The sequence below is a fragment of the Pseudoalteromonas sp. CNAT2-18.1 genome (genome assembly GCF_022347865.1).
Taxonomy (GTDB): domain Bacteria; phylum Pseudomonadota; class Gammaproteobacteria; order Enterobacterales; family Alteromonadaceae; genus Pseudoalteromonas; species Pseudoalteromonas ruthenica.
Window position 1 is genome coordinate 402335 of sequence record NZ_JAKRFR010000004.1, and the last position, 56743, is coordinate 459077.

A 56743-nucleotide genomic window follows, 5' to 3' on the forward strand; every position below is an offset into this window, starting at 1 on the left:
ATGCCACCAGGGCTTTGCCATAACTCACCGCGACGAATACGTGATAATAAAGAGTCCACACTACACCTCTTAATCTATCTGAGTCACGGGGATGGCATCGAGCTGCCATTTCCACGTTTGTTTACTTTGCGCTAGAGGGATCATATCAATGCAATCCACCGGACAGGGCTCAACACACAAATCACAGCCAGTGCACTCATCTTTGAGTACGGTATGCATTTGTCGTGTTGCCCCAACAATGGCGTCGACCGGGCATGCTTGGATACACTTAGTGCAGCCAATGCATTCGTCTTCGCGAATGTAGGCAACTTTTTTCTCTGGCTCTGCTTCCTCGCCACCGGCGAGTGGCTTCGCTTCTACCCCCATTAAGTCGGCTAGCTTCTTAACAGTTGCTTCACCCCCTGGCGGGCATTTATTGACATCATCACCGTTGGCAATGGCTTCGGCATAAGGGCGACAGCCAGGGTAGCCGCATTGACCACATTGAGTTTGTGGCAAAATGGCATCAATCTGCTCGACAACAGGATCGCTTTCAACTCGGTAGCGCACAGCAGCAAAACCGAGGATCACGCCAAAAATAAGGGCCAGTACACCCAGGGCGATTAAGGCATAAAATAAGGTCATATTAAAACGTTACCAATCCGCTGAAGCCCATAAAGGCCATCGACATAAGTCCCGCCGTTACCATAGCGATTGCTGCACCTTTGAATGGCACAGGTACATCGGCACCGGCCAAACGCTCACGCATAGCGGCGAATAAAACCAGTACCAGAGAAAAACCAACGGCAGCACCAAAGCCATATACGGCAGATTCAACAAAACTATGCTGCTCTTTGATATTTAACAGGGCAACGCCGAGTACGGCGCAGTTAGTGGTAATTAACGGCAAAAAGATACCTAACAAGCGATAGAGCGTCGGCGAAGTCTTCTGCACCACCATTTCGGTAAACTGCACCACCACGGCGATCACCAAGATGAAACTCATAGTACGCAAAAAGGTGAGCTCTAAGGGCAGCAAAATATATTGATTAACCAGGTAGCTGGTGACGGAGGCCAGTGTCAATACAAAGGTGGTGGCCATAGACATGCCCACGGCGGTGTCCAGCTTACTTGATACGCCCATAAAGGGGCATAGGCCAAGAAACTGTACGAGCACGAAATTGTTTACCAACACGGTACTGACGAGCAGTAAGAGATATTCCGTCATAGCTACCCAAAAAACTGAAAAGAACCCGCGTATTATCCTTATTTCTCGGTCATTTCACAACAGTTGTAAGGGCTTATACGAACAATACAGCGGTGACGAGCACCGCTTTTAAGGCGTTTACTTAGCTCAATGGGCCTGAGCTGTCGCGCATCACTAATGAGGGGGTGAAAGTGCGAATAATTTCTTTATCTTGATTACGGGCTCCCCGAGTCTTACTAAAAAGCAAGCGTGCGGCGTGCTGAGAGATAACATCGTTATCCTGATGCGCGGTGGTCAGCTTTGGCCAAGTTTGTTTGGAGAAGGGCGAGTCTTCAAACCCCGTGATCGATAACTCATCGGGAATAGCCATATCCATAAGCCGCGCTGCAAAGAGTGCACCTGCTGCAATTTCATCGTTACCACCCATCACCGCACTGATATCCAAACGGTTCCCTTCTTTAAGCAGTGCTTTAGCACCATTGACGCCAGATTCAAATGAGTAGTCGCCGCGATAAATTAGCTCTTCACGCACCTTGATACTATGATCTTGCAAGGCTTGCTCATAACCAGCGAGTCGTTCGGTGGTTGATTTGTGTCCTTGATCACCACAAATGAAAGCGATGTTACGGTGTCCTAAACTTATCAAGTGAGACGTAATTTCGTATGCAGCAGCGTAGTCATTTACATATATACACGGGCTAGTCTGTTCGCTATCACCACGGCCAGAGAGAATGCGTACATAATGCATACCCATCTCATCGAGCATATCAATCAATGCTTGCTGTTCTGAAAGGGGTGGGGTTAACACTAGGCCTGCGATACGCGAGCGCTTGATCATGGTTTTTAGTTCTTCTTGCATAGTGCTATCGGCATAACTGCAAGGGTGAATGACCAACTCATAACCCTCCTTTCGACAGTGAGACAATACCCCGTTTTGCATATCAATTACATAATAGGCGTTGGGGTTATCATACACTAGGCCAATGGCATAAGAGGATGTTCCTGCAAGGTTGCGGGCAGCTAGGTTAGGTTGGTAGTTTAATTCGTTTACAGCGGCCATAACGATATCGTGCGTTTTCTTGCGCACGGACGGCTCGTTATTTATTACTCGCGAAACCGTTTTCATTGATACACCAGCTAGTTTCGCGACATCATTTATCGTTACTTTCATGTTCTTTTCTTATTATGTCTGTGTTGGCACACAGGTGTTGTCATTAAGAGTAGCAGACACAGAGGTCACTATCGCGGTGGACCTGTTTTGCTTAAGCGTGCTCTATTATTTCCTTGCCGATAAAATCGCTTTGGCGTTGCTGTAGAGCATTTACATCGCTTAAAACGCATACATAGCCATGCTTCTCCATGAGTGTATCTAAAGTTAAATGCAAATAGCAGAGAAAATTTTAAATTTTCCTCATGATACCGGTGTCAAAGACGAAATTATGCGCTATGATCCCTCCACTAAAATTGCAAATTAGCAGATTGACAGCGTTGTCATTTTAACTTAGTGTTAACGCCGTTAGGTTGAATTTCGTATATTTGCAGGTAAAAAAGTATCTTCGCTGACAATTCACTTTTTCACAGCGAGCCTTTCGTATTTTTACCTAGCGCTAATGATAGTAACAATAGCCCCATAAGCAAGGACTTAAAGGAAGTATAAAATGGTAGCAAGTCGTTCACAACTAGCGAGCTGGCAGAGCCTAGAAAAGCGCGCTCAGGAATTACAAAACACCCATTTGAAAACGCTTTTTGCAAACGATGATGCGCGTTTCAACACTTTCTCCGTTCAGGCTCCTGGCATTTTATTCGATTATTCTAAGCAGCTAATTAACCAGCCGGTGAAGGACGATTTACTTCGTTTGGCTGAGGACTGTGAATTAGCGCAGTGGCGCGACAAGATGTTCGCGGGTGAAAAAATTAATTTTACCGAACAGCGCGCCGTTTTGCATAGCGCGCTGCGCAACCGTGACCAATCGGCGATTATCGTTGATGGTGAAAATGTGAGCGAGCAAGTCGAGACTGAATTGGAGAAAATGCGCGCTTTTGTTGCCAAAGTGCGCTCAGGTGAGTGGCTCGGATTTAGCGGCAAGGCTATTCGCCATGTTGTGAGTATAGGCGTGGGTGGCTCAAACCTGGGTCCACAAATGGCCACTGAGGCCCTCGCAAGCTTTGCCGATGACACCCTAGACGTACATTATGTTTCCAACGCCGATGGTGTACAAATTGCGAAAGTACTGGATGCGGTCGACCCTGAAACCACACTGTTCGTTATTTCCTCAAAGACTTTTACCACCTCTGAAACCATGACCAACGCCCAAACAGCGGTGCAATGGTTACAAGATGCTACGAGCGAAGCGGGTGCAATTGCTAAGCACTTCGTTGCTGTGAGCACCAATTTAGAGAAGACCTCTGCATTTGGCATTGCGCCTGAGAATGTATTTACCATGTGGGATTGGGTCGGTGGTCGATTTTCAATGTGGAGCGCAATTGGTTTACCTATCGCTTTATATTTAGGTTTCGATGCCTTTATCGAGTTGCTTGAAGGGGCATTTGAAATTGACCAACACTTTAAAAACCAGCCAATGGCGAACAACATCCCGGTGCTGATGGGGTTATTAAGTGTCTGGAATACCACTTTCTTAGACCATAAGGCGCAAGCTATTTTACCCTATGACCAAGCATTGCATATGCTCCCCGCCTATTTACAGCAGGGGGAAATGGAAAGTAACGGTAAGTCAGTTAATTTTTCCGGTTCTCGCGTTAATTACACCACAGTCCCGCTTATTTGGGGCATGACGGGAATAAATGGTCAGCACGCGTTTTATCAATATTTACATCAAGGCACCACCATCGTTCCCGCTGATTTTATTGGCTCGATTAAGCCGCAAGTGGAAGTGGGTGAGCATCACCGCGTATTGATGTCGAACTTTTTTGCGCAAACCGAAGCCATGATGAATGGTGTCAGCGCTGAGCAAATCCGCGATGAGCTTACTGCAAAAGGGGTCAGCTCCGAGGAAATTGACCAATTGGTTGCTCACAAAGTACATCAAGGCAATCGTCCTACTTCTTCGATACTGTTAGACACAGTAGATGCGAGAGGACTTGGCCGCCTCATTGCGTTGTATGAGCACAAAATTTTTGTCCAAGGTATCATCCTTGAAATTTGCTCTTTTGATCAGTGGGGTGTGGAATTGGGCAAAGGGTTGGCTAAAAGCATTGAAGCTGAGCTGAGCGATGGCCAAGTCGGCGATCACGATAGTTCGACAGCTGGATTAATGAATTATTATCAAAGTAAACGATAAACAGAATTTGCTGCCTAGGCAGCACAGCCGAGTAGCGCTGGAGGACTTAGAGGGGCAGTGTGGTTTTACTGACCCTCTAAGACTCTATTTCCTTTACGGACCAGCACAAAAGAATACCTTTGAACGGGTAGCGCTGGAGTCTTTAGGGCCTGTATGTTTGTGAGAGGACGTATGGTTACCCTAAGACTCATTTATTCTAAAGCTCCGATAACACGAAAACTGTGTCGGAGCTTTGCCATTTTCATTTAGGTGGATTTGGCTGCTGACTTCGTATTCATCGATGTCAGTGTGAAAACTGTCACAGGATAGAGCCGCGAAAGGTTATACTGTCCTCATAATAACAAGTATTATTGGCTCGATAGATAGCCGATGAGAGCAGCCCCTAGGGTGTGAATCTGCATCCACACGAAATGGGCACCAAACAGGTAGAGAGTAAATCATGCTAAATCCTTTTGATATTATCATTTTTGGCGGCGGTGGCGATTTGGCCTTGCGCAAATTGCTTCCGGCGATGTATCGCGCTTATCAGGAAGGGAACCTACCACAAGGGACACGCATCCTCCCCACTGTTCGTGGCGCTGATAAACGTGACGAATATATTGATACCGCTCACAAAGCAATGAAAGAGTACTTGGCCAAAGGTGAGTACAATGCCAAAGATTGGAAGGCGTTCGCAGAGTTCTTAGTGCCAGTCGTTGTCAATGTGACCGAGGCTGACAGTCATTGGGATGAGCTAAAAACGATTTTAGATGAGCACGAAGCAGATAAATCACGTGTATTCTACTTATCATTGCCGCCAGCAGTGTATGGCACCTGCTGTGAAATTCTCTCTGCTAAAGAGTTGATTACTGATACCTCGCGTGTGGTGGTTGAAAAGCCCATCGGCTACTGTGGTAAGTCAGCAGAAGAGATTAACGCGAAAATTGCACAATTCTTCAGTGAAGAGCAGATTTTCCGTATTGATCACTATTTAGGCAAAGAGACGGTTCAAAACCTGATGGCGTTGCGCTTCTCTAACTCTTTGTTTGAGAATTTATGGGATGCCAAGTCGATTGATAATATTCAAATTAGCATTTCGGAAACGGTGGGCCTTGAAAGCCGTGCGGGCTTCTATGATAAAGCCGGCGCGCTGCGTGATATGGTGCAGAACCACTTGTTACAATTACTTTGCTTGGTGGCGATGGAGTCGCCGCATAAGCTCAATGCGAACTCCATTCGCACTGAAAAATTAAAAGTGCTTGAGGCGCTAAGGCCGTTGGTGGGTGAGCAAGTCGATGAAAATATCGTGCGTGGCCAATATGTACCAGGCGATCTCGACGGTAAACTCGTACCGGGGTATTTAGAAGAACTGGGTGAAGGCTCAAGCGCGACAGAAACCTTTGTCGCTATCAAAGCGCATATCGATAACTGGCGTTGGGCTGGCGTGCCATTTTATTTGCGCACAGGCAAGCGTATGCATAAGCGTTGTGCGGAGATTGTTGTTGAATACAAGCCGGTCTCGCACAATGTGTATGAGCAAGATGTCGGTCCTATCCAGCCTAATCGCCTGGTGATCCGCCTGCAACCAGAGGAAAGCATCCAACTTACGCTGATGTCTAAGCGTTTAGACAATCTAGAAATGCAACTAGAGCCTGTTACGTTAAATATCGAGCTTTCTGAAACCTACTCAAAGGGTTTCCATTCAGATGCCTATAAGCGCTTAATGTTGGATGCGGCGGCCAATAACCCAGCGCTATTTATTCATCGTGATGAAGTGCGTCAAGCATGGAAATGGATTGATCCTATTATCGAACGTTGGCAGGAAAAAGGGATCCCGTCCCTATATCGAGCTGGCTCATGGGGCCCAGATGATGCAGATGAGCTTTTAGCAACAAATAACCACCGTTGGTTTAATACCGGGGAGGGCGCGTAATGGCGAATATTACAGAACACTTCTTTGATTCCAAAGAGCAGATGACCGCCAGTTTGGCCGAGTCACTAGAGCAGCGCTTGACCCAAGGTTTAGCTGAAAATAGCCGTGCAGCGCTGATGGTATCTGGCGGCTCATCGCCGGCTCCCGCCTATAAGTACCTATCAAACCTTGATATTGATTGGCACAAAGTGGATGTTGCGATGGTTGATGAGCGCTGGGTTGATGCCAGTCACGAGAAAAGTAACGAGACTTTCATCAACAATACCTTGCTACAAAATAAGGCTGCGCGCGCTAACTTTATCACCATGAAAAACGCAGCCCCGACTGCTGAGCAAGGCGTTGAAGCATGTGAGCAGCACTATCAGCAAGTGCACCGCCCTTATGATGTAACCATTTTGGGCATGGGGCCGGATGGCCATACTGCGTCTCTTTTCCCGCACGCGCAGGGTTTAGAAACTGGGCTTCAAGCCGAGCAACTGGTATGTGCTATTAATGCGATTGAAAGTGAGGTGACAGGAGCGATTACCGAACGAATGACATTAACGGTGCATGCTATTGCCCAATCAAAGGTCGTGAAGTTACTTATCAGTGGTGAGCAGAAGCTTGCAACTTATAAAGAGGCTAAGCAGCAAGGAGATGTTGCAGAGATGCCACTGCGAGCAATATTGCAGCATCCCGATATTGAGCTCGAGGTGTATTGGGCTCCTTAACCGTATGACTATCAATAATGAATAACAAAAGCGCGGCAATAGCCGCGCTTTTGTTTTTTAGGGATGTAAGCTAAATGGCTGACAGTTTAGCTTTTGGTATCCTGCTAGAAGGCGCAAATCAAAGGCTGCAAAATCGTGCCCCCAAGTTTTTGTAAGCAAATATAGATTTAATTGCAGTGGGCACTAGACGGCAGCAGAATATTTGCATAGAATAACAATGACAGCGCTGTCATTGTTATTGATAATTAATTGTGACCCTTGAAAAGATACAAACGCTTCTGCCCGATGCTCTGTATTAAAGCGCCGCTCAACTATTATCTTTTGTATAAAAATAGTGCTATGAGAATAGTTGTTGTTAAAGTTATCCAAATGGGAGTAGAACAGGGGATACTTTAAGCATTTTAAAATTATTCTTACTTTTACAGGTACTTAGTCGCTCACTTAGCGGTAAGTAGAATCAAAACTGCCCTCTTATTTACCTTAATCAGAAACCAAGTTGCCAATTAGGCTTTACTTTTGTTGTCACATTTGTGTTATATTCATCTCGATTTCACACTAGCAGAGCTAAATTCACCTCTATTAAATGTTCACTAAATCATAGAGTTAAAGATTAACTCGCGGTTTTTTTAAACAAAAAAGCCAAAAAGATGTAGCGGAATTGTAATTTAGGGTGTATGGTTTGTTAGTAGATGACAGCGTTGTCATCATCACTGGGCAGAAGTGATAAAAAAATCAACAAAATGATTCAAGGGGAATCCTGTGTTAGCTAAAAATTTTAAAAAAAGCTTATTAGCAGTGAATATCGGCCTTGCTATGGGTGCTGGTTTTTCCGGCGCAGCAGTAGCGGCTGATGCACAAACTCAAGCAAAAGAAGATGTTGAAGTAATTGAAGTGCGCGGTATCCGCCGCTCATTAGAAGCGTCAATGAATACCAAACGCTTTGCTAATGCCGTGGTAGACGCGGTGTCAGCAGAGGACATTGGTGAATTTCCTGATAATAACCTCGCCGAGGCTCTAGGTCGTGTGCCTGGTGTTACTGTTTCTCGTCAGTTTGGTGAAGGTTCAGCCGTCTCTATCCGTGGTGCGTCAAACTCGCTGACATTAACCACGCTAAATGGTCAGAATGTGGCCTCTACAGGCTGGTATTCACAACAAGCCATTGACCGTACCTTCAACTACTCTATGCTTCCACCAGAAATGATCGCTGATATGGAAGTATACAAGTCATCGCAAGCAGACCTGTTAGAAGGTGGTGTTGGCGGTACTGTAATCGTAAATACCCGCAAGCCTCTAGATTTAGAGCCAATGACTATTTTTGGCAGCGTTAAAGGTTCGGGTTCTAGCCAGTCAGATGAAATTGATCCAACCGTTTCTGGGTTAGTCAGCTGGAAAAACGAAGCTGAGAATTTTGGTGCATTAATTTCTGTTGCACAATCGGACTATACACTGGAACGTCGCGGTGATGAGGCGTTACCTATTTGGGGTGGTCGTATTGCGCCAACTGCTTTTGTGCAAGAGCGTGAGCGCACAGCCTATGATATCCAGCTTCAATACGCACCAACTGATGCACTTGAGTTCGGCGTACACTATATGAATCTTGAGTTGGGTGCAGATGGCGTAAATAATCAAGTATGGATCCCACAAGATACGTCTAACTGCGAAGCGCTGAATGCTGATGGTGTGCCAGAGCGTTGTACTTCATCGCAACAGTGGTTTGATGACACAGGTTTAGGTGCAAACAGCTATTGGGACGTGCGTCCACGTAACGCAACAATGGAAACTGAACTGATTGCCGCAGACATGAAGTTCTTAGGCGATGGCTTCACGGTTGAAGTTCAAGTGGGTACATCAGAAGCCACGGGTGGTACCAATTTTGAAACCAACGTTGCTTATATTTCGGGCCTAGGCGGCTCGGTAGGCACACTTGATGGCACGGGCACGAATTGGATTTTTGATACCGAAGACCAATCTTATCCATTGCCTGCGGCTGGCGAGTACGTTGGCTGGGAAGGTTTACAGCCGGGCGCGATTGTTAATGAGCCGCGTACGGATGAAGAAACGTATGCACAGGTAGATGTAGAGTTCGAAACAGACTTTGAATACATCACGTCAATTAAAACCGGTTTACGTTGGTCCGATCACGATGTTGTTCGTGACAAAAACCGTCCAAACTTGAACTTTGATGGTGCTGCAGAGGCTGAAATCGTTGATGCTGACCGCTTCACCGATGGCCGAATTGATGCTGGCATGAGCGATATCTCTATCCCTAATGGTGATGGCGCTGAGATGATTGCTTATACTCAAGAGTTTATCGAAAGCTGGGCTCGTGAACGCTCAGGATATGCATCACTAAACGAAGAAACGGTTGCTGCCTATGTAATGGCTAATTACTCAGGTGAAAATTTCCGTGGTAACTTCGGTTTACGTTACGTGTCAACTGAAGCAACCTCGCAAGCCTATGCTTTAGCACCTGGTTTTGTCGACCCAACGCATGCATTTAATAATGGTTATTCGACAGCTTTAACAACTGAAGAGCATGACTATTCAGAGGTTTTACCTAGCTTTAACTTGGCTTATGACCTTTCTCAAGACATGATCTTACGTGTATCTGCTGCGACCGTTATTTCTCGTCCAAACTACAATGACATGTTCAGTAACGCTGCATTAGCAGGTTATGACGACAACGACGATAACAACCAGTCGGTCACCAAAGGTACTCCGTCACTGAGCCCATTTAAAGCGAACCAAGCTGATGTTGGTGTTGAGTATTACTACGCACCGTCTAGCTTAATTGCAGGTAGCTTCTTTTGGAAAGACGTTGACACCTTTACCACAAATACAGAACAACCAGGTCAAAGTATTGGTATCGTTGACCCAGGAACAAACACCGACAACTGGCGTGTAGAAACGTACACAGACGGTGACGGTGGCACCATTTATGGTGCAGAGTTCCAGTTGCAGCATACGTTTGATAACGGTTTCGGGGCTGTTGTAAACTACACTTACTCTGATTCAGATGCCAATGCAGAGAACTTCGTAGATGGTAACTCTGTATTCTCTGATGCATCAGAGCACACAGTGAACACAGTGGCGTTTTATGAGACCGACGCACTATCATTACGTGCAGCCTATACTTGGCGTTCAGAGTACATGATTCGTGAAACGGGCTTCTACGGTAGTCGTCTACATGAAGACTTTGGAACATTGGACTTAAGTGCGAGTTACGATATCAACGAGAACTTCACTATTATCGCCGATGTTACAAACCTTCTAGAGGAAGACAGCATCCAGGTTGGTAACCACCAAAACTGGACTGACACTGATAACCCACGCTTCAGTCGTGGATACCCAGCGTATAATTATCAGGGTGAGTCGCGTTACTCTGTTGGTTTACAATTCCGCTTCTAAAGCGATATTGTTGATAAAACCCGAGCTCATGCTCGGGTTTTTTGTTTAGGCTAGTGGCAGTTTGAAAATGAAAAAGTTGAGAAAAGTCGTTATTGTCGGTGGTGGTACATCTGGTTGGTTGGCTGCAAATCACATTGGCAAGAGACTATTAGGCAGCGATATTGAGGTGTGCTTAATTGAGTCACCTACTATTCCAACCATTGGCGTCGGTGAGGGCACTGTGCCGATGATGGTCAGTACCTTACAAAGTTTTGGTATTTCCGAGCAAACCTTTATTACCCAGTGCGATGCGACGTTTAAACAATCAATAAAGTTCATAAACTGGCTTGATAAACAACACCATGGTGAACATAACTATTATCATCACTTGTTCGAATACCCCTTTCCAAATAATCAAGATGTCACGCAAACTTGGCTCAGTGACACAACAACCGCCTCATTCGCCGAAACCGTTTCGTTTCAACATATGCTCTGTGAGCACGGTGTCGGCCCTAAGGCAATAACTCAAGCGCAATACACTGGCCACGCCAGTTATGCCTATCACCTCAATGCGCTCAAGTTTGCCCAACTATTAAAGGACAATGCCACATCTCGGTTCAACGTGAAGTTACTGAAAACCAACGTTACAGCGGTAAAGTGCAATGATGAAGGCTACATCAGTGAGCTGCAAACCGACGATAGTGGCCAAGTCAGCGGCGATTTTTTTGTTGATTGCAGTGGCTTTTCGAGCATTTTGCATCGACAAGCCTTGGGCGTTAAATCAGTGGATGTAAGTGCTCAGCTGCCGATTGATAAAGCCATTACGGCCCAAGTCCCGACCTCTGCAGATGATGCGATCCCACCTTACACGCTGGCCACAGCACATCAGGCCGGGTGGATATGGGACATTGCCCTGACCACACGACGTGGAACCGGCTTTGTGTATGCCAGTGACCATTTAACAAAAGAGCAGGCATATACCAAATTTGAACGTTATTTAGGTCAGCCGTTATCTGGCTTAAAAGTACGAGAAATTGACATGAAAGCGGGGTTCGCTGAGCGGGCTTGGCATAAGAATTGTGTGGCTTTAGGGCTTGCTCAAGGTTTTGTTGAGCCTTTAGAGGCTACCTCCATTCTGCTGACTGACTTTAGTGCAAAGCTGTTGGCTGAGAATTTGCCGGTGCAGCATCATGCGCTAGCGTTAGCCGCTAAGAAGTATAACGAAATTGTCGATTATGCATGGCGCCGAGTCGTCGACTTTATCCAATTGCACTATTATCTTTCAGATCGTCAAGACTCTGCATTCTGGCGGGCAATGAAGTCAACTGACAGCATGTCTGTGGTGCTCAAAGAACGTCTTGCGTTGTGGCAATACCAAGTCCCTAAAAAGTCTGACTTTAACTCTAAATATGAAGTGTTTGAGCTAGAGAACTACTTGTACATTCTTTATGGTATGCATTTTAAGCCATGCGCTCATTTAGTTGCCAAGCCTGAGCATAAAGAGTTGATTGCTATGTTAACAAGCTATGGTGAGCAGCTACTAAAGCAGCTGCCTAAACACCGAGCCTTGCTTAACAATATAGCCCAACATGGGCTGCAGAAAATTTAGCTTTTACACGATGCACCTAACGCTTCGAGCAATGCTCTGTTTGACAAGAGCTTGCTTGCAGCACTGCGTTTTTGTGCGGCGATTGAGGCAAATGCCTTGTCGATGATCTCCTCGTTGATTGGCGCTTTTTCAACGTAGTCAGGTAAAAACTCTAATCCATAGAGAATGTATTGCCAACTAGCGAGAGTAAACAGGTCGTATTTGTAGGGTAAGTCGCCATCGGTAATACCGTAATGCTGCCAAGCCTTGAGCTTTTCCTGTAGTGAGGCAGGAATGGTCTCGGGGTTTTTCTGCTCTCGCCAAAAAGGCGTATCATCGCGCTTGGTGAGACAATAATGCAACTTAATGAAATCGATAATGTTGTCCCAACGGGATGTGAAAATACGATTGTATTGCTTTTCTCTCTCTAGCATCGCTTCTCGAGTTGCAGGGAAGCGGGCGGCAAGAGAGCGCACTCCCGCCTCAACCATGGCTATAGCGGTTGCTTCCAGAGGCTCGACAAAGCCACTGGAAAAACCGATAGCACAGCAGTTCTTGGCCCACGATTTTTCTCGGTAGCCGGTTTTGAAGCTGATATGACGATAGCGCTTCTCACTATCATGGGCAATACCATGATAATCGCACAAGGTTTTCTCAGCCTGCTCTTTGGAGCAGTAGTGTGAATTGTAAACATAACCGGTGCCTCGGCGATTTTGTAAGGCAATATCCCAAATCCATCCGGCGTCTTGCGCCGTGGACACCGTATGGGTCGTGATAGGGGTCTCGGCATCGGCATATTCCACAGGTAACACAACGGCGGTATCGACTGTGAGGTAGTGGCTCTTATCAACAAAGGGCACCTTTAAAGCTTTTGCTAACAGCAAAGAGGAGAAGCCCGTACAGTCGACAAAAAAATCAGCATCATGCTGGCGTTGCTGCTTATCAACTAAGTGTGCGATGAAACCTTGCTCATCAAGCTCTACTTGCTCAATATCTGCAACAATATGCTCAACCTGTAACTTGTTCATTGCATGCTTTTTGAGTAATTGACCCAGCTTTGCGGCATCGAGGTGGTATGCATACTTGGCAAGCCAAGCATATTCTCCCGTCTCAGGTGTCTTAGGTGCGAGGTTTTCGTCGCACAGGAATGACTGCACAGACGTCGCGTGGGCAAAATCTTGTTGCATCGTGCCTTGATGTTTTCGGCTCACCCAATATGCGCTCAAATCAAGGCCTTTTGGTTTGGCGGGGGGATCAAAAGGGTGGTAATAGGCATGAGGTTTTTCGCTTGGGTTATACAGCCAATTTTTAAAAAGAGCACCTTGCTTAAAGCTGGCGTCACACTCAGCGATAAACTCTTTTTCAGAAAGGCCAATCTCATACAAGGTATTGACGATAGTAGGGAAGGTGCCTTCGCCAACGCCAATTGTGGGGATAGTGTCTGACTCAATAATACTGACTTTAATATCTCGTCCGGTTCGCTTAAAACTACTGGCTAAGTAGGCTGCGCTAAGCCAGCCAGAAGTGCCACCGCCAACGACAATAACACGTGATAAATCTTTCATTCTTATTCCTTTATTTTTTATTCTAAGTAGAAAAAGGAAGCGACACTCAGGCGACCATTATCTATATCATCCTGCTGATTATGTTGTCCCTTTAAATCAGCGCTGTGCAATATATTGCCTTGATAAATAATGATTCTATTGAATTTCGCCGGCACACTCAGTACTCGCTCGAAAAGGTCAGAGTCGCCCTGAATATAACCATCAAAACTATGTGCATGATGCTGAATTGATTTAAGCATGTTTTTGACAGCGTTGTCATCACTAAACTGCGCCATCCCCGTTGGCCGGTAGCAGTAAAAGGAGGTGCCGCCATGTTGCTCAGAGCATAAATAGTGCACGGTTGCATAGTCTTTATTATCTAAGCTATCGATATGGGGGGCTTTTTGAAAGAGCGAAAGTTGAGACTCTTTCACCGTGGTCAGAGATAACTCGTTTCTGTAAATATCTACTTTACCGTCAAGTTGCAACACTCCTCTGTCGCGCAGACTATTGAGTAATTCTGATAGCGCGCGTTTATAGGGTAAAGGCATTTTGTCGCGTTTACCTGGATAAAAAGAGCGGTCCGTTCCCGGAGGGTTAAAGTATGCGGTGGTTTTGGCATAGTGAATGACTTGTTCAGGGTTAGCTAAGAAGTCATCAACGACGACCACGCTTTCATTGGTTGCAGGAATTGCAATGACGTTCGCTTGGTAATCTAAATTCAGTGTATACATTGGTTTTTGCTTGTAACGGGTTAGACAGCATTATGTTAGCCAAAATCAATTGGAGTCAAATGCGATGTTCCGTTGCCACAAAATTTTCACTTCCTTTTTCCTAGTAAAACCGCTAGCCTTAGTGCCACTAGATAAGTAACAAATACGTAAAATTAATGGAGCAGTAATATGGCGGAGCAACAAGTGCAGCCTTTGCATAACGAAAAACATGCCAACACAAAAATCAAAAATGGCATTAACCTAGAATTTTTGAAAACTCAGCACCTCGTTCCTGTAGTTGCTCACGAGTTTGGTCGTGTTGCTAACGAATTTCCGATGGCATTCGTTAAAAATAATGAAACTGGTAAATTCCAAGCGGTAGCGATTTTTGGACTTGAACCAGGTGAAAACCTATTTGTAGATGGCGATCAGTGGGTAGCAGGTTTTGCCCCATTAGCTGTGACTCGCTATCCGCTAGGTCTTGTTAAGCACCCAGAAGAAGAGCAGTACGGTGTAGTTATCGATGAAGCTAGCCCGTTGGTAGGCGAGGAAGACGGTAATGCGCTGTTTGAAAATGGCGAAGAAACTGAATACCTGAAGCGTCGTAAAGATGCACTTGTGTCGTTCATTGAATTCTCAGGTGTGACTGAAACCTTCACTCAGTATCTTGCAGATAAAGAGCTATTGGTACCACAAACGCTGACTGTGGATATCAAAGGCGAAAAGAAAGATATCTCAGGTATCTATCTAATTGATGAGAAAAAGTTAAATGAGCTAAGCGACGAAGCTTTCCTAGAGCTTCGCAAGCGCGGTTACTTAGCGCCTATTTATTCGTTCCTAACGTCTACTCACCAAGTGGGCCGTCTGGCGCGTTTAAAAGCTCAGCGTGATGCTGACGCATAAATCGTATAAAGCGTGAAAAAGCCCAGCAATTGCTGGGCTTTTTTGTACCCGCTTGTTCAGTTATTACACGAATATGAAAATTGGACCAAAGTTTTATCTCTTTACCCTTGAGTAACGTCGGCCCATGTGAAAAAATTTGAGTTTATTTTGTAACCCCAACTCAGACACGAGGAATCAATTATGCGCATCATCCTATTAGGCGCACCCGGTGCAGGTAAAGGCACGCAAGCTCAGTTTTTAATGGACAAATACAACATTCCGCAAATCTCTACCGGCGATATGTTGCGCGCAGCTATTAAAGAGGGCACACCGCTTGGCTTAGAAGCGAAAAAGGTGATGGATGCCGGACAACTTGTGTCTGACGAGATTATTATTGGTCTTGTAAAAGAGCGTGTCGCTAAGGCTGATTGTGAAAACGGTTTCTTGCTAGATGGTTTCCCACGTACCATCCCTCAAGCCGATGCAATGAAAGAAAATGGCATCGATGTCGATCACGTGATTGAGTTCGATGTGGCTGATGAAGTGATTGTTGAGCGTATGGGCGGACGTCGTGTTCACCCAGGTTCTGGTCGTGTTTACCATGTGGTTTACAATCCACCTAAGGTGGACGGCAAAGATGATGTCACCGGTGAAGATTTGATCATCCGTGACGATGATACTGAAGAGACAGTACGCAAACGTCTCGCTATATATCACGAGCAAACTAAGCCGTTAGTTGATTATTATCAAAAAGAAGCGGCTGCTGGCAACACTCAGTACCATAAACTCGATGGTACCCAAGCTGTTGAAGCAGTCAGCCAGCAGTTAGCCGAACTGCTAGGCTAACCCCGCACTAAAAAAACCGCCTTCAGGCGGTTTTTTTTGATCTTAGCGATTGTTTTCAAAGTATAATCACTTTTAATTTAGCGTTTAGGACTTCATTGCTATGTCACTTGCTTTATCGCAAAGCGCCAGCCGTTACGGGGTGCTGTTAGTTAATCTTGGTACCCCTGATGCGCCCACGTCAAAAGCCGTTCGTGTTTATTTGCGCGAGTTTTTATCCGACACTCGCGTCGTAGAGATACCGCCAGCTGTGTGGTTTTTTATTCTCAACGGCATCATTCTTCCTATTCGCTCGCCCAAGGTGGCTAAAGCATACGCATCAATATGGCAGGAGCAAGGCTCGCCGCTGCGCGCAATTACGGAGCAACAAAGCATTGCCTTGCGGCAGCACTTAGAACAAGGGACGGGAGAGGCCATTCACGTCGACTATGCCATGACCTATGGTAACCCCAGCATCGCTAGCCGTATTAAAGATATGCAGGCGCGTGGCATCGATAAAATAGCGGTGTTGCCACTGTATCCACAGTACTCTGCGACAACCACGGCTGCGGTATTCGACAAGCTGATGGCGCATCTAAAAACCGTGCGTAACTTACCGGAAATTCGTTTCCTTAAGCACTACTACGAGAAGCCTAGCTATATTAATGCATTGGCGCAATCTATTGCCGATTACCGCGCTCAGCATGGCGAGGCGGATAAACTGATTTTCTCTTTTCATGGCATCCCTAAGCGCTGTGTTAAAAAAGGCGATCCTTACTTTGAGCATTGCCAGGCTACAGCGCAAAATACAGCAGCCAAGTTGGGGCTCAGTGATGAGCAATGGATGATGACCTTCCAATCGCGTTTTGGTGCTGAAGAGTGGTTAAAACCCTATACCGATGAAACTTTGGAAGCGTTGCCAGATCAAGGGGTGAAAACAGTGCAGGTGGTTTGCCCAGCTTTTGCTGCAGACTGCTTAGAAACCTTGGAAGAGATTTCCGTGGAAAACGCCGAAGTGTTCAAAGAGGCGGGAGGCGAGAGCCTAGACTACATTCCCGCGCTTAATGATAGCGAGGCTCATATCGCTTTACTGGCTGAGCTAGCCCAGCAGCAATTGCAGAATTGGTAATACGAAAGGCGCCACACAAGGCGCCTTTTTACTATCACCAATAAAACTGAGTCTATAAGCTATTCAGTGCTCTGATCGCATGATCGTAATTAGGCTCTTTGGATAGGTCGCTAACAAGTTGTTTGTAGATGACTTTGTGGTCTTTATCCAACACCAACACGGCACGGCTAAGCAAGCCCATATCTTTGATAAGTAAACCATACTGCTCACCGAAATCTCGCCATACCGCATCTGAGAGAGTCTCTAGCTTGTCAATTCCCTCTGCGGCGCAATAACGTTTTTGCGCAAAAGGTAAATCAGTGCTGACAGTTAACATAGCGACTTGAGGGAATTCGCTGGCCACTTTTTCATTGAAGTGCTTTGTTTGAATACTGCACACGCCAGTGTCTAAGCTCGGAACTACACTCAATAGAACCGCTTTGCCTTGGTAGTCATTTAAGCTGCGAGGTTCAAATTGGGCATTCACGGTACGAAAATCCGGTGCGGCATCACCCACTTTGACTCCTTTGCCTAACAGGGTGACGGGCTTTCCTTGGGCTGTGACTTTACCAGCATCAATGGTATTGATAGTCTCGCTTTGCTGAGCTAGCGCTACAGTGCTGCAGGTCAACAGGGTGCACAGTGCTAATTTCTTAAACATAACGCTCTCTTTTCTATTTTCTGCAAAATCCTATGAACTATTATATCTATACGCCAGTACAAAAGGATATAGCGGCGGTGGATATTTAAATTGTGTTTATTGTTATCTTTTATTAACATTAATACAGGCTAGTTTGCGATCAACAACAATAACAACGCATTCCGATACGACTAACCACCATTCAACGATCATGCGAGTGAGGTACTGCCTGTCATGAAAACACCAGTGTTAATTTGTGATGACTCCACAGTTGCTCGCAGGCAGTTAGCCCGATCCCTACCCGAAGATTGGGAAATAAAACTGGAATACGCCGTCAACGGCGAAGACTGCCTAGACAAATTGCAGTCGTTCTCACCGGAAATCTTGTTTCTAGACCTCAACATGCCAGGCATGGATGGTTATCAAGTCTTGCAGGCTATCAAAGAGCGTAATATTCAGGTGCTCGTTGTGGTGGTCTCTGGTGATATCCAACCGACAGCGCACGAGCGTGTTCTTGCGCTTGGTGCGATTGATTTCATTGCCAAACCGTGCGATGCCAGCAAGTTAGAGCAAATTATTGATCAGCACGGCATAAAAGATAAGGCGGCACGCCAACGTTTAGCCTTGCAGCTCGGGGAACAGCTTGACCCGGATATTCGTGACATTTATCAAGAGATCACCAATGTGGCGATGGGGCAAGCGGGTGACTTGCTCGCGCGGCTACTTAATGTATTCGTAAAGCTGCCCATTCCTAATGTAAACGTACTTGAAGTGAATGAGCTGGCAATGGCACTTCGCTCAATCGACCAAAATGCGGCAACTTCAGGCATCTGTCAGGGCTTTATTGGTGGGGGGATCTCGGGCGAGGCGTTGTTATTGCTTAATGACTCCAGCTTTAAAGAAATTGCTTCACTGATGAATTACGAGGGAGAGATCACCGATGCGGTAGAGCTCGAACTATTAATGGATGTCAGCAATATTTTAGTGGGCTCGGTACTTACCGGCTTAGCCAAGCAGCTTGATGTGGGTTTTTCCCAAGGCCACCCAGTGGTGCTCGGTCAGCATCGTGAAGTTGAAGAATTGGTCTCGGCCAATCGCTCGCGTTGGCAACGTACATTGGCGATAGAAATCAGCTATGGAATCGAGGACCACGATATAAATTGCGACCTCATGTTGTTGTTCACAGAAGATTCCCTGAAAACTCTCAAATACAAAGTCGAATACCTATTGGAAGATTAATTTATGCCTGCAGCTGATTTTAATATGCACGAAATACACTGGCTCATGGATATGTTTAATACCGTGGATGTGGGCCTTGTGGTATTGGACCGCAAATACCGGGTGTGCATATGGAATGGCTTTATGGAGAATCACTCTGGGCTGCTGCCTAGTGCAGTGAAAGACAAAGACTTATTCGACTTGTTCCCCAGCATTGATGAGAAGTGGTTTCGAACCAAAACCGAGTCAGTGTTTGTACTGAAAAATCGCTCATTCACTATTTGGGAGCAAAAGCCCTATATTTTTCGCTTTAAGAACTACCGTCCGATCACTGGTAAAGCGAACCATATGTACCAAAATGCGACTTTCATCCCGTTAACCAGTACCACCGGAGATGTGACTCACGTATGCATCATTATTTATGATGTAACCGACGAGGCAGTGAATAAAATCGAATTGGAAGAAGCCAATCGTATGCTAGAGCAAATCAGTCGCACTGACGGGTTAACACAATTACCTAATCGCAGCTTTTGGGAAGAAAGTCTGCAAAAAGAGTTTAAGCGTGTGAGTCGCTCACAAGGGCATGATAGCTTGTTAATGCTAGATATCGATCACTTCAAAAATATTAACGACAGTCATGGCCATGCGGCAGGAGATGAGGCGCTAAGACACATAGCCAACATTATAAGCAACACCTTGCGCGAAAGTGACATGGCTGGGCGTTATGGCGGTGAAGAGTTTGCTATTACTTTATATGATACAGATGCAGAAGGCGCCAAAGTATTTGCCGAGCGCTTGCGGGCACAGGTTGAAAGTTCGCAAGTGGTTGTTGACGAGGAAGTCATTAAAATGACTATCAGTGTAGGGATCGCTCAGTACGACAGCGCTTTTGAGCAACATGAGCAGTGGGTCGCCGCAGCAGACAAAGCGCTGTACAAGTCGAAACAAGAAGGGCGAAACCGCATTTCTATCGCTAACAACGGCGCTTAATTAAGCGTCGCTGTTTTGCGCTGCAGGACACTGACTGAGCAGTTGGGTACTGCCATCTTGTTGCTCTTGCTCTAACCTCACTGCAAACCCCCACAACCGATATAGGTGCTTCATCACCTCATCGCTTGAGTCCGCTAAAGGAATCGATTGATGTGGTACATAACGTAAAGTTAAAGAACGATCCCCTCTAATATCAACATCATAGATCTGGATATTAGGCTCATGATTACTGAGGTTGTACTGCGCTGATAGGGTTTCCCTAATAGCTTGGTAACCCGCTTCATCGTGAATAGCCCCGACTTCCAAGTGAGGTTGTTGAGCATCATCAACGATGGAGAACAGTTTGAACTCCCGCATCATACGAGGAGAAAGGAATTGACTGATGAAACTCTCATCTTTGAAGTTTTGCATGGCAAAATGCAGGGTCTCCAGCCAATCACTGCCAGCATACTCCGGAAACCATTGTTTATCCTCATCCGTTGGGTTTTCGCAGATTCGGCGAATATCCGTCATCATGTTAAACCCTAAGGCATAAGGGTTAATCCCCGAGTAGTAGTTGCTGTTGTAGGGAGGTTGATACACCACATTAGTGTGGCTTTGCAGTACTTCGAGCATAAAGCCATCGGTGACCTTTCCTTCATCATACAGGTGATTAAGTATGGTGTAATGCCAAAAAGTAGCCCAGCCTTCATTCATTACTTGGGTCTGTTTTTGTGGATAAAAGTACTGCGAGATTTTGCGTACAATACGCACAATTTCTCGTTGCCACGGTTCCAGTAAAGGCGCATTTTTTTCGATGAAATAAAGAATATTTTCTTGCGGCTCACGAGGAAAACGCTCGCGCTTTTGTTTGCTGTGCGACTCAGTCTCTGGAATTGTGCGCCATAACTCATTAACCTGAGACTGTAAGTAGTCTGCTCGCTCTTTCTGTCGTCTCTTTTCTTCGAACAAAGAGATTTGCTGTGGCCTTTTATAGCGATCTACACCGTAATTCATTAGCGCATGGCAGGAGTCGAGAATATTCTCCACTTCATCAATGCCGTATTTTTGCTCGCATTCGGCAATGTAGTTTTTGGCAAAGAGTAAATAGTCAATAATGGAACCGGCATCCGTCCAGGCTTTAAACAGATAGTTACCCTTAAAAAATGAGTTATGGCCATAGCAGGCGTGAGCCATGACTAGGGCCTGCATCGGCATGGTGTTTTCTTCCATCAGGTATGCGATACAAGGGTTCGAGTTAATCACAATCTCATAGGCCAGTCCCATTTGTCCGCGCTTATAGTTTTGCTCAGTTTGGATAAATTTCTTACCGTACGACCAATGGTTGTAGCCAATAGGCATACCGACACTGGAGTACGCATCCATCATTTGCTCAGCGGTGATCACTTCAATTTGGTTCGGGTAAGTATCAAGCTTATAGTGTTGTGCAACGCGTTTTATTTCGTCGCGGTATTGCTCAAGCAAATCAAAGGTCCAATCTGGACCATCACTTAATGGCTTTCGAGTCATAATCGCCCCTCATTACTAGGCGCTACGCGCCGTTTTGTTGGCGTTTTTCTTAAATAGCTCTCGGAAAATAGGATAAATATCATCAACAGCACGAATGTGCTCTATGGCAAAGTTGCCGAATTGAGCCGCGAGTTGCTCATATTCTCGCCACAAGCTTTGGTGTGCACGATTGGTGATTTCGACATAGGCATAGTATCGCACCATGGGTAAGATTTTGTTGCTCAGCAAATCGGCGCATTGCGGTGAATCATCTGCCCAGTTGTCGCCATCGGACGCCTGCGCTGCGTAGATATTCCATTCACTGGATGCGTATCGCTCACTCACTATTTGATGCATCAGTTTTAATGCGCTGGAGACGATGGTGCCGCCAGTCTCTTGCGAGTAAAAAAACTCTTGTTCGTCGACCTCCTTGGCTTGAGTATGATGGCGGATATACACCACCTCAATGTTTTCATAGCTGCGGGTAAGAAATAGGTAGAGAAGAATATAAAAGCGTTTCGCCATGTCTTTGGTGGCTTGATCCATCGAACCAGAGACATCCATAAGGCAAAACATAACGGCCTTAGAAGTGGGGTGCGGACGCTTTTCGTAGTTGCGAAAGCGTAAGTCGTAATTATCAATAAAAGGCACCGCAGATATCTTTCGCTCAAGCACTTCTATCTGCTCAAGGAGCGCGTTAATTTTGGTTTGCTCTGGTACAGGGGCATGCTCAAGTTCAATCAATTGCGCTTTTAGTTCAGCGAGCTCGCGTCGCTTTGCTGCGGTCATCGCCACTCTTCGGGCAAGTGAGCCTTGTAAAGAACGAACAATATCAATATTGCTTGGCATGCCATCGCTGCAAAAACCAGCGCGGTGCGTTTTCATTTGTACCAGCTTATCGACACTGGTTTCTTGTAAGTTCGGTAGTTCTAAATCTTCAAATAATAAGTCTAGATACTCATCCTTTGAAATTGAGAATACAAATTCATCTTGCCCTTCGCCTTGATCGCTGGCTTCGCCCTCACCAGCGCCGCCGCCTTGACCCTGCGGCGGGCGTTTTATTTTATCGCCTTTATTAAATTGGTCGTTGCCCGGGTGCACCTGCTCACGATGCCCCCCGCGACCTTGATGAAAAAAAGGCTCCTTGATGTCTTTGGCGGGGATAGAAATGCTTTCCCCGCTAGAGACATCAGTAACACTGCGTTTATTTATCGCGTCTGAAACGGCTTCTTTAATTTGCTTTTTATAGCGGCGAATAAAGCGCTGTCTATTTAACGTGCTTTTATTCTTGCCGTTCAGGCGCCTGTCGATAAAGTGCGCCATAAAACCTCCCTCAACTCACTACGTGCTGGTTACTGCGATTTGCGAACGCGCAAATACCACTCAGACAGTAAGCGCACTTGTTTCTGGGTGTAGCCTTTTTCAACCATTCGGTTAACGAAGTCTTCGTGTTTTTTCTGATCCTCTGCTGATGTCTTGGTATTAAATGAGATAACCGGCAGTAAGTCCTCGGTGTTGGAGAACATTTTTTTCTCAATCACCGTGCGCAGTTTCTCGTAGCTAGTCCAAAGCGGATTCTTACCGTTGTTGTGAGCGCGCGCTCGTAAAACAAAATTAACGATCTCATTGCGGAAGTCTTTGGGGTTAGAAATACCCGCAGGTTTTTCGATCTTCTCCAGCTCAGCATTGAGTGCGGCGCGGTCGAATAGCTGCCCGGTGTCAGGGTCGCGGTATTCTTGATCTTGGATCCAAAAGTCGGCATAGGTGACGTAGCGATCGAAGATATTTTGCCCGTACTCGGAGTACGACTCTAAATAAGCTGTTTGTAGCTCTTTACCGATAAATTCGACATATTGAGGGATGAGGTAGCCTTTTAAGTGCGACAAGTAACGTTCTTGCACTTCAGCGCTGTATTGCTCCCGCTCTATCTGCTGTTCCAATACATAGAAAAGATGGACCGGATTGGCAGCCACTTCACTGTGATCAAAGTTAAACACGCGCGACAAGATTTTAAATGCAAAACGGGTTGATAACCCAGTCATGCCCTCGTCGACGCCGGCATAGTCGCGGTACTCTTGGTAGGATTTGGCTTTGGGGTCGGTATCTTTCAGGCTTTCACCATCGTAGACCCGCATTTTTGAGTAAATACTGGAGTTTTCAGGCTCTTTTAGCCGCGATAACACCGAGAACTTCGCTAAGGTTTCTAAAGTGCCTGGAGCACACGGAGCGTCGCTTAGCTCGCTGTTGTGTAGTAACTTATCGTAGATTTTTACCTCTTCAGTGACACGTAAGCAATACGGCACTTTCACAATGTAAACCCTGTCTAAAAAGGCTTCATTATTCTTATTATTCTTAAACGTTTGCCACTCTGATTCATTTGAGTGAGCCAAAATAATGCCATTAAAGGGCAGGGCGGAAATCCCCTCAGTACCGTTGTAGTTGCCTTCTTGGGTGGCAGTTAGCAGCGGATGCAGTACTTTAATGGGCGCTTTGAACATTTCGACGAATTCCATCAAGCCTTGGTTGGCAAGACATAAAGCGCCTGAGTACGCGTACGCATCTGGATCGTTTTGCGCGTAATGTTCAAGTTTACGAATATCAACTTTACCCACTAGGGCGGAGATATCTTGGTTGTTTTCATCACCAGGCTCAGTTTTGGCAATGGCCACTTGATTTAAAATAGAGGGGTAGCGCTTTACCACCTTAAATTGACTGATGTCACCATTGTATTCTTTTAATCTTTTCGCTGCCCAAGGCGACATGATGGTACGCAAATAACGCTTTTTAATGCCGTATTCTTTTTCTAGCAGTTCGCCGTCTTCAATGGCATTAAAAAGGCTCAGGGGGTGATCATTCACCGGTGAGCCTTTAAGACAATAAATAGGCACTTGTTGCATCAAGTACTTAAGCTTTTCAGCAATCGATGATTTACCGCCGCCCACAGGACCAAGCAAGTATAATACTTGTTTACACTCCTCTAGGCCTTGTGCGGCGTGTTTTAGGTAGGAAACAATCTGCTCAATGGCATCTTCCATACCATAAAACTCATTGAATGCGGGGTATCTTGGTACAACTCGGTTAGAGAAAAGCCGACTTAACACCGCATCTTGCGATGTATCGACCATTTCTGGCTCGCCTATGGCTGTTAGCAGGCGCTCTGGTGCCGTGACATAGGCTGTCTTGTCTTTTTTGCACAGCTCTAGAAACTCGCTAATGCTGTACTCTTCTTCCTGGGATGCTTCAAATCGTGATTGATAATGCTCGAAAATTGTCATACCGACCTCCAAGTTACCCGAAGCTGAGATGAAAGGGTGGAAAGATGCGACTCGGTACTTAAAGCGTAGACAGTAAAGTGAAATTTTGCGAAATATATTAGGAATTTAGTTATTCATATTTAGCGCTATGAACAGCCACAAAAAAGCCGCATGAGCATGGTGCGCATACGGCTTTTATCAACTTAGAACAAGCAGGTGAAAAAATTTCACCTATTTATATCAGCGGTTAAATTAAGCGCTGAAGTTCTGGTTTGCGAAGTCCCAGTTTACTAGCGACCAGAAGCCTTTAAGGTAATCTGGACGTACATTGCGGTAGTCAATGTAGTAAGCATGTTCCCAAAGGTCAACGGTCAGAATTGGAGTTACGCCTTGCTCAGTTAGAGGCGTAGCTGCATTTGATGTGTTAACGATATCCAATGAACCGTCTGCAGTTTTAACTAACCAAGTCCAGCTCGAACCGAAGTTGTTTACTGCTTTGTCATTGAATGCTTCTTGGAACGCTTCAAAAGAGCCCCATTTAGCGTTAATCGCATCGGCTACAGCGCCGGTTGGTGCACCACCACCGTTTGGAGAAAGGCTGTGCCAGTAGAACGTGTGGTTCCAGATCTGAGCAGCATTATTGAAAACACCGCCTTCAGATGAGCATACGATTTCTTCGAGAGATTTACCTTCGAAATCAGTACCAGCAATAAGGCCATTTAGCTTTTGCACGTAGGTGTTGTGGTGTTTACCGTGGTGATACTCAAGCGTCTCTTGAGAGATATGTGGCTCTAATGCATTGATTTCGTATGGTAGTGACGGTAGTTCAAATGCCATGTTTTTCTCCATCTATCATTATTTGAAAAAAGGGCAAGCAGCTGCGCGCGGACTGCGCAAAGTGTACTGAATGCCATTATAGTGGTACTATAATTCCTGAGTATTTTACTCAAGTTTTAGCAAACAGCAACGCCAAAACGGCGACAAGTGCCTGATCCTGCGTTTACAGTAAACGTCTTATACGACGATTTTGCTACATCAGAGCAAAAAATATCGTGGTTGCCTTCATCACCGTCATGCTACGGTATCAACAGCGCGCTGTTTGCTTTAAAATTACTGCTAACGATAGACATTGTGGTCAAAGTGATGGATTTCAACACTTACCGTCACATTTAACAGAAATTGAGGTTGTACATGGAAACCGTTGAAAAGATTAAACAGCAAATTGCTGAAAATCCCATTCTGCTTTATATGAAAGGCTCTCCAAAACTACCAAGCTGTGGCTTTTCTTCTCAAGCAGCGCAAGCGATGATTTCTTGCGGCGAGCAGTTTGCTTACGTTGATATCCTACAAAACCCGGATATTCGTGCTGAGTTACCCAAATATGCGAACTGGCCAACTTTTCCGCAGTTATGGGTGGAAGGTGAGTTAGTCGGTGGTTGCGACATTATTATTGAGATGTTCCAACGCGGCGAGTTGCAGCCTCTCATTGAGCAAACAGCGGCAAAGTACAAAGACGCTGATAGCGAATAAGAGTAAAAAAGCCAGGTTCTCCTGGCTTTTGTATTAAGAGCCCTGTCCAGAGGCTTTGACTGATACCATCGATCAGCAACGCATTTCTCACTAAAAAAGCAATTTTTCGAATCCCTCGGTAAAAACTTTCCATCTGCACAACTTCGGTTAAACTTTGTTATTAATAGCAGTTTATTGGGCGTGCCTTGTATGTTCATGCTTTATATTCGTATGACCGTTTTAATTTTGGCAGTGGCCATACTCCCCGCTAGCTACTCCTACGCGCAGCGTCAATCTATTACGATTGACTATCAAGTAAATGATGCAACCATGAGTTACACAGGCTTTTGGCGCGGCAGTACCTTTATTGTCGATGCGGGGTTCGAGCGTAATGTGATTGTCGCGACGCTTGATTGGCCTCCTTACTTGGGGCGTAATCAATGTCAGGGTGGCTGGCTATTGCATTATATGGCGGCGTTGCTATTGCAGGCTGGGTATAATCCTGAGTTCAGGTTTTTGCCTTGGGCCCGAGCGGTGCGCATGACTGAATTGGGTCATGCGGACATTTTAGCTCCAGAGTATGAAATAGAATCATCCGCGCCCTCAGACGTCATCCCTGGCAGCACGCGGCTTAATCACCTCGCATTGTCCTCAGCACTTGCGCATGCACCGGTGCATTATGTGGCTGCAGCAGACAGTGCTATCACCCAGGCCCCGCAAATATCGGAATTGCCCAATTACTCTCTTGGTATCGTTCGTGGCTATCAAAATGCCCCCCAGGTAGATCAAGTGATCGACAGTGGTCAAGTCATTGTTCAGCAAGCTATAGATGATGCGCAAAACCTTAACTTAGTGGTTAACGGGCGCGTTAACCTCATTATTGGCGATCCCTTGGTATTACATACCGTTGCCAGTGCAAACGGTATTGACCGCGCTGCCTATCGAGTATTGCAACCAAGCATAACCAATCAGCCATTGTATTTTGCGCTATCGAAAACGCGGCCACAGTGGCAAGTGTTGATGCAAGATATCAATCAAACCATTCCTGTTGCTAATGCTCAGCAATTGCGCCAACAGCTCACTGAGCGTATTGACGAGCACTGTGCAGCTCAGAGCGCATATTAAGGTGAATTTTTATTCGCAACATGAATAATTATTCACACTTACCCCATCTTTACGTTAACGTAAACGTCCGTTTTTAGGGTCGCTATTTACACGATTTGTAAATATGACACTGGTGTCATATAAAAAATAACGAGTATAAATAGTAAAAATACCTCTATACCCCCTTGCTTCGCATATGTTTACAAAGCGTGAAAAATATTCAAGAATGTGAATATGTATTCATAATTTCATTGACACTCTGTTTGCAAAGCGTTAGCGTTGACGGTCTGCTAGGCCGCCTGTGAGGGTTGCTTGCAACGCGGTTAGCACGCAGTAGCAAGGGGGAGAGGAGTCCGCAAATGTTATATGACTCAGCATTAGAAAAAGATAATTGTGGCTTTGGCTTGATAGCCCAAGTCAATGGGCAAGCCAGCCATAAGTTGATTCGCACCGCGATCACGGGTCTTGCCCGTATGGAACACCGGGGTGGTATTTCTGCAGACGGTAAAACCGGTGATGGTTGTGGCTTGCTGATGCAAAAGCCAGACAGCTTTTTTCGAGCTGTAGCCAAAGAAAACAACTGGTTACTGGGCAAGAACTATGCTGTGGGAATGGTTTTTCTAAGCCAAGATCCGGTTCAAGCCGAAGCGGCAAAACGCGTTATCACCAAAGAACTAGAACAAGAAACACTGACCCTACAAGGGTGGCGTGAAGTGCCGACCGATACCAGTTACTTAGGCGATATTGCCTTAAAGCAATTGCCACAGTTTATGCAGGTTTTTGTCAGCGCCCCGGAAGGATGGCGACCAAAAGATTTGGAACGTCGGCTGTACATTGCCCGCCGACGTATCGAAAAACAGTTAGAACAGGATAAGGATTTTTACATTGCTAGCCTGTCTGGGTTAGTCACCGTATATAAAGGCCTGATGATGCCAGAGGACTTGCCAAATTTTTACCTCGATTTGGCAGATATCCGCATGACTTCGGCAATTTGTGTTTTTCACCAACGTTTTTCCACCAATACCCAGCCGCGATGGCCCCTAGCACAGCCGTTTCGCTATTTGGCTCATAACGGTGAAATCAACACCATAACGGGCAACCGACAATGGGCTCGGGCTCGTGCTTATAAGTTTTCCTCGCCACTGTTGCCTGATTTGCAAAGTGCCGCCCCTTTTGTCAACGAGAGTGGCTCAGACTCCTCAAGCTTGGACAACATGCTGGAGTTGTTTTTAGCCGGGGGGATGGACCTGTTCCGCGCGATGCGCATGTTAGTGCCACCGGCATGGCAAAAGAACCGAGCGATGGATGATGATCTGCGCGCATTTTATGATTTCAACTCTATGCATATGGAGCCTTGGGATGGACCTGCGGGCATTGTGATGTCCGATGGTCGCTTTGCTGCATGCAACCTCGATCGTAACGGCTTGCGACCTGCTCGCTATGTGGTGACCCAAGACGGGTTTATCACCTTGGCTTCAGAGGTCGGGATTTGGGATTATGCCGCCGATGAAGTGGTGGAGAAGGGTCGTGTTGGTCCTGGTGAACTGATGGTGGTTGATACCTTGCATGGCAAGGTATGGCACTCAGGAGAAATCGATCAAGACCTCAAAGCAAGGCATCCTTACAAACAATGGCTGGAGCAAAACGTTAAGCGCCTCACGCCTTTTGAGAAGCTGACCGACAAAGAAGCCGGTAACCGTTCGTTTGACGCTGATACGCTACTGATTTACCAGAAAATGTTTGCGTACACCAATGAGGAGTTGGACCAGGTCATTCGGGTGATGGGTGAAAATGGCCAAGAAGCCACCGGTTCAATGGGCGATGACACGCCATTTGCGGTACTTTCTGAAGGCCATCGCTCCTTGTATGATTATTTTCGACAAAAGTTTGCTCAGGTCACGAATCCGCCTATCGATCCACTGCGGGAAAACCATGTCATGTCACTAACGACCTGCATTGGCCGTGAGCAAAATGTTTTCAATGAGACCACAGGACACGCTAAGCGCTTGCAATTTGATTCGCCAGTGCTGATGTACTCGGATATGGTGCAGCTGCGCAGTGCCAATGATGAGCACTATAGCCACAGCCAAGTGGACCTAAACTACACCAGTGATGAGACCTTAGAGCAGGCGTTGGAACGCGTTTGTGATGAGGCGCAGCGTAAGGCTGAAGAAGGCGCGGTGATGGTGATTTTAACCGACCGCCATATTACCCAAGACAGCCTGCCTATTCCGGCGGCAATGGCCGTTGGTGCGGTTCAGCAACGTTTAGTGAATAACAACTTGCGTTGTGACACTAACATAATTATCGAAACTGCAAGCGCACGCGATCCTCATCATTTCGCGGTGTTACTTGGTTTTGGTGCAACCGCTATTTACCCTTACCTCGCCTATGAGTCGCTGGTGGCGATGAGCGATAACAAGGTGATCGACAAGAGCTACCGCGAAGTGACGCTGTCTTATCGCAATGCTATCAACAAAGGGTTGTTTAAGATTATGTCGAAAATGGGGATCAGTACCATTTCGTCATACCGGTGCTCTATGTTGTTCGAAGCGGTGGGATTATCCGATAAAGTGGTCGAGCTATGCTTTAATGGCGTGGCGAGTCATATCGCTGGTGCCTGTTTTGCGGATTTTGAGCACGACCAAGGCAAGTTGCGCAAACTAGCATTTAGTGCACGTAAACTGCTCTCCCATGGTGGGCTGTTAAAATACGTTCATGGCGGCGAATATCACGCTTATAACCCCGATGTGATCCAAACACTGCAAACCGCAGTGCGCTCAGGAGACTATGCGGACTATCAACGTTATGCGGCCCTGGTAAACAATCGTCCCATCACTAATTTGCGCGATATGCTCGCGCTGCGCAGCGATACTAAGGCCATTAGTGTCGATGATGTTGAGCCGGCAGAGGCGCTTTATCAGCGTTTTGATTCCGCCGCCATGAGTATCGGCGCGTTATCGCCAGAAGCGCATGAAGCTCTGGCAATTGCGATGAACCGCTTAGGCGGGTGTTCTAACTCGGGCGAGGGTGGCGAGGACAAGCTGCGCTTTGGTACCGAGAAAAATTCACGTATTAAACAAGTGGCATCAGGACGCTTTGGCGTCACTCCGCACTATCTGCGCAGTGCTGATGTTATCCAAATCAAAGTCGCCCAAGGCGCTAAGCCTGGCGAGGGAGGCCAGCTGCCCGGTGAGAAGGTCACACCTTATATCGCAAAACTTCGGTATTCGGTACCAGGTGTGACCTTAATTTCACCTCCACCACACCACGATATTTACTCTATTGAGGATTTGGCGCAGCTGATATTCGACCTCAAGCAGGTGAATCCAAGTGCAATGATCTCGGTTAAGTTAGTGTCAGAGCCAGGGGTCGGCACCATTGCTACCGGTGTGGCCAAAGCTTACGCCGACCTTATCACCATAGCCGGGTACGACGGTGGCACCGGGGCCAGCCCACTGACATCAGTGAAGTATGCGGGTAGCCCGTGGGAGTTGGGATTAGCGGAAACGCAGCAAGCCCTAGTTGAAAATGGCTTGCGTCACCGTATTCGCTTGCAAACAGACGGCGGTTTAAAAACCGGCTTAGACATCATCAAGGCGGCCATTCTCGGCGCTGAAAGCTTTGGTTTTGGCACCGGACCTATGGTAGCTCTGGGGTGTAAATACCTGCGTATTTGTCACCTCAATAACTGTGCAACCGGTGTAGCGACGCAAGACGAGACATTACGGGCCAAGCATTATCATGGCTTGCCTGAGATGGCGATGAACTACTTTAAGTTTATTGCCCAAGAAGCGCGAGAAATCATGGCATCTCTGGGCGTCACGCGACTAGTGGATTTAATTGGTCGCACCGAATTACTCGAAGCCATTGAGGGCAAAACGCCGAAACAGCAAAAAGTCGACCTCAGTCATTTATTGGAGAAGCCCAATAATATCAGCGGTGAGACCCTATACTGCTCGGTGCACAATACTTCGCATTATACGGGACGCTTGAATGAGGAGCTGCTCGATAAAGCCAAGGAGGCCATTGATAACTTATCGGGTTTAAATTTGGTGAGCCGCATTAATAACACCGATCGCTCCATTGGTGGCATGCTTTCCGGCTATATTGCCTCGAAGCACGGTAACCAGGGTATGGCCGCTGATCCAATTCGTCTTGAGCTACATGGCACTGCCGGGCAATCCTTTGGTGTGTTTAATGCCGGTGGTCTCGAGATGACCCTTATTGGCGATGCCAATGATTATGTCGGTAAAGGCATGGCCGGTGGGCGCTTAGTCGTTCGCCCACCAATGGGCTCATGTTTCCAATCACACCAAGCGGCAATTATTGGCAATACCTGCCTATATGGTGCAACTGGGGGTCATTTATATGCTGCTGGTTGTGCTGGCGAGCGCTTTGGTGTGCGTAACTCCGGCGTCACCGCTGTGGTTGAAGGCTTAGGAGATAATGGCTGCGAATACATGACCGGCGGCGTCGTATGTGTGCTTGGTAAGGTTGGGGTCAACTTTGGTGCGGGGATGACAGGTGGTTTTGCCTATGTACTCGACGAAGCCCAAGACTTTGATAAACGCATCAACCCAGAGCTGGTGGAAATTGTCGAACTGGATAACTTAGTAACACATCATGAGCACCTCCGTGGATTGATAGCTGAACACTTAGAACTCACCGGTTCGCAGCGAGCCGAGGCTATTCTTGCTAGCTTTGATCTGTATCTACCGCTGTTTAAGTTGGTGAAACCAAGATCCAGTGATGTGCAGAGTTTATTGGGCCACCGCGCCCGCAGTAGCGCGGAGTTGCGCGTACAGGCGCAATAGGAGGAAGTATGAGTCAGAATGTTTATCAATTTATTGACGTGCAGCGCGTGGACCCAAGGAAAAAGCCTATCTCCACACGCAAGCAGCAGTTTGTCGAGATTTACGAACCATTTTCGCAAAACCAAGTCGACTCTCAGGCCGATCGCTGCTTGGATTGCGGCAACCCCTATTGCGAGTGGCAGTGCCCGGTCCATAATTACATCCCGCAGTGGCTAAAGCTGATCCGCACTGGGCGTATACTCGAGGCAGCAGAGCTGTCTCACCGCACCAATAGCCTGCCAGAGGTGTGTGGGCGGGTATGCCCGCAAGACCGTCTTTGTGAAGGCGCTTGTACGCTCAATGAAGACTTCGGCGCGGTGACTATAGGGAATATAGAAAAATACATCACCGATACCGCATTTGCCATGGGCTGGAAGCCTGATATGAAGCACGTAGTGTGGACCGATAAAAAAGTCGCCATTATTGGTGCTGGCCCCGCTGGCTTGGGGTGTGCTGATGTGTTGGTACGCAATGGCGTTAAGCCGGTGGTATTTGACCGTCACCCGGAAATCGGGGGGTTGCTAACCTTTGGTATTCCTTCTTTCAAGCTCGAAAAAGAAGTAATGCAGCGTCGTCGTGAAATCTTCACCGAGATGGGAGTGGAGTTTCAACTGAATACCGAAATAGGCAAAGATATTGAATTGCAAAGTATTATTGATCAATACGATGCAGTCTTTTTAGGTGTTGGCACATACCAAAGCATGCGCGGCAATTTAGCCAATGAGGATGCCGAAGGCGTCTATGACGCATTACCATTTTTAATTGGTAATACTAATCGCGTGATGGGCTATGACGAAAGCCAAACGCCTTTTGTTGATATGCAAGGCAAGCGCGTTGTCGTGCTCGGCGGTGGAGACACCGCGATGGATTGTGTGCGTACTTCGGTGCGTCAACAGGCAAGCCATGTGATCTGTGCCTATCGTCGCGATGAAGAAAATATGCCAGGCTCAAAGCGCGAGGTGAAAAACGCCAAAGAAGAAGGCGTGGAATTCATGTTCAACGTGCAACCCAAAGGTATTAAGGTGAATGAACAAGGCATCGTCACCGGTGTGAAAATGATAAAAACCCAACTCGCAGAGGCGGATGAAAATGGTCGTCGCCGCGCCGAAGAAGTCGCGGGCTCTGAACATGTCGTGGCCGCTGACGCCGTGCTCATAGCTTTTGGCTTTAAGCCCCACAAGATGGAGTGGTTATCGCCGTTTGGTGTCGAAATCAATAGTTGGGGTGGGATCACTGCGCCTGAGCAAGGCGAATATACTCACCAAACGACTAATCCAAAGATTTTCGCTGGCGGTGACGCGGTACGAGGATCCGATCTGGTCGTCACCGCGATCTTTGAAGGTCGAAACGCCGCCGAGGGCATCATGGACTACCTCGAGGTATAAAGTTCTTTTCTGGGAAAATCAAAGCGGGCCCTTGTTGGCCCGTTTTTTTATAGCTAACAGTGACTGAAAAAGGATAAGCTAAAAACCGCTCAACCGGTTTTTCATCCGTAAGTGCAAATTATGACAGGGAGGTAATGAGCTATGGAATATGTGTTAGCGGTGACTCTGTTTGCCATTTCTGCTTCCATCACCCCAGGACCCAACAATATTTTAGTGATGACTTCTGGCGTTAACTTTGGCGTTAAGCGCAGTCTGCCGTTACTGACAGGCATTTGCGTGGGCTTTGCTGTTATGTTGTTGCTTGTCGGCCTAGGATTTTCTTATGTATTTAGCAGATACCCAAGCCTGCACTTTGTCATAAAGTGTTTAGGTGTTCTTTATTTACTCTACCTTGCGTTCGTTATTGCTTTTTCATCCGCTGCCATTGAGGGGAAGGAGCAGCATCGACCTTTATCATTTATCAATGGTGCGTTATTTCAATGGGTTAATGGTAAAGCTTGGGTTGTTGCTAGCGGCGCTATTGCCGCTTTTACGAGTGTTGGAGGGGAATTTAGTGGCGACAATATTGTTATCGTCCTGACTTTCTTATTGGTGTCATTTCCCTGCGTTGGCGTGTGGCTAATGTTTGGTTCAATGCTTAAAAATCTACTCAACACCGCAAACAGACGTCGCTGGTTTAACCTGACGATGGCATTGTTACTGGTGTTATCGGTGATACCTGTGCTCAAGGAAATAGTAACAGCACTTTAGTGCACAGCCTCAATCCATAAGACCGTACACATTGCTAATGTCGAGTTGTTAGCGCTCTGAGCTCTCATATAGAGTTAATCGAGTGTAATCCCTCACCCGTGTGCGGCAATCAACTCTTTGGCGTTAGCCAGAGTTGCTTTACTAATGTTGTCCCCTGCTAATAACCGCGCAATTTCATCGACTCGCCCTTGCTTATTCAACGGCTGCATTTGCGTGTAGGTCTCATCATTGGCCACTTCTTTGGCGACAAAAAACTGGTTCATAGCACTGGAAGCCACTTGCGGTAAATGGGTCACACAGATTACTTGTGTTGATTCACCCAAACGACGTAATAACTTACCTACCGCAGCGGCTGTCGGGCCAGAAATACCCACATCCACTTCATCAAAAATAAGAGTAGGCGTGGTAACCCGTTGAGCGATAATTACTTGAATCGCTAAACTGATGCGCGATAACTCGCCTCCGGATGCTACTTTGCTAAGCGCCTGTAAGGGCTGGCCTGGGTTGGTACTGACCATAAACTCTATGCGGTCTTGGCCTAGCTTACTGGGGGTTCGTTCGTTGTCGTAATCAAGCTCAATGGCAAAGCGGCCATTTTCCATCGATAATTCATGCATACTGGCGCCAATTAACTCGCCCAGTTGCTCAGCCGCGTGTTTGCGGCTGTCTGAAAGCGCTAAGCTGTGCTGCTGATAAGCAGCCAGTGCCGAGGCTATTTCTTCGTCTAATTGGGCCAAACGTTGGTCATCAACGCAAATAGCTTCTAACTCAGCCTTAATATGCTGATGGTGCTCTACTAAAGCGTCGGGTTCAACCATGTGCTTTCTTGCCAGAGTTACTGCGGTGCCAAGACGCTCATCTAGATACTGTAAGCGCTGTGGATCCAGCTCGGCGCCATCGCAATAAGCGCGTAACTCGCGGCTAGCCTCTTCCACTTGCACACACGCATCGTTGAGCATAGTCGCTACGCCCTCAAGAGCGTTATCAATGTTGGCCAGTTCGGCAATAGCAGCGGCGCTTTGTTGCAATGCACCGTTAATGGTTTGTTCTTCGCCCTCATACAAGGCATAAAGCTGTTGTTGTGAGCCTTCTAGTAACTGCTGTGAATGACTGAGTTTGTGATGCTCAGCTTCAATGTCAGCGTATTCACCCTCATTGAGGGAGAACTCATCAAGCTCAGCAACTTGATATTCAAGCAGTTGCTTCTGTGCTTGTTGTTGGGCGTGCTTAGCTTCTAGTTGCTGGCGTTCACGATGGAGATTAGTATAGGTATGATGTGCGCTGGCCACTTGTTCAAGTAGTGCACCGTGGCCTGCGTATTCGTCTAGCAAATGCAGCTGCTGGTCGCTTTTTAACAACAGTTGATGAGCATGTTGGCCGTGGATGGAAAGTAAATATTGGCCCAACTCCTTTAGCTGTCCAGCGGTGACGGCAATGCCATTAACGTAACTTTTACTACGGCCATTTTTAGCAACCACGCGACGCAGCAAACATTCGTCATCATCGCCCTCTAACATATGCTCTTGCAAATACTGTTGTGCTTTAGGCAGCTGGCTAATATCAAACCGCGCGCTAATATCGGCTTGCTTTGCCCCTGGGCGCACTGCGCCAGCGTCAGCACGTTCACCTAAACACAGCGACAGCGCATCAATAGCAATGGATTTACCGGCCCCAGTTTCACCGGTTATGGCGGTCATGCCACTGCGCCATTGGGTTTCCAATTCGCTTACAATGGCAAAATTAGTAATTTTTAATCCACACAGCATACTGTTCATCCATCCAGTTACGTATAACTGTTAATCTATACAGTGTTTGTGGTTTTTGCAAATTAAATTTTAAACAGTTTCGTGCTGAGCTGATGAGTGCTCTTGCTGCTCATCGACGTCGTCCTCAGTCTCATCATGCTCGTCTTTAAGCTGCTCGTGGTCACTGAGATCGCTGGAGGTAAGCTGCGTCAGCAGGGTAGGGAGGATGTCATGGTAAAACGCAGCATTAAACTCGATACCGCGTGTGGGTAATTCACTAATAAAGTATTGAATCCGCTCTGCTAGAGTATCTATGTCGTTACGCACATAAGACTTAGCTAACTCGCTGTCCAACGTCTGCAGCACGCGTTCACTGATGTATTCTAAATACGTGAGGTTATCCTCATTGTGCCCTTGAACAACGAAGAAGTTGCTGCAGATAGCATTGAGTTGCGGCACATGTTTGGGACGTAGAATACGAGCTTCTTCATACTCATGCAGATGGCTTTGAAAGCGTTGTTGGACTTGCTTGACCCGAGCGTTAAACATACGTCGTTGAGCCTCTCGCGCTTTCTCACGGTTGCGCTCAATGACCATGTACACACCAAGCAAGGTAATAAGTAAAATAAGTGTCAAGATGACGACGAAAACCATGAGGATACGAGTGGGAACCGAAAACAACGAATGCCCTATTCTTATGTAAATAGGGCCTAATTGCAATAAAAACTGAACGCTAAGTTAACGCTGGCTAATACAAGCGAGAACCCCAGTTTAGCTTTTGCCTCAACACGTTATAGTACGAATAGTCAGTTGGATGGACTAGCCGCAAAGGCTTTTCAGCCTTTTTAATAACAACCTCATCACCAGGGAGCAGGGCCAGTACCACGTGACTATCACAACTCACCTGCAGGCTATCGGTATTACTAGGACTGAGTTGCAAACGCACCACACTGTCGCCATCAACGACGAGCGGGCGGCTGGAGAGGGTGTGTGGGAACATAGGTACTAGCGACATGGCATTTAGACCTGGCGTGAGTATGGGCCCGCCACCAGAAAGTGAATAGGCGGTAGAACCCGTGGGCGTGGACACTATCAGGCCATCTGATTTTTGCGAAAAGACAAAATCATCGTTGATAAAACACTCAAATTCAATCATATGAGCCACTTTATCGGCGTGCAGTACGGCCTCATTCATGGCTGAGTTGGCACTTTTTAGCTCAGCATGGCGAAACACTTCGACTTCCAATAAAAAGCGCTTTTCTTCGATATACTGACCGCTGAGAACCTGCTCTAAAGAGGCTTCAAAGCTATCGGGGTTTAAATCGGTTAGAAAGCCTAAGTTACCTCGGTTGACGCCGATCACCCCAACATCAAAGCGGGCAAGCACCCGAGCGGCACCGAGCATGTTACCATCACCGCCGACAACAATCGCCAAATCGGCCCGTTCACCCAACTCCACTAAGTCCACCAAAGTGGCTTCTTTCGCGTCTTCAAGTTGGCCGCCATAGTGGCGCTCGACCAAAACCTTGTAGCCTAGTGCTTGCAAAAAGGTATAGAGGCGTTGTAATGTCAGCGCCGCGCCTTCATGATTGGCTTTACCAATTAAGCCTATGGTTTTAAAAGATGCGCTCATAAATGTGCCAAGACCGAACTAACTCCTTATAGAGTAACGCAAAAGTCAGGGTGTTGAAACTGAGGCAAAGAGCCTAAATTATAACTATATGAAATTATCACCACGTGACGAGCAGATTTTCTCTGCTGTAATGAGCTTGTATTGCGACGGCGAAGGTAATCCTGTCGCCTCGACCCGCATTGCTAAGCAAAAAGGCATGGCGGTGTGCAGTGCCACCGTGCGCAATGCCATGTCTCGACTTGAAAAGCTCGGTTTACTGTACTCACCTCATACCTCTGCGGGGCGTATTCCTACTGAGCAGGGGTTTGCGTTTTGGTTTGACAGCTATTTCGACCTCGACCAACTCGGCTTGTATTGGCAGCCCCCGCAGGACAAACTGATTGAGTTTGCGCATCACCTCGCGCGACGCTTTAAAGTGTGCGTCTGTGTCGGCCTACCACAGGTAACGACGCAAGTTGTATTTCGAGTTGAAGTACTTGATTTTGACCGCAAACATTGGCTGGTGCTGCTGCTTGACCGGCACGGGCAAAGCCATAACATTCTTATTACTAAGCCCGTCGAAGCCAATGACGACATTCGCTATCAGTTTGCAACTTGGCTGAATTCGGTGTTTGCCCAGCAAAACCTGCTCGAGGGGATCCACCGCATGAAAGCAATGAGTCGCACTGCACCGCATTATTGTCATGGTTCGCTGGCTCAGTGGACGCGAGAGCTGGGTAATAAGTTGGGCACTGATAACAGCATCGTGGTGGGCGAGAATAACCTCTACGCTCACAGCCAGCACGACCAAGAGTATGCTATTGGAGTGCGCTTTTTACATGCGGTTGAAGATAAGCTGGCCTTTCGCAATGGCGTGTCGGTGCTACTAGGTAACAGTGTACCGATGCCGGGATTCGATGACTTCTTAATATTGAGTTTGGCTTACTTTGCGAATCACGAATACCAAAGCCGGTTTTGTGTGATTGCCCCGAAATCAGCAGAGATCGAAGCAATTATTCAAGAATTTGCGCAAATCGAAGAAGTGGACCTTGAAACCACTTAAACCATCCCCATAATGAAACGCAGTTAAGCAGTTTTTGGAGAACAGATAAATGTCCGAGCAAACACAGGCGAAAGAAAACGAACAGGACAACCCGCAAGAAGCGGTGGAACAAGAGCAGGCGAGTGAGCAACAAGCTCAAGGCGATGAGAACAGCGCAGAAGCTGAAATCGCTGCGCTTCACGCAGAATTAGAAGCGGCGAAGCAAACGATAGAAGATCAAAAAGATAGCGTTGTTCGCGCTGCTGCCGAAGTGGAAAACATTCGCCGTCGTGCAGCTCAAGATGTCGACAAGGCGCACAAGTTTGCACTGGAAAAGTTTGCCGGTGATCTGCTTCCTGTGCTCGATAACCTTGAACGTGCCATTGAGTTCGCTGATAAAGACAACGAGGCTATTAAGCCTATGCTCGAAGGCGTTGAAATGACAGCGAAAAGCTTTGTCGAAGCGCTTGGCAAATTTAACGTTGAAGTGGTTGAGCCACAAGGCGAAACATTCAACCCTGATTTACATCAGGCAATGAGTATGCAACCCAGTGAAGACGTAGCACCTAATACTGTGCTTGCAGTGATGCAAAAAGGCTACACACTCAACGGTCGCCTATTGCGCCCGGCTATGGTGATGGTGTCAAAAGCGCCATAAGGGCCGACCAGATAATACTTTAAATGCCCGCTTAGCGGGCATTTTTTTTGTGATGCCAAAACTGGGTAAGCAGAATAAGTACTAAGGCACTGAACATCATACTTGAAAATGGCACCGCATTTTCGGGATGGATCAGGGCGAGAATAGGCCCTACCAGCGCGCCGCTACCAAAACGCAAGGTACCAATCACGGCGGTTGCCGTGCCGGAGTTGCGTTCAAATTCCATTAAAATAAGAGCATCAGCATTGCTGGCAATGATACCCAAGCTCATCATTAATGGCGCAATACTAAAGACGATAAAGTACAGTGACTGCTGCATTAGGCTCACTGTGAGTAAGGTGCCGCCGGCAATAAAAGCCAGAGCTAAGCCGATAAACAACATGCGCCGAGAACCCACTTTTGGCACCACACGGGTATTGACGAAGTTGCCTATCATCAGCGCTATTACGTTAAAGGCAAATAACACCCCAAATAATTGCTCTGACACTTCAAAGTAATCTAAATAGATAAACGGCACCGAGGTCAAAAAGCAAAAGAAAGCGAATGACGCCAACATTGAGGAAAGTATATCTGCCCGGGCTTTAGGTTCGCTCAGTACTACCGAGTAGCTTTCAAAAAACAGCCTCAAGCCACGCTTTTCGCTGCGATAAATGGGAATGTCGATCAGGTGCATTTGCACCCACACAAGAATAAATACGGCATAGCCCGCTAACGTTAAGAAAATCACTTGCCACTGCGCAAGGCCGAGGATCAGCGAGCCAATACTCGGGGCAATGAGCGGCGCAATCATCATAATCATCGACACATAGCTCATGCCTTTAGCGGTATTTTGCTGATATATATGACGAATAATGCCAGGCACCACAACGGTAGCAGCGGCGCCGGTAAAGGCTTGCGCAGCACGTAATGCCCAAAAAAGATGGATGTCTTGGCAAAATGCCAATGCCAATGAGCACAGCGCGAATAGCCCAAGGCCAATGCGGGCAAGGCGACGACGGCCCATTTGATCGGCTATGGGGCCAAAAAACAGCATACCTAACGCATAACCACCTAAGTACACACTCAGTGAAATTTGTACTTGTGGCATGGTCGCGCCTAAATCAGCGGCAATTTGCACCATCGCCGGCAGATACATATCCACCGCAAGCGGGGTAATAGCAACAATACTGGCTAACAGCGGCAGTAATAAACGCCGACTAGGCGTTCTTATATCGTCTGTGGACATAGAATTCAGTCTTCAATTTGATAGTGTGGAGAAACCAAGGCTGGCTTGATACTTTTAACGTATTGGGGTTCAGCGCAGACGGATAAGACACCTTGGTTTGTTCACTATATCACCCGCTGCCAGTAGGTAACAGCCAAATGTTATTAAGATAATGTTAATTATACAGTTTTATACTTTTGCGTAGAGCTAGGCGAGCCCCATCACACTTTGCTATGCTAACCTCATTCGGTAAATAGGGAACAAATCATGAAACATGCTTTAATCGCGCTGGCGCTTGTCGCCGCGCTTGGTGGATGCAAAACATCGCCCACAGGGCGCACCCAAGTGGCTTTATATTCAGACAGTGAAATGAGCCAACTCGGCGGTGCTAGCTTTGAACAAATGAAAAAAGAACAGAAGATCAACAAAGATCCGGCTACCAATGCCTATGTGCAGTGTGTGGCTGATGCGGTGATCACCGTTCTACCGCAGCAATACGCGCAACAAGAGTGGGAAGTGGTGGTGTTTGATGAACCCTCGGCGAATGCCTTCGCATTACCAGGTGGCTACATTGGTGTACACACCGGGCTATTAGATGTGGCGCAGAATCAAGATCAACTCGCGACGGTGTTGGGTCATGAGGTGGGGCACGTGATTGCTGAGCATTCAAATGAACGCGTTTCGCAAAGCCAACTACTGCAAACGGGTATGCAGTTAGGTGCCGTGGCACTGGATATGAGCGAGGTGAGCTATCGCAATGAGATTATGCAGGCCTTGGGTCTAGGAGCCCAATTTGGGGTGGTGTTGCCCTTTAGTCGTACTCATGAAAGCGAAGCCGATGAAATTGGTCTTGAGTTGATGGCCAAAGCAGGCTTTGAGCCCCAACAGTCAGTGGCATTGTGGCAGAATATGGCCAAGCAAGGTGGCGCTCGTCAGCCAGAGTTTTTATCAACCCACCCGGCGCCATCAAGTCGCATTACGCAGTTGCAAAAGCAAATGACCAATGCACAAAGCTTGTATAGCAGTGCTCAGAAACAAGGCAAGCGCCCGCAATGCCGTTAGTCGCTCGGTAAGCACTTAAATGCTCAGCGCCTATAAAAAACTTAAGCAAAGGCCGCCAGTATTTATCCCACTGTTACTGGCGCTTGTGCTTATCATTGATAGTTTGATTAGCGCGCCGGTATTTGCCATACAGTGGCACAGTCCCATGCTGATGTATCGTATCGGTGTGGTGTTTAGCTCGGTTAAGTTAGTACTGGCTGGTGGTTTGAGCGCATATTTGTGGTGGGCGATAGAAAAGCGCAGCTACAGGCCTTTGGCTACTATCGCCGCGCAAGCGGTCATGCTAATGAGTGCCTTACATGGCATTTTACTGCTTGTGGGTATGCAGAGTGTGATCGATAAATCAAAGCACTATGAGCAGATTGGCCCTTATGTGTTGGCGCAACAGCACAATGATAACGAGCCTGGCTACATGCAGGTGCTCTATGTATATTGCCCTAAAGCACTGGGTTTTTACCGCTTAACAGAGGTTCAGCGCCAGCCCGGGCCTCCTGCGATGTTGTTAGTCAAGCGAGATAAACAATGGTTTGTGCAAGGCACTGACCATGCACTGCCACCACCTGGAGAAATCTGTGGCCAATAATTACTTAGTGACACTATTGATAGCCGTGGCGAGTTATAGCGGCTTTAGCGATGCCAAGGGCAGTGATAGCACTTTGCATCTAGACCCTAGTTTGCCAACAAGCTTAGCGCTGGCTTTTGCCAACGATAACAATATTGAGCCGGATATCAGTGCTTTCAAAGTATTAAATGTGGTGCCTATGAGCAGTCGCTCTGGGCGTCGGGTGGCGATGCTGACCATTGAAAACACCGAAAGCGGCCAACGCAGTTTGAATCATCAGCAGGTCATGGGGCTTTTTGCAGATGGTATGCGGCGCTCACCAGAGGCTTTTAAGCAATTATTTACGGGGCGACAACGTTTGTCTATTACCGTTGATTTTGCGCAGTATGACCACCCGCTGCTTCAGGTGTATACACGTAACGAATAGCCAGTGTGAAACGCAGTATGATGCTTACAGCACGCTTGGTAAGGAAGAGGTAAGCGAGCGCTTACCTCTACAATAAATCAGCGCTAAGCGCGGCTGATAAATTTGCTCTCAGCGGTGTTAATTTTAATCTTATCGCCACTGGAAATGTGTTCGGGCACTTGTACTACCAGCCCTGTACTCAAGGTTGCCGGTTTGGTGCGTGCACTGGCCGACGCCCCTTTAATGGATGGTGAGGTGTCTTCAATCACTAATTCAACGCTAGTTGGTAGGTCGATGGACACTGGGCGTCCTTCAACTAACACCACCTGTAAACCTTTGGTCGACTCGTCAATAAACAGTAGCTGTTCAGCAATGCTGTCTTTGTTGAGATGATAGGGGGTGTAGTCCTCTTCATCCATAAACACATGCTCATCACCGTCAACATACGAAAACATCGCAGCACGACGCTGTAAATCGGCAAAATTAAGCATGTCTTCGGCTTTGAACGTTTCATCCACCTTGGTGCCATCAACCACGTCATACATGCGCATGCGGTACAGGCTTCCACCGGCGCGACCTTGGGGCACAGAGCGCTCAATGTCGCGTACAATCATCACCCGACCTTGATACTCAATAGCCGCATGTTTTTTTATCTCACTTGCCTTGGGCATTATTATTATTCCTCGATTATCTAAGAGCTGTAAGTTACCTGATCAAAAGGTCCAAGCCAAGTGAATTTGCGGAACCGACTCAGAGGTATTGGTGCCCAGTTTATTGTGCCAATATTGCCATTCGATACCTAGCATCAAGGTGCGTTCTTTGGCGTTAAGCGCGTGGCCCAAATCCCACTGCAGGATCGGTTGTGCTAGTACCCAGTTTTGTACTTTTTCGCCAAACTCGTTAGTGCGGCCATCAATGTACTCAACGTGGCCGGTAAAGTAGAACTTTTGCTCGCCGAGGCTAAAAGGTGCGCCCCAGGCAATATCCAGCATCCAACTGTCGCTTTCGGTTGGCGCGCCGCCGGCACTAACGCCATCGCTATCATCAATATAAGCCGTGACTAAGGTAGAGAAAAAGTCAAAGCCATCTACCTGCCAGTCGAGTTTCACCCCGGGTAGGTATTTCAGTACCTTGGCATCGCCTGCGGCATTAAAGCCCATCACAAAACCGACATCCTTGAGAGGGCCGGCACTGATATTTTCGCCAGAGATTTTTGATAGGCTGAAATTGGAGTACCACTCACCGTAGAAATCACTGTCTTGGTAGCCATCATCAAGGTCATCATGAATAACATCGATAAAAAAGAAGTTATCGCCGTAATCGTAAGCCGACGCGTGTTGCAAAGACACGACGCTGGTATCTGCTTTTTGGCCCGAGAAAGGATTTTTAAAGTCGCCATAATTCACGTGCAGTTGAGTCTGACTCCAATTGGCCGCGAACGCTGGCATGCTCAGCAAGCTACAGCCTGTCAATGCACAGGCGACAAGGTTACGTGTATTGATTTTCATAACAAGATGTTTCTAAAAGGAAAGTCAACGCAATTATAGCAGATGATGGCGAACAACCACCATCTGCATGGCGTTGATTTAACCGCGATGGCGCCGCAGTATGATGGTAATAATTGCCGTAACAGCCAAGATGAAGCAGTAATAAGCCGAGGTTGATACCTGCCATGGACTAATGCTAAACGTTGCACCTAGTAGCAGAGCTTGGGCGCCGTAAGGCAATGAGCCTTGTAGTACACAGGCGAAAATATCCAGTAAGCTGGCCGAGCGCTTTGCTGCAATGTCGCCATCGTCTGCGAGCTTTTTAGCCACTGGGCCTGCGACAATAATGGAGACCGTGTTATTGGCAATACACAAATTCGATGTCATCACCAGCAGCGCAATACCAATTTGGTCAGCCACCTTGCGATTGAAACGGGCAATGATTTTGGTCAACGCTTGAATTTTATTGGCAAGGTAATCCAGCCCGCCACCTCGGCGAATAAACTCCGACAGGCCACCGATGAACATGGATAACAAGAAAATCTCTTGCATGTCACTGAAACCCTGATAAACGTCTTTTACAAAGGCTCCGCCTTGGTAGTCGCCTGTAAAGCCCATTATTGCTGCGAAGATTATGCCGCTAAAGAGCACTACAAAGACATTCAGTCCCATCACCGCAAGCACAAGAATAAAGAAATACGGCAACACTAAGAGCCAGTCAAACTCCGCTACTTCTACCTGTTGTGGCGGTGGTGTGAGCATGACCAATAATGTAATAGTTAAAATGGCGGCAGGCAGGGCGATTTTCAAATTCTCACGGAATTTGTCTTTCATCTCGCAGCCTTGGGTGCGTGTAGCCGCAATGGTGGTATCAGATATGATCGATAAGTTATCGCCAAACATGGCCCCGGAGACGATAGTACCCGCCATAAGTGCAGGGTCGATGCCTGTTTTCGCCGAGACGGCAAGGGCGATTGGGCCGATGGCGCCAATGGTGCCCATAGACGTGCCCATGGCCGTCGATACTATCGCGGCTATTAAGAACAGCCCAGGTAATAACATACTTGCAGGAATAAAAGACAGACCAGCATTGACCACAGCATCAACGCCACCAGTGGCTCCAGCAACAGCGGAAAATGCGCCAGCCAATAGATAAATCAAACACATGGTGATGATGTTGCTATGCCCAGCACCACGAATAAAGGTTTCCACCGAGGCATTAATACTTTGTTTTGTTATCAAAAAGGCGATAACGATGGCTGGTAGAATCGCGACTGGGGCAGGGAGTTGGTAAAACGCATAATCGACACCTTGCGATTGCAAATACAATCCAGTGCCCAAAAATAGCGCGACAAAAATAAGCAGTGGAAGCAACGACAGTTTTGCCGTTGTTGCGTTGTAAGTAGGCTGCATGAATACCTCAAAAAATGATCGCCAACAGCCAAAAGTTCTTCTTTTAGCTGTATTTCTTTCGCATGATTTGTCCATCAAACCCTGCGTGCGCCCGCAAGCCAAAGACCAAATCGGCGCGTAATTTTGGGCAGTTTATACGTATGGACGGCTAAAGTCTACGGCGTTCATTGTGGTTGTTGTTATTTTACCCAGTAGTAACACAAAAAATTAACATTATCGAGCGCTTAGCCATAATTAGCGGGCTTACCCTGGGCTTAAAATGAAATCGCACACGACATGGCCGCAGGGCATTGTTTTGAATCTTTCTCACTCGCGCACCCTGTGCATCTGCGTTAGCATAGAGGCTATCAGTATTTCATTGATTGAAGGAAAATATATGTCTGCTCGTGTAGGGGTACTCGGTGCCAATGGCCGAATGGGGCAAGTGTTATTAGCTGCAACCAATAATGATGGTGACACGCAGCTCGCAGGCGCTTATGTACGCGCGCACTCACAACTGCTCGGTGTCAATGTTAACAATGTAGTTAAAGACCTAAGCGAACACGCTGAGGGCTTAGCTTTTAGCGCCTTCGATGAGCAAAGTCAGTGTGACGTGCTGATTGATTTCACCCTTCCTGCTGGCATGCTGGCCCACCTTGATATCGCCGTTGCTAAAGGCACGCCGATGGTGATTGGTACCACCGGGCTTGATGAGCAACAAATGCAGCGTTTGTATGATGCCAGCGAGCATATCCCCATTGTTTTTGCCCGTAACTTTAGCGTCGGTATTAATTTATTACTTAATTTGGTGCAAACGGCAGCGCAGAAAATGGGTGATGACGCCGACATAGAGGTTTTCGAAGCTCACCACCGCCATAAGATTGATGCACCATCAGGGACCGCATTAGCCCTTGGTGAAGCCATTGCCGAAGCCAAACAATGGCAACACGATGACATCGCTGTGTATGACCGCTCACAAAGTGAGCAGGCCAAATCTCAAAAGGAAATTGGCTATTCGGTGCTACGAGGTGGCGATATAGTTGGTGAACATACGGCTTACTTTGCATTAATGGGTGAAAGGCTTGAATTAACACACAAAGCAAGCTCAAGAATGACGTTCGCGCAAGGAGCTGTGAGGGCTGCGAAGTGGGTGCAAAATAAGCAACCTGGCTTTTATACTATGCAAGATGTGCTCGAACTATAGAACTTTAAGGGTGTTTTTACGAGTTTCGGGAGTTTTTCATTGAATAGGTGCTGTTTTTTATATTTACAAACTTTTAATTAGATCTTTCTCCGACTCTCGTGTAGAATATCGTCAATTTGCCAAAATTTCATAATGCGTATAACCAAGCGCTGCAAACGGGTAGTAAATCGGTCATTTTTACTCCCGTTTTTTACTGTTAGGAGGTTAACTTGACTAAATCCGCTCTGTTAGTCCTAGAAGACGGCACAGTGTTTCGCGGTACTGCGATCGGCGCTGACGGCATGTCAGTGGGTGAAGTAGTATTCAACACGTCGATGACTGGTTACCAAGAAATCTTGACTGATCCGTCATATGCCGAACAAATCGTTACCCTGACTTACCCGCATATCGGGAACACGGGTACTAACAGCGAAGACGAAGAAGCGGCACGTATCTGGGCTAAAGGCCTAGTTATCCGCGATTTGCCACTGCTAGCGAGTAATTTCCGCAACCAACAATCGCTCGACGATTACCTAAAAGAACGTAACATTTTAGGCATCGCCGATATCGATACCCGTAAGTTGACTCGTATCCTTCGTGATAAAGGGGCGCAAAACGGGTGTATCATCGCGGGCGATGAGGTTGATGAGAATAAAGCCCTGGAAGCGGCGCAAGCCTTCCCTGGGTTGAAAGGCATGGATTTAGCCAAAGAAGTCTGTACCAGCGAGCCATTCGAGTGGCGCGAAACGAGCTGGACACTGGGCGAGGGCTTTAAAACCCTAAGCGCTGAGGATGAAAAGTTTCATGTGGTTGCCTACGACTTTGGCGTTAAGCGCAACATTCTCAGGATGTTGGTGGATAGAGGCTGTAAGCTCACGGTGGTGCCGGCACAAACCTCGGCAGAAGAGGTGTTAAAGCTTAATCCCGATGGCATTTTCCTCTCTAACGGCCCCGGCGATCCAGAACCTTGTACTTACGCCATTGACGCCATTAAAACCTTCCTTGATAAAAACATCCCTATTTTCGGCATTTGCCTTGGTCACCAATTATTAGCACTGGCTTCAGGTGCAAGCACTGCAAAAATGAAATTTGGCCACCACGGTGGTAACCACCCGGTAAAAGACCTTGACCGTGGGGTAGTGATGATCACTGCGCAAAACCATGGCTTCGCGGCGGATGAAGCAAGCTTGCCAGAGAACCTTAGAGCGACACATAAATCGTTGTTTGATGGTACCTTACAAGGTATCCACCGCACCGATAAGCCTGCGTTTAGTTTCCAAGGCCACCCAGAAGCTAGCCCAGGCCCCCATGACGCAGCCCCGTTGTTCGATCACTTTATCGAACTGATGCAAGCGCAATCTAACTAATTTAAGACCGGAGTAATAATGCCAAAACGTACTGACATAAAAAGCATTCTTATCTTAGGCGCAGGCCCGATCGTTATCGGTCAAGCTTGCGAATTTGACTACTCGGGTGCTCAAGCCTGTAAAGCGCTTAAAGAGGAGGGTTACCGGGTAATCCTTGTTAACTCTAACCCTGCTACGATTATGACCGACCCAGAAATGGCCGATGCCACCTACATCGAGCCTATTCACTGGGAAGTAGTAGAGAAAATCATCGCCAAAGAGAAGCCCGATGCGGTGCTGCCAACCATGGGCGGACAAACTGCGTTGAACTGTGCACTCGAGCTGGATAAGCACGGCGTGCTTGCCAAATATGACGTTGAGCTTATCGGTGCCACGGCGGATGCCATTGATAAAGCGGAAAACCGTGAGCGTTTTGACGCCGCGATGAAAAATATTGGCCTTGAGTGTCCGCGTGCGGAAATTGCGCGCTCTATGGATGAAGCCCACGATGTGCTTTCGCGCATTGGCTTTCCATGTATTATTCGCCCGTCATTTACCATGGGCGGCACCGGCGGCGGTGTGGCTTACAACATGGAAGAGTTTGACGAAATCTGTACGCGAGGTCTTGACCTATCGCCGACCAATGAGCTGTTGATTGACGAAAGCTTACTGGGTTGGAAAGAGTACGAAATGGAAGTCGTGCGGGACAAAAATGATAACTGCATCATTGTCTGCTCAATTGAAAACTTCGACCCTATGGGCGTACACACCGGTGACTCAATCACTGTAGCGCCGGCACAAACACTGACCGACAAAGAATACCAAATCATGCGTAACGCCTCGATGGCGGTACTGCGTGAAATCGGCGTAGAAACCGGTGGCTCTAACGTACAATTCGGCGTTAATCCAGATAACGGCCGCGTGGTCATTATTGAAATGAACCCTCGAGTGTCACGCTCATCGGCATTGGCTTCAAAAGCGACTGGTTTCCCGATTGCAAAAATCGCTGCCAAACTGGCTGTGGGTTATACCTTGGACGAGCTGCAAAATGATATCACCGGTGGCAAAACTCCGGCGTCATTCGAGCCGTCTATTGACTACGTTGTTACGAAAATTCCACGCTTTAACTTTGAAAAGTTTGCCGGCTCTAATGACCGCCTAACCACACAGATGAAGTCGGTGGGTGAGGTAATGGCTATTGGTCGTAATCAGCAAGAGTCACTGCACAAGGCACTACGTGGATTAGAAGTAGGCGCGACCGGCTTTAACCCGGTATTGCCTATTGGTGAAAAAGGCGCGATTGAGAAAATCACTCGCGAGCTACGTGAGCCGGGCGCTGAGCGTATCTGGTACATCGCCGATGCGATGCGCCATGGTATGAGTGTGGAAGATGTATTTAATTTAACCAAGATTGACCGCTGGTATCTGGTGCAAATTGAAGACATCATCAAAGACGAAGAAAAAGTCAAAGAAGGCGGCCTAGCTGGCCTTACTGGCGACTTCCTACGCGCTTTAAAACGTAAAGGCTTTGCCGATGCGCGTATTGCTGAACTTGCCGGTGTGTCGGAAAAAGAAATCCGTAAAAAGCGTCAGCAGCTGAATATTCTGCCCGTATACAAGCGCGTGGATACTTGTGCAGCTGAGTTTAGCTCAGACACTGCCTACATGTACTCAAGCTATGATGAAGAGTGTGAAGCGGCGCCTTCAGACAAAGACAAAATCATGGTTATCGGTGGCGGTCCAAACCGTATTGGTCAAGGTATCGAATTCGACTACTGCTGTGTGCACGCAGCACTGGCGATGCGTGAAGACGGTTATGAGACCATCATGGTGAACTGTAACCCTGAGACAGTGTCAACAGACTACGATACCTCAGATCGCCTATACTTCGAGCCAATCACCCTTGAAGATGTTCTGGAAATTGCGCGTGTTGAAAAGCCAAAAGGCGTTATCGTGCAATACGGTGGACAAACACCGTTGAAATTGGCGCGCGCTCTAGAAGCGAACGGTGTACCAATCATTGGTACTTCACCGGATGCCATTGACCGTGCAGAAGACCGTGAGCGTTTCCAGCAAATGGTTGAGCGTTTGAACCTGCTGCAACCTGAAAATGCCACCGTCACGTCGCAAGAAGAGGCGATTGCCAAATCAAAAGAAATTGGCTTCCCGCTGGTGGTTCGCCCCTCTTATGTACTGGGTGGTCGAGCGATGGAAATCGTTTATGATGAAGACGACCTACGCCGCTACATGAATGAAGCGGTATCGGTGTCTAATGAAGCCCCAGTGCTTTTGGACCACTTCCTTGATGATGCCATTGAGGTTGACGTAGACGCAGTGTGTGATGGTGAAACCGTTATTATCGGCGGTATTATGGAGCACATCGAGCAAGCAGGGGTACACTCTGGTGACTCGGCATGTTCTCTACCTGCCCATACACTGAGCCAAGACATTCAAGATGTTATGCGTGAGCAAGTGCGCAACATGGCGCTTGAGCTGGGCGTAATTGGTCTTATGAATACTCAGTTCGCGGTTAAAGACGGTGAAGTGTACCTGATTGAAGTGAACCCTCGTGCCGCGCGTACAATTCCGTTCGTATCAAAGGCGACGGGCGTGCCATTAGCTAAGGTAGCGGCGCGTTGTATGGCTGGTCAAAGCCTAGCGAGCCAAGGCATCAGCAAAGAGACCATTCCACCTTATTACAGTGTTAAAGAGGTGGTGTTACCCTTTGCTAAATTCCAAGGTGTTGACCCAATTCGTGGCCCAGAGATGCGTTCTACCGGTGAAGTGATGGGCGTTGGTGATACTTTCGCCGAAGCCTTTGCAAAAGCGCAGCTTGGAGCAGGTAATGCTTTACCACGCGGTGGTCGCGCGTTACTATCAGTACGTAATGGTGACAAAGCGCGAGCTATCGAGCTTGCTAAAACCATGACTGAACTAGGCTTTGAACTAGACGCAACCTCAGGGACAGCGCAAGCGCTTGAAGATGCGGGCATCGCAGTTCGCCGTGTAAACAAGGTATTTGAGGGCCGTCCTCATATCCTTGACCGCATTAAAAACGGCGAGTACAGCTACATCGTAAACACCACCGAAGGTCGCCAAGCGATTGAGGATTCCAAAGTGTTACGTCGTGGCGCCTTGATGCACAAGACAAACTACACCACCACCTTGAATGCTGCGTTTGCCAACTGTACGGCTAACTCAGCAGACGATCGTGGCCACGTAGCGTCAGTTCAAGAGTTACACCAACGAGTAAACTAAGCGCTTGGCCGCAGTGTTGCTGCGGCCTACCGTAAGTGGGAAAACTATGCAAAAAATTCCAATGACCGCACGCGGTGCAGAGCTATTGCGTGAAGAGTTAAACGAATTAAAGACAGTAACGCGTCCAAAGATCATCGCTGATATCGCCGAAGCGCGTGAACACGGAGATTTGAAAGAGAACGCTGAGTATCACGCTGCCCGTGAGCAGCAGGGGTTCTGTGAAGGTCGTATTCAAGAAATTGAAGCGAAACTGTCGAATGCGCAAATTATCGACGTCACTAAAATGCCGAACAATGGCAAAGTGATTTTCGGCACCACGGTCACCATATTAAATGTGGATACCGACGAAGAAGTACGTTATCGCATTGTTGGTGACGACGAAGCGGATATTAAAAATAACCTGATTTCGGTTAATTCACCCATTGCTCGCGGTCTTGTCGGCAAACAGCTCGACGACAGCGTAAACATTGAAACACCTAATGGTGCGGTGGAATACGAAATTATCGAAGTTGAATACCTCTAAGCGAGCGTATTCATTCTAAAAAGCCCGCGCCTTGACGCGGGCTTTTTTATGGCAGTGATGCACTTGCGCAGGGAAACCGTGTACTGCGCACATAGCCTGCGCAAATGACTCAACAAGGAAGCTCCCATGCGTTACCCTGCACCGTTAAAACCCGGTGATACTATCGCCGTTCCCGCGATCTCCTCGGGTGTTGATGCGCCTTTTTGGCCACGTTTGGATTATGTACTGGAGGGCCTTAAGCAACGCGGCTTTCAAGTACGAGAGGGCGACTCGCTACGAAAACAAGGGTTAGTGAGCGCCTCTCCTGAAGCGCGTGCCAATGAGCTGATGGCACTGTTATTGGATGAGACGGTGGCTGCAATTATGCCGCCTTGGGGTGGGGATTTCGCTTTAGATTTATTGCCCCACTTGGATTTTGATGCCTTAGCCAATGCCGCACCTAAGTGGTTAACAGGGTTTTCTGATATCAGCACCATTAGCGCCGTATTAAGCTATCGCTGCCATTGGGCAACCATGCACTGCGCTAATTTAATGCAATTAGGCATCAATGACCGCAGTGCTCAGGTTGAGCGAGTGTTTACGGCGCTGAACTTGAGCTTAGGCCAGCAATTGCAACAACGCAGTAGCCAATATTATCAGGCGACACACCCCAACTACCGCACGCATCCCAAAGCCGTTTTTAAGGGAGATATGCCAACTCACACGCGCATGTTATCAGGGTCGCACTCAGCGCAGTTTGCTGGACGTTTAATCGGTGGCTGCGCCGATACATTGTTTCCTTTGTTATGTAGCTCGCTGTTAAACCTAAAGCAGTGGCGAGCACATAACAATCAAGGTGTGATTTTGTATTTGGAAAATGCCGAGCTGAGCCCGGCACAATTTGCTCGGGGCTTATTGGCGGTGCGCGCCACTGGAGGCTTAGAGAATCTCAGTGGCATTATTTTCGGGCGTTCATTGTGCCTAGGGCAGGGAGATTTTAGCTACTATGATGCCCTTGATTATGCCCTCCAAGGAGTGGCGTGTCCGGTTGTTCTCGATGCTGATATTGGTCATGTTGCGCCCAATTGGGTGATGATTAATGGTGCCGATACTGAATGTGAATTTAAACAGGGTGAACTTAGCCTGGTGCAGCACTATCGCTAACAGCGCGATATACAAAGGCTGATATATAATTTTTAAGGAGTTAATAAATGCAAAAGGACAAAGCGATGGCGCAGTGGTGTTTAGAGGAGCAACGCCGTCAACAACAACGCTTAGCCACGTTTAATAATTTGCGGCCAACATGGAAAAGCTGGGTAGCGCGTTTGCTTAGCAATTTGCTGGTTGTAATGCTATTACAAGCCATGTACCCAGAGGTGCTGAGCGAACCAGTACTCTATGTGCTGGTGATTTTGATATTCGCTCAGGGCTTTGACATGCACAATCAACACAAGCGCATTAATAAACGTATCGATGCGCTGTATTCACTGTTGTCGCACAAGAACTAAGCTTTATATCGGTAATTTCATTTTGCGCTAATGCAATGGAAATAGGCTGGCTGGATGGTCGGCTTAGTGTAAGAAGCGCACCTTTATACATAACTCGTTTTTGCTCCAAAACGAGTTAACGTGAATGCTCTGATGGTGGCTTTGGGCGAAGTACGGACACTCACTCCCTAGCTAATCTAGGGAGGGCTTTTCTAATTCCTGCCAAGATGTTGCTCCAACCAATACGCTTTTTCCAAAGCTTTCCGTCGACTAAAACTTTATAACAACCGATCAGATCAGTTTTATACAGTTCAAGTTTATGAGTAATGGGTTCACCACTATCTTAATCGGTGATTTCGATTATTCTTCTTAGTTCAGGAATGTTTTGTGGCTCTACAAAGCTTTCTTGTTCTATAGCAAATTTTCGATTAGTGTATGATTTACTATAATTTTTTGAAGCTTTATTAGTTTGTCTATACATAGGTAATCTCCTACCTTACAAGGTAGCATACCTTGCAAGATCTCACTAATAAGCTGTTATGTCTTCTTCATGGAATGAGTGTATGTCTATAGAAATAGTTCAACATCAGATTAAACTTTTTGTTAGTTCACCAACTCCTGAAGTCATGGGTATAAAAGGGGCATGGGGAGTTGGCAAAACGTATAGTTGGAAAAAATATTTATCTGAGTGTAAATCTGAAAATGTAATAGCTTTACCTAAGTACTCGTATGTTTCTCTGTTTGGTATAAATTCTCTAGATTCATTTAAATATGCAATTTTTGAAAACACTGTAAAAAGGGACTTGGTCGGCACTGAAGCTAGTATTGATACCTTTAAGGAAAATTCTGCAGGAATAGCGGATTCATTCACTCGAAAATCATTTAACTTCTTTAGAGAAGCTCCTTTCATTAAAAACTTTAGCTCAACAATTGAGTCGCTATCATTCTTATCTATTACTGAAACCCTAATATGCATTGATGACTTAGAGAGAAAAGGCAAAGGGTTAAATATTAAAGATTTTCTAGGTTTAATCTCATTACTTAAAGAACAAAAAAAATGCAAAATTGTCATTTTGTTGAATGATGGTGAAGATGGCTTAGATGATTATTTTAAATACCGAGAAAAGGTAATTGATTTGGAGCTTGAGTTTTCTCCTTCATCACGAGAGTGTGCTGAGATTGCTTTTGAAGGAGACAGTTATGAAGTTGAACATTTAAGAGATTTTGCAGAAAAGTTAAATATTAAGAATATTCGAGTATTAAAAAAAATCGAAAGACTCGTATCTCTAGCCACTCCTGTTCTTAACGAACTGGAAGTTGAGGTGACGTACCAAATTATACATACCTTGGTTCTGTTTTCATGGGCTTATTACTGTTCTAAAGGCAACGATGAAATACCTAGTTTTGACTTCGTAACAAGAACTTCATATAGCTCATACGGCATCGGGGGCAAGAAGGATGAAGATGAGAAGACCAAAAAGTGGAAAGTCCTGCTGCATGAATATGGGTATGGTATTACTGATGAATTAGATCTTGTTTTAGCCAAGGCAGTAGAAACAGGTTACATAGTAGAAAATAACCTTAGAGAAAAGGCAGAAATAAAAAACTCGCAAGTTTTGGCATCTAAATCTGAAAACTCATTTACCAAGGCTTGGGAGTTATACCATCATAATTTCGACAATAATCAGGATGAAGTGGTTGAAGCTCTCTATGAAAGCTTAGTTGCAAATGCTAAGCATATATCTCCAATGAATTTAAATGGTACTGTTACCCTTTTTAGGGAGCTTGGTGAAGATGGAAAAGCAAGCGATGCTATTGATAAATACATTGAAAGTAGAAAAGAAACACCAAATTTATTTAATCTCAATGACTTTATGAGTAATCCATTTGCTGGAGACGTAACTGATTCAGAAATTAGAGAGAAATTTGCTAATAAGTTTAAAGAAATTGTTATTGATGAATCGGCAAAGTCTGTTTTGGCTAGAGTTTCGAAGCAAAATGGCTGGAATGACAAGGATATAACGATTCTAGCGAGTACGTCAGCTGATGATTTTTATGAAATATTTAAAGAAACAAAAGGGGTTGATTTGTCACTCTATGTTGAAAGCTGTTTGAGGCTGGGAAATTATGCGTCTAAAGACGGCGAACCCAGCCCTCTATTAACAAATTCAGTTTCAGCCTTAAAGAGAATCGCAAATGAAAGTGAGATTAACAAACGACGAGTCAAGAAGTTTGGTATTGAAATAGATGGCTAACTAACCTGCATTGAAGACATAACAAGGCCTTTAAACGGAACAAAAACAGTTGGCTTTGAGTTTATACGATAGGTAAAATAATCGCCGTATTACATAGGAAGTAAGTTGTCTATGAGGGCATTTTAATAAATGGAGATATAAAATGAAAAATAACTTACTAGTTCTAGGTGTGTTTGCGTTATCTGGTTGTGGGATCACTGTTCCATATTATGACACCCTTGATCCAGAATATGTTTGTGGTAATTACCCCTCACCGTATTGTCAACCAAATTCAAGTCAACAATACTCTAAGGTCAAAAGCGGAAAAGATTATGATGGGAAACCTAAGAATTATTTAGGGAGAAGTTTTAAAAGCTTCTTTGAAACGTCAGCTTGTGTCGACGCTGTAGTTACTGAATCTGACGTAGTTATATCAGGTTTACAAAAAGTGACAGGCACTCTCAAAGATGACGAGAAAACTAAATTCTCAAACAAGTTAAGTGCGGATATTGTTGCTCTCGTTGAGATGAATGGTGTACCAGTACCTCCTGGATTATCTGCTGATATTAATACAGAAATAGAAAATAAAGTCAAAAACACAGACACAAGTAAAATTCAATTAGAGTATAAACGTATCGATTTAAGCACAGAATTTATGGACGCTTATTTACAAAATTGTTTAGCTAAAACTCCCAAAGATATGGATGTATCCACAGGTATAAGTGTAATCACAGTAAGTGGTTCTTGGACATCTGATAAGGTAGTTGAAACTTTAGCAGCAGTTGAAGCTAAGGCTAGCTACAGCATTTTATCTGATTCAGCTAAAGCTGAATATCAACAAGCAAAAGAACGAGCCATGGCTGGGGAGTTTAAACCCGTGTCGTTTATTTTCGCCGTTGCACACAGAGACGGTAAACGGTAAGCCTAACACATATGAACCTTCTTCCGTCAAATAAACAATAGAATCTTTTTTAGCTGCCGATAGGCAGCTAACTGTTTTTCAATTAGCAAAATAATCTACTTCGCTCTGTCATTGTGGCCGTTAAATAAATTGCTTACGGCAAACACATATAGAGGCTCTCTTATTGTGCTCTCATCACTGCCTAACTCTGTCATTCCTTATGGTGGTTAGGGGCACTAGACATTCATCGGTTAACCTTAAGAAGGCACTATTCAAGTCAGTTGGCTCGTGGCTCCAGTTAGTTTCAGGCTCAACTA

48 protein-coding genes (1 of these 48 only partly in view) are annotated in these 56743 nt (G+C 46.6%); 29 read left to right on the forward strand and 19 right to left on the reverse strand.

The window, feature by feature from the left end:
* From rsxC to MHM94_RS11270, 4 genes are all read right to left on the reverse strand, one after another.
* Positions 1-59, reverse strand: the 5' end (the start) of a protein-coding gene (gene rsxC / locus MHM94_RS11255) for an electron transport complex subunit RsxC (protein ID WP_235420091.1). Its footprint begins 2395 nt before the window's first position; 59 of the gene's 2454 nt are visible here — the first part of the coding sequence; it begins with the start codon at positions 57-59; its stop codon lies off the left edge, out of view.
* A gap of 10 nt (positions 60-69) precedes the next feature.
* Entirely contained in the window at positions 70-624 is a 555-nt protein-coding gene (gene rsxB, locus MHM94_RS11260) for an electron transport complex subunit RsxB (protein WP_022946146.1), read from the reverse strand.
* Between the two features lies 1 nt (position 625).
* Positions 626-1207, reverse strand: coding sequence for an electron transport complex subunit RsxA (rsxA, locus tag MHM94_RS11265; protein WP_022946147.1), 582 nt, complete (start codon positions 1205-1207; stop codon positions 626-628).
* 121 nt (positions 1208-1328) lie between these two features.
* On the reverse strand, positions 1329-2357 hold the full coding sequence (locus MHM94_RS11270) for a LacI family DNA-binding transcriptional regulator (protein WP_022946148.1): 1029 nt from the start codon (positions 2355-2357) through the stop codon (positions 1329-1331).
* 487 nt (positions 2358-2844) lie between these two features.
* On the opposite strand from MHM94_RS11270, the gene pgi reads away from it, so the two are divergent.
* The 5 genes from pgi to MHM94_RS11295 all read left to right on the forward strand — a co-directional run bounded on the left by pgi (position 2845) and on the right by MHM94_RS11295 (position 12103).
* Entirely contained in the window at positions 2845-4485 is a 1641-nt protein-coding gene (pgi, locus tag MHM94_RS11275; RefSeq protein ID WP_026111282.1) for a glucose-6-phosphate isomerase, read from the forward strand.
* Between the two features lie 439 nt (positions 4486-4924).
* The gene (zwf, locus tag MHM94_RS11280) at positions 4925-6397 is read left to right on the forward strand and encodes a glucose-6-phosphate dehydrogenase (protein WP_022946149.1); all 1473 of its coding nucleotides are present in this window, start codon (positions 4925-4927) and stop codon (positions 6395-6397) included.
* A complete protein-coding gene (pgl, locus tag MHM94_RS11285; RefSeq protein WP_235420092.1) occupies positions 6397-7107 on the forward strand; it encodes a 6-phosphogluconolactonase in 711 nt (236 codons plus the stop codon). Before zwf ends, pgl begins: the two co-directional genes overlap by 1 nt.
* Positions 7108-7866: 759 nt before the next feature.
* Positions 7867-10515 (forward strand): TonB-dependent receptor, encoded by a 2649-nt coding sequence (locus MHM94_RS11290; RefSeq protein ID WP_022946151.1) that lies wholly within the window; start codon positions 7867-7869, stop codon positions 10513-10515.
* Between the two features lie 67 nt (positions 10516-10582).
* A complete protein-coding gene (locus MHM94_RS11295; RefSeq protein WP_235420093.1) occupies positions 10583-12103 on the forward strand; it encodes a tryptophan halogenase family protein in 1521 nt (506 codons plus the stop codon).
* Here MHM94_RS11295 and MHM94_RS11300 read toward each other — a convergent pair.
* A complete protein-coding gene (locus MHM94_RS11300; protein ID WP_235420094.1) occupies positions 12100-13647 on the reverse strand; it encodes a tryptophan halogenase family protein in 1548 nt (515 codons plus the stop codon). The two genes, MHM94_RS11295 and MHM94_RS11300, sit on opposite strands and share 4 nt — an antisense overlap.
* A 17-nt stretch (positions 13648-13664) precedes the next feature.
* Positions 13665-14360: a DUF6445 family protein gene (locus MHM94_RS11305; RefSeq protein ID WP_022946154.1), complete on the reverse strand. Its 696-nt coding sequence runs from the start codon at positions 14358-14360 to the stop codon at positions 13665-13667.
* A 168-nt stretch (positions 14361-14528) separates the two neighbouring features.
* Here MHM94_RS11305 and MHM94_RS11310 point away from each other — a divergent pair, with 168 nt between their 5' ends.
* The 3 genes from MHM94_RS11310 (at position 14529) to hemH (ending at position 17172) form a co-directional block, all read left to right on the forward strand.
* Positions 14529-15242, forward strand: coding sequence for a SapC family protein (locus tag MHM94_RS11310; RefSeq protein ID WP_022946155.1), 714 nt, complete (start codon positions 14529-14531; stop codon positions 15240-15242).
* 180 nt (positions 15243-15422) lie between these two features.
* Positions 15423-16067 carry an adenylate kinase gene (gene adk, locus MHM94_RS11315; protein ID WP_022946156.1) on the forward strand — a complete coding sequence of 215 codons (645 nt, stop codon included), beginning with the start codon at positions 15423-15425 and terminating at the stop codon, positions 16065-16067.
* A gap of 100 nt (positions 16068-16167) precedes the next feature.
* Positions 16168-17172, forward strand: coding sequence for a ferrochelatase (gene hemH, locus MHM94_RS11320; RefSeq protein WP_235420095.1), 1005 nt, complete (start codon positions 16168-16170; stop codon positions 17170-17172).
* A gap of 52 nt (positions 17173-17224) precedes the next feature.
* Here the strand turns inward: hemH and tpx are convergent, their stop codons facing one another.
* Positions 17225-17812 (reverse strand): thiol peroxidase, encoded by a 588-nt coding sequence (tpx, locus tag MHM94_RS11325; RefSeq protein WP_022946158.1) that lies wholly within the window; start codon positions 17810-17812, stop codon positions 17225-17227.
* A 213-nt stretch (positions 17813-18025) separates the two neighbouring features.
* Between tpx and MHM94_RS11330 the strand changes: the two genes are divergently transcribed.
* Both MHM94_RS11330 and MHM94_RS11335 read left to right on the forward strand, forming a co-directional pair.
* Complete coding sequence (locus tag MHM94_RS11330; protein WP_022946159.1) at positions 18026-19030, forward strand: response regulator; 1005 nt, start codon at positions 18026-18028, stop codon at positions 19028-19030.
* Between the two features lie 3 nt (positions 19031-19033).
* Entirely contained in the window at positions 19034-19999 is a 966-nt protein-coding gene (locus tag MHM94_RS11335; RefSeq protein WP_022946160.1) for a diguanylate cyclase, read from the forward strand.
* On the opposite strand, the gene MHM94_RS11340 is transcribed toward MHM94_RS11335, so the two are convergent.
* The 4 genes from MHM94_RS11340 to MHM94_RS11355 all read right to left on the reverse strand — a co-directional run bounded on the left by MHM94_RS11340 (position 20000) and on the right by MHM94_RS11355 (position 25578).
* Entirely contained in the window at positions 20000-21508 is a 1509-nt protein-coding gene (locus MHM94_RS11340) for a SpoVR family protein (RefSeq protein ID WP_235420096.1), read from the reverse strand.
* 15 nt (positions 21509-21523) lie between these two features.
* Positions 21524-22810 (reverse strand): YeaH/YhbH family protein, encoded by a 1287-nt coding sequence (locus MHM94_RS11345; protein WP_045980312.1) that lies wholly within the window; start codon positions 22808-22810, stop codon positions 21524-21526.
* A 29-nt stretch (positions 22811-22839) separates the two neighbouring features.
* Positions 22840-24762 (reverse strand): PrkA family serine protein kinase, encoded by a 1923-nt coding sequence (locus tag MHM94_RS11350; RefSeq protein WP_022946163.1) that lies wholly within the window; start codon positions 24760-24762, stop codon positions 22840-22842.
* Between the two features lie 231 nt (positions 24763-24993).
* The gene (locus MHM94_RS11355; protein WP_022946164.1) at positions 24994-25578 is read right to left on the reverse strand and encodes a Fe-Mn family superoxide dismutase; all 585 of its coding nucleotides are present in this window, start codon (positions 25576-25578) and stop codon (positions 24994-24996) included.
* A 354-nt stretch (positions 25579-25932) separates the two neighbouring features.
* On the opposite strand from MHM94_RS11355, the gene MHM94_RS11360 reads away from it, so the two are divergent.
* From MHM94_RS11360 to MHM94_RS11380, 5 genes are all read left to right on the forward strand, one after another.
* Positions 25933-26271, forward strand: coding sequence for a Grx4 family monothiol glutaredoxin (locus tag MHM94_RS11360; RefSeq protein ID WP_022946165.1), 339 nt, complete (start codon positions 25933-25935; stop codon positions 26269-26271).
* Positions 26272-26460: 189 nt separating this feature from the next.
* Complete coding sequence (locus tag MHM94_RS11365) at positions 26461-27375, forward strand: transporter substrate-binding domain-containing protein (RefSeq protein WP_235420097.1); 915 nt, start codon at positions 26461-26463, stop codon at positions 27373-27375.
* 338 nt (positions 27376-27713) lie between these two features.
* The gene (gene gltB, locus MHM94_RS11370; protein ID WP_235420098.1) at positions 27714-32171 is read left to right on the forward strand and encodes a glutamate synthase large subunit; all 4458 of its coding nucleotides are present in this window, start codon (positions 27714-27716) and stop codon (positions 32169-32171) included.
* A gap of 8 nt (positions 32172-32179) precedes the next feature.
* Positions 32180-33595 (forward strand): FAD-dependent oxidoreductase, encoded by a 1416-nt coding sequence (locus tag MHM94_RS11375; protein WP_235420099.1) that lies wholly within the window; start codon positions 32180-32182, stop codon positions 33593-33595.
* A 141-nt stretch (positions 33596-33736) separates the two neighbouring features.
* Positions 33737-34345 carry a LysE family translocator gene (locus MHM94_RS11380; RefSeq protein WP_045980315.1) on the forward strand — a complete coding sequence of 203 codons (609 nt, stop codon included), beginning with the start codon at positions 33737-33739 and terminating at the stop codon, positions 34343-34345.
* Positions 34346-34437: 92 nt separating this feature from the next.
* Here MHM94_RS11380 and recN read toward each other — a convergent pair whose 3' ends face one another.
* The 3 genes from recN to nadK all read right to left on the reverse strand — a co-directional run bounded on the left by recN (position 34438) and on the right by nadK (position 37723).
* Positions 34438-36111: a DNA repair protein RecN gene (gene recN / locus MHM94_RS11385; protein WP_235420100.1), complete on the reverse strand. Its 1674-nt coding sequence runs from the start codon at positions 36109-36111 to the stop codon at positions 34438-34440.
* Positions 36112-36180: 69 nt separating this feature from the next.
* A complete protein-coding gene (locus MHM94_RS11390; RefSeq protein WP_235420101.1) occupies positions 36181-36726 on the reverse strand; it encodes a hypothetical protein in 546 nt (181 codons plus the stop codon).
* Between the two features lie 112 nt (positions 36727-36838).
* Positions 36839-37723: an NAD(+) kinase gene (gene nadK, locus MHM94_RS11395; protein ID WP_022946172.1), complete on the reverse strand. Its 885-nt coding sequence runs from the start codon at positions 37721-37723 to the stop codon at positions 36839-36841.
* An 88-nt stretch (positions 37724-37811) separates the two neighbouring features.
* Here nadK and MHM94_RS11400 point away from each other — a divergent pair, with 88 nt between their 5' ends.
* Together MHM94_RS11400 and grpE are read left to right on the forward strand one after the other, a co-directional pair.
* Complete coding sequence (locus MHM94_RS11400; protein WP_053911515.1) at positions 37812-38765, forward strand: HrcA family transcriptional regulator; 954 nt, start codon at positions 37812-37814, stop codon at positions 38763-38765.
* Between the two features lie 49 nt (positions 38766-38814).
* Positions 38815-39402 carry a nucleotide exchange factor GrpE gene (gene grpE / locus MHM94_RS11405; RefSeq protein ID WP_235420102.1) on the forward strand — a complete coding sequence of 196 codons (588 nt, stop codon included), beginning with the start codon at positions 38815-38817 and terminating at the stop codon, positions 39400-39402.
* Between the two features lie 31 nt (positions 39403-39433).
* Here the strand turns inward: grpE and MHM94_RS11410 are convergent, their stop codons facing one another.
* On the reverse strand, positions 39434-40627 hold the full coding sequence (locus tag MHM94_RS11410) for a multidrug effflux MFS transporter (protein ID WP_022946175.1): 1194 nt from the start codon (positions 40625-40627) through the stop codon (positions 39434-39436).
* A 246-nt stretch (positions 40628-40873) separates the two neighbouring features.
* Between MHM94_RS11410 and MHM94_RS11415 the strand changes: the two genes are divergently transcribed.
* From MHM94_RS11415 to MHM94_RS11425, 3 genes are read left to right on the forward strand one after another with little or no spacing between them, the layout of a single operon-like run.
* Positions 40874-41668, forward strand: coding sequence for a M48 family metallopeptidase (locus tag MHM94_RS11415; protein ID WP_045980319.1), 795 nt, complete (start codon positions 40874-40876; stop codon positions 41666-41668).
* 19 nt (positions 41669-41687) lie between these two features.
* Positions 41688-42251, forward strand: a complete 564-nt coding sequence (locus tag MHM94_RS11420; protein ID WP_235420103.1) for a hypothetical protein — start codon at positions 41688-41690, stop codon at positions 42249-42251.
* The gene (locus tag MHM94_RS11425; RefSeq protein ID WP_235420104.1) at positions 42241-42657 is read left to right on the forward strand and encodes a hypothetical protein; all 417 of its coding nucleotides are present in this window, start codon (positions 42241-42243) and stop codon (positions 42655-42657) included. Before MHM94_RS11420 ends, MHM94_RS11425 begins: the two co-directional genes overlap by 11 nt.
* A gap of 83 nt (positions 42658-42740) precedes the next feature.
* Here MHM94_RS11425 and yeiP read toward each other — a convergent pair whose 3' ends face one another.
* The 3 genes from yeiP to MHM94_RS11440 all read right to left on the reverse strand — a co-directional run bounded on the left by yeiP (position 42741) and on the right by MHM94_RS11440 (position 45536).
* Positions 42741-43307 carry an elongation factor P-like protein YeiP gene (gene yeiP, locus MHM94_RS11430; RefSeq protein WP_045980321.1) on the reverse strand — a complete coding sequence of 189 codons (567 nt, stop codon included), beginning with the start codon at positions 43305-43307 and terminating at the stop codon, positions 42741-42743.
* A gap of 42 nt (positions 43308-43349) precedes the next feature.
* Positions 43350-44144, reverse strand: coding sequence for a nucleoside-binding outer membrane protein (locus MHM94_RS11435; RefSeq protein WP_045980322.1), 795 nt, complete (start codon positions 44142-44144; stop codon positions 43350-43352).
* Positions 44145-44222: 78 nt separating this feature from the next.
* Positions 44223-45536 carry a Na+/H+ antiporter NhaC family protein gene (locus MHM94_RS11440; protein ID WP_022946181.1) on the reverse strand — a complete coding sequence of 438 codons (1314 nt, stop codon included), beginning with the start codon at positions 45534-45536 and terminating at the stop codon, positions 44223-44225.
* Between MHM94_RS11440 and MHM94_RS18445 the strand changes: the two genes are divergently transcribed.
* From MHM94_RS18445 to MHM94_RS11470, 7 genes are all read left to right on the forward strand, one after another.
* Positions 45535-45657, forward strand: coding sequence for a hypothetical protein (locus MHM94_RS18445; protein ID WP_268838372.1), 123 nt, complete (start codon positions 45535-45537; stop codon positions 45655-45657). The genes MHM94_RS11440 and MHM94_RS18445 overlap by 2 nt on opposite strands.
* Before the next feature lie 255 nt (positions 45658-45912).
* Positions 45913-46719 (forward strand): 4-hydroxy-tetrahydrodipicolinate reductase, encoded by an 807-nt coding sequence (gene dapB / locus MHM94_RS11445; RefSeq protein WP_235420105.1) that lies wholly within the window; start codon positions 45913-45915, stop codon positions 46717-46719.
* A gap of 209 nt (positions 46720-46928) precedes the next feature.
* Complete coding sequence (carA, locus tag MHM94_RS11450; protein WP_022946183.1) at positions 46929-48065, forward strand: glutamine-hydrolyzing carbamoyl-phosphate synthase small subunit; 1137 nt, start codon at positions 46929-46931, stop codon at positions 48063-48065.
* Positions 48066-48083: 18 nt separating this feature from the next.
* Positions 48084-51302, forward strand: a complete 3219-nt coding sequence (gene carB, locus MHM94_RS11455) for a carbamoyl-phosphate synthase large subunit (protein ID WP_022946184.1) — start codon at positions 48084-48086, stop codon at positions 51300-51302.
* Positions 51303-51348: 46 nt separating this feature from the next.
* Entirely contained in the window at positions 51349-51825 is a 477-nt protein-coding gene (gene greA, locus MHM94_RS11460; protein WP_022946185.1) for a transcription elongation factor GreA, read from the forward strand.
* 126 nt (positions 51826-51951) lie between these two features.
* On the forward strand, positions 51952-52968 hold the full coding sequence (locus MHM94_RS11465) for a S66 peptidase family protein (protein ID WP_235420106.1): 1017 nt from the start codon (positions 51952-51954) through the stop codon (positions 52966-52968).
* Positions 52969-53015: 47 nt separating this feature from the next.
* The gene (locus tag MHM94_RS11470) at positions 53016-53312 is read left to right on the forward strand and encodes a hypothetical protein (protein ID WP_235420108.1); all 297 of its coding nucleotides are present in this window, start codon (positions 53016-53018) and stop codon (positions 53310-53312) included.
* Positions 53313-53634: 322 nt separating this feature from the next.
* Here MHM94_RS11470 and MHM94_RS11475 read toward each other — a convergent pair whose 3' ends face one another.
* Entirely contained in the window at positions 53635-53772 is a 138-nt protein-coding gene (locus MHM94_RS11475; protein ID WP_235420109.1) for a hypothetical protein, read from the reverse strand.
* An 82-nt stretch (positions 53773-53854) separates the two neighbouring features.
* Between MHM94_RS11475 and MHM94_RS11480 the strand changes: the two genes are divergently transcribed.
* Together MHM94_RS11480 and MHM94_RS11485 are read left to right on the forward strand one after the other, a co-directional pair.
* Positions 53855-55546: a KAP family NTPase gene (locus tag MHM94_RS11480; protein WP_235420110.1), complete on the forward strand. Its 1692-nt coding sequence runs from the start codon at positions 53855-53857 to the stop codon at positions 55544-55546.
* Between the two features lie 142 nt (positions 55547-55688).
* A complete protein-coding gene (locus MHM94_RS11485) occupies positions 55689-56447 on the forward strand; it encodes a hypothetical protein (protein ID WP_235420111.1) in 759 nt (252 codons plus the stop codon).
* Positions 56448-56743 lie beyond the last annotated feature (296 nt).

What these genes read in the sequence shown, in the direction of transcription:
- rsxB (WP_022946146.1), bottom strand. Translation starts at nt 624, where the DNA reads ATGACCTTATTTTATGCCTTAATCGCCCTGGGTGTACTGGCCCTTATT.
- rsxA (WP_022946147.1), bottom strand. Translation starts at nt 1,207, where the DNA reads ATGACGGAATATCTCTTACTGCTCGTCAGTACCGTGTTGGTAAACAAT.
- MHM94_RS11270 (WP_022946148.1), bottom strand. Translation starts at nt 2,357, where the DNA reads ATGAAAGTAACGATAAATGATGTCGCGAAACTAGCTGGTGTATCAATG.
- pgi (WP_026111282.1), top strand. Translation starts at nt 2,845, where the DNA reads ATGGTAGCAAGTCGTTCACAACTAGCGAGCTGGCAGAGCCTAGAAAAG.
- zwf (WP_022946149.1), top strand. Translation starts at nt 4,925, where the DNA reads ATGCTAAATCCTTTTGATATTATCATTTTTGGCGGCGGTGGCGATTTG.
- pgl (WP_235420092.1), top strand. Translation starts at nt 6,397, where the DNA reads ATGGCGAATATTACAGAACACTTCTTTGATTCCAAAGAGCAGATGACC.
- MHM94_RS11295 (WP_235420093.1), top strand. Translation starts at nt 10,583, where the DNA reads ATGAAAAAGTTGAGAAAAGTCGTTATTGTCGGTGGTGGTACATCTGGT.
- MHM94_RS11300 (WP_235420094.1), bottom strand. Translation starts at nt 13,647, where the DNA reads ATGAAAGATTTATCACGTGTTATTGTCGTTGGCGGTGGCACTTCTGGC.
- MHM94_RS11305 (WP_022946154.1), bottom strand. Translation starts at nt 14,360, where the DNA reads ATGTATACACTGAATTTAGATTACCAAGCGAACGTCATTGCAATTCCT.
- MHM94_RS11310 (WP_022946155.1), top strand. Translation starts at nt 14,529, where the DNA reads ATGGCGGAGCAACAAGTGCAGCCTTTGCATAACGAAAAACATGCCAAC.
- adk (WP_022946156.1), top strand. Translation starts at nt 15,423, where the DNA reads ATGCGCATCATCCTATTAGGCGCACCCGGTGCAGGTAAAGGCACGCAA.
- hemH (WP_235420095.1), top strand. Translation starts at nt 16,168, where the DNA reads ATGTCACTTGCTTTATCGCAAAGCGCCAGCCGTTACGGGGTGCTGTTA.
- tpx (WP_022946158.1), bottom strand. Translation starts at nt 17,812, where the DNA reads ATGTTTAAGAAATTAGCACTGTGCACCCTGTTGACCTGCAGCACTGTA.
- MHM94_RS11330 (WP_022946159.1), top strand. Translation starts at nt 18,026, where the DNA reads ATGAAAACACCAGTGTTAATTTGTGATGACTCCACAGTTGCTCGCAGG.
- MHM94_RS11335 (WP_022946160.1), top strand. Translation starts at nt 19,034, where the DNA reads ATGCCTGCAGCTGATTTTAATATGCACGAAATACACTGGCTCATGGAT.
- MHM94_RS11340 (WP_235420096.1), bottom strand. Translation starts at nt 21,508, where the DNA reads ATGACTCGAAAGCCATTAAGTGATGGTCCAGATTGGACCTTTGATTTG.
- MHM94_RS11345 (WP_045980312.1), bottom strand. Translation starts at nt 22,810, where the DNA reads ATGGCGCACTTTATCGACAGGCGCCTGAACGGCAAGAATAAAAGCACG.
- MHM94_RS11350 (WP_022946163.1), bottom strand. Translation starts at nt 24,762, where the DNA reads ATGACAATTTTCGAGCATTATCAATCACGATTTGAAGCATCCCAGGAA.
- MHM94_RS11355 (WP_022946164.1), bottom strand. Translation starts at nt 25,578, where the DNA reads ATGGCATTTGAACTACCGTCACTACCATACGAAATCAATGCATTAGAG.
- MHM94_RS11360 (WP_022946165.1), top strand. Translation starts at nt 25,933, where the DNA reads ATGGAAACCGTTGAAAAGATTAAACAGCAAATTGCTGAAAATCCCATT.
- MHM94_RS11365 (WP_235420097.1), top strand. Translation starts at nt 26,461, where the DNA reads ATGTTCATGCTTTATATTCGTATGACCGTTTTAATTTTGGCAGTGGCC.
- gltB (WP_235420098.1), top strand. Translation starts at nt 27,714, where the DNA reads ATGTTATATGACTCAGCATTAGAAAAAGATAATTGTGGCTTTGGCTTG.
- MHM94_RS11375 (WP_235420099.1), top strand. Translation starts at nt 32,180, where the DNA reads ATGAGTCAGAATGTTTATCAATTTATTGACGTGCAGCGCGTGGACCCA.
- MHM94_RS11380 (WP_045980315.1), top strand. Translation starts at nt 33,737, where the DNA reads ATGGAATATGTGTTAGCGGTGACTCTGTTTGCCATTTCTGCTTCCATC.
- recN (WP_235420100.1), bottom strand. Translation starts at nt 36,111, where the DNA reads ATGCTGTGTGGATTAAAAATTACTAATTTTGCCATTGTAAGCGAATTG.
- nadK (WP_022946172.1), bottom strand. Translation starts at nt 37,723, where the DNA reads ATGAGCGCATCTTTTAAAACCATAGGCTTAATTGGTAAAGCCAATCAT.
- MHM94_RS11400 (WP_053911515.1), top strand. Translation starts at nt 37,812, where the DNA reads ATGAAATTATCACCACGTGACGAGCAGATTTTCTCTGCTGTAATGAGC.
- grpE (WP_235420102.1), top strand. Translation starts at nt 38,815, where the DNA reads ATGTCCGAGCAAACACAGGCGAAAGAAAACGAACAGGACAACCCGCAA.
- MHM94_RS11410 (WP_022946175.1), bottom strand. Translation starts at nt 40,627, where the DNA reads ATGTCCACAGACGATATAAGAACGCCTAGTCGGCGTTTATTACTGCCG.
- MHM94_RS11415 (WP_045980319.1), top strand. Translation starts at nt 40,874, where the DNA reads ATGAAACATGCTTTAATCGCGCTGGCGCTTGTCGCCGCGCTTGGTGGA.
- MHM94_RS11420 (WP_235420103.1), top strand. Translation starts at nt 41,688, where the DNA reads ATGCTCAGCGCCTATAAAAAACTTAAGCAAAGGCCGCCAGTATTTATC.
- yeiP (WP_045980321.1), bottom strand. Translation starts at nt 43,307, where the DNA reads ATGCCCAAGGCAAGTGAGATAAAAAAACATGCGGCTATTGAGTATCAA.
- MHM94_RS11435 (WP_045980322.1), bottom strand. Translation starts at nt 44,144, where the DNA reads ATGAAAATCAATACACGTAACCTTGTCGCCTGTGCATTGACAGGCTGT.
- MHM94_RS18445 (WP_268838372.1), top strand. Translation starts at nt 45,535, where the DNA reads ATGAATACCTCAAAAAATGATCGCCAACAGCCAAAAGTTCTTCTTTTA.
- MHM94_RS11440 (WP_022946181.1), bottom strand. Translation starts at nt 45,536, where the DNA reads ATGCAGCCTACTTACAACGCAACAACGGCAAAACTGTCGTTGCTTCCA.
- dapB (WP_235420105.1), top strand. Translation starts at nt 45,913, where the DNA reads ATGTCTGCTCGTGTAGGGGTACTCGGTGCCAATGGCCGAATGGGGCAA.
- carB (WP_022946184.1), top strand. Translation starts at nt 48,084, where the DNA reads ATGCCAAAACGTACTGACATAAAAAGCATTCTTATCTTAGGCGCAGGC.
- greA (WP_022946185.1), top strand. Translation starts at nt 51,349, where the DNA reads ATGCAAAAAATTCCAATGACCGCACGCGGTGCAGAGCTATTGCGTGAA.
- MHM94_RS11465 (WP_235420106.1), top strand. Translation starts at nt 51,952, where the DNA reads ATGCGTTACCCTGCACCGTTAAAACCCGGTGATACTATCGCCGTTCCC.
- MHM94_RS11470 (WP_235420108.1), top strand. Translation starts at nt 53,016, where the DNA reads ATGCAAAAGGACAAAGCGATGGCGCAGTGGTGTTTAGAGGAGCAACGC.
- MHM94_RS11475 (WP_235420109.1), bottom strand. Translation starts at nt 53,772, where the DNA reads ATGTATAGACAAACTAATAAAGCTTCAAAAAATTATAGTAAATCATAC.
- MHM94_RS11480 (WP_235420110.1), top strand. Translation starts at nt 53,855, where the DNA reads ATGTCTATAGAAATAGTTCAACATCAGATTAAACTTTTTGTTAGTTCA.
- MHM94_RS11485 (WP_235420111.1), top strand. Translation starts at nt 55,689, where the DNA reads ATGAAAAATAACTTACTAGTTCTAGGTGTGTTTGCGTTATCTGGTTGT.